This window comes from Pseudomonas sp. D2002 (genome assembly GCF_013385735.1).
GTDB lineage: Bacteria > Pseudomonadota > Gammaproteobacteria > Pseudomonadales > Pseudomonadaceae > Aquipseudomonas.
In genome coordinates this window covers 287,171-342,394 of record NZ_JACAPL010000004.1, presented here as the reverse complement: position 1 = coordinate 342,394, position 55,224 = coordinate 287,171, and the positions used below count along the sequence as shown (strand labels likewise).

At 60.6% G+C, this 55,224-nt stretch carries 57 protein-coding genes and 1 pseudogene (1 of these 58 running past the window's edge); 22 read left to right on the top strand and 36 right to left on the bottom strand.

Translation table 11 applies throughout. The features are described 5' to 3' along the window. Nucleotides 1-184 precede the first annotated feature (184 nt). The 3 genes from HX783_RS10405 to HX783_RS10395 form a co-directional block, all read right to left on the bottom strand. Nucleotides 185-652: an inhibitor of vertebrate lysozyme family protein gene (locus HX783_RS10405; RefSeq protein WP_159953525.1), complete on the bottom strand. Its 468-nt coding sequence runs from the start codon at nt 650-652 to the stop codon at nt 185-187. Between the two features lie 2 nt (nt 653-654). Beyond that, the gene (locus HX783_RS10400) at nt 655-819 is read right to left on the bottom strand and encodes a DUF1328 domain-containing protein (RefSeq protein ID WP_003170804.1); all 165 of its coding nucleotides are present in this window, start codon (nt 817-819) and stop codon (nt 655-657) included. A gap of 80 nt (nt 820-899) precedes the next feature. Continuing rightward, a complete protein-coding gene (locus tag HX783_RS10395; RefSeq protein ID WP_159953524.1) occupies nt 900-1,184 on the bottom strand; it encodes a hypothetical protein in 285 nt (94 codons plus the stop codon). A gap of 390 nt (nt 1,185-1,574) precedes the next feature. On the opposite strand from HX783_RS10395, the gene algB reads away from it, so the two are divergent. After that, on the top strand, nt 1,575-2,921 hold the full coding sequence (gene algB, locus HX783_RS10390) for a sigma-54-dependent response regulator transcription factor AlgB (RefSeq protein WP_094949662.1): 1,347 nt from the start codon (nt 1,575-1,577) through the stop codon (nt 2,919-2,921). A 10-nt stretch (nt 2,922-2,931) separates the two neighbouring features. Next, nucleotides 2,932-4,719: an ATP-binding protein gene (locus HX783_RS10385; protein WP_177016826.1), complete on the top strand. Its 1,788-nt coding sequence runs from the start codon at nt 2,932-2,934 to the stop codon at nt 4,717-4,719. An 84-nt stretch (nt 4,720-4,803) separates the two neighbouring features. Here the strand turns inward: HX783_RS10385 and HX783_RS10380 are convergent, their stop codons facing one another. The 6 genes from HX783_RS10380 to HX783_RS10355 form a co-directional block, all read right to left on the bottom strand. After that, complete coding sequence (locus tag HX783_RS10380; RefSeq protein WP_177016825.1) at nt 4,804-5,580, bottom strand: N-acetylmuramoyl-L-alanine amidase; 777 nt, start codon at nt 5,578-5,580, stop codon at nt 4,804-4,806. Between the two features lie 88 nt (nt 5,581-5,668). Then, a complete protein-coding gene (locus HX783_RS10375; RefSeq protein ID WP_177016824.1) occupies nt 5,669-7,738 on the bottom strand; it encodes a GGDEF domain-containing protein in 2,070 nt (689 codons plus the stop codon). Next, nucleotides 7,735-8,613 carry an endonuclease/exonuclease/phosphatase family protein gene (locus HX783_RS10370; protein WP_177016823.1) on the bottom strand — a complete coding sequence of 293 codons (879 nt, stop codon included), beginning with the start codon at nt 8,611-8,613 and terminating at the stop codon, nt 7,735-7,737. Before HX783_RS10370 ends, HX783_RS10375 begins: the two co-directional genes overlap by 4 nt. Nucleotides 8,614-8,623: 10 nt before the next feature. Further along, nucleotides 8,624-9,262, bottom strand: a complete 639-nt coding sequence (locus HX783_RS10365; protein WP_159953519.1) for a thiol:disulfide interchange protein DsbA/DsbL — start codon at nt 9,260-9,262, stop codon at nt 8,624-8,626. 169 nt (nt 9,263-9,431) lie between these two features. Then, complete coding sequence (locus HX783_RS10360) at nt 9,432-10,058, bottom strand: cytochrome c4 (RefSeq protein WP_159953518.1); 627 nt, start codon at nt 10,056-10,058, stop codon at nt 9,432-9,434. A gap of 33 nt (nt 10,059-10,091) precedes the next feature. Further along, the gene (locus HX783_RS10355; RefSeq protein ID WP_159953517.1) at nt 10,092-10,313 is read right to left on the bottom strand and encodes a cytochrome c5 family protein; all 222 of its coding nucleotides are present in this window, start codon (nt 10,311-10,313) and stop codon (nt 10,092-10,094) included. A 192-nt stretch (nt 10,314-10,505) separates the two neighbouring features. On the opposite strand from HX783_RS10355, the gene yihA reads away from it, so the two are divergent. Further along, the gene (gene yihA / locus HX783_RS10350) at nt 10,506-11,147 is read left to right on the top strand and encodes a ribosome biogenesis GTP-binding protein YihA/YsxC (protein WP_042943980.1); all 642 of its coding nucleotides are present in this window, start codon (nt 10,506-10,508) and stop codon (nt 11,145-11,147) included. A 268-nt stretch (nt 11,148-11,415) separates the two neighbouring features. Here yihA and polA read toward each other — a convergent pair whose 3' ends face one another. Then, nucleotides 11,416-14,196, bottom strand: a complete 2,781-nt coding sequence (polA, locus tag HX783_RS10345) for a DNA polymerase I (protein WP_177016822.1) — start codon at nt 14,194-14,196, stop codon at nt 11,416-11,418. 74 nt (nt 14,197-14,270) lie between these two features. Between polA and HX783_RS10340 the strand changes: the two genes are divergently transcribed. Both HX783_RS10340 and HX783_RS10335 read left to right on the top strand, forming a co-directional pair. After that, nucleotides 14,271-14,561: a DUF2782 domain-containing protein gene (locus HX783_RS10340; protein ID WP_083355922.1), complete on the top strand. Its 291-nt coding sequence runs from the start codon at nt 14,271-14,273 to the stop codon at nt 14,559-14,561. Between the two features lie 56 nt (nt 14,562-14,617). Continuing rightward, nucleotides 14,618-15,571: a homoserine kinase gene (locus tag HX783_RS10335; RefSeq protein WP_159953515.1), complete on the top strand. Its 954-nt coding sequence runs from the start codon at nt 14,618-14,620 to the stop codon at nt 15,569-15,571. Between the two features lie 125 nt (nt 15,572-15,696). Here the strand turns inward: HX783_RS10335 and HX783_RS10330 are convergent, their stop codons facing one another. Next, on the bottom strand, nt 15,697-16,626 hold the full coding sequence (locus HX783_RS10330; protein WP_177016821.1) for a metal ABC transporter solute-binding protein, Zn/Mn family: 930 nt from the start codon (nt 16,624-16,626) through the stop codon (nt 15,697-15,699). Between the two features lie 58 nt (nt 16,627-16,684). On the opposite strand from HX783_RS10330, the gene zur reads away from it, so the two are divergent. From zur to HX783_RS10310, 4 genes are read left to right on the top strand one after another with little or no spacing between them, the layout of a single operon-like run. Beyond that, complete coding sequence (gene zur, locus HX783_RS10325) at nt 16,685-17,167, top strand: zinc uptake transcriptional repressor Zur (RefSeq protein ID WP_371317669.1); 483 nt, start codon at nt 16,685-16,687, stop codon at nt 17,165-17,167. After that, nucleotides 17,167-17,952 carry a zinc ABC transporter ATP-binding protein ZnuC gene (gene znuC / locus HX783_RS10320; RefSeq protein WP_177016820.1) on the top strand — a complete coding sequence of 262 codons (786 nt, stop codon included), beginning with the start codon at nt 17,167-17,169 and terminating at the stop codon, nt 17,950-17,952. The genes zur and znuC overlap by 1 nt, the downstream gene beginning before the upstream one ends. Beyond that, nucleotides 17,945-18,733: a zinc ABC transporter permease subunit ZnuB gene (gene znuB, locus HX783_RS10315; protein ID WP_017139100.1), complete on the top strand. Its 789-nt coding sequence runs from the start codon at nt 17,945-17,947 to the stop codon at nt 18,731-18,733. Before znuC ends, znuB begins: the two co-directional genes overlap by 8 nt. Nucleotides 18,734-18,770: 37 nt before the next feature. After that, nucleotides 18,771-19,490 (top strand): PA5502 family lipoprotein, encoded by a 720-nt coding sequence (locus HX783_RS10310; protein WP_177016819.1) that lies wholly within the window; start codon nt 18,771-18,773, stop codon nt 19,488-19,490. Between the two features lie 100 nt (nt 19,491-19,590). On the opposite strand, the gene katE is transcribed toward HX783_RS10310, so the two are convergent. Further along, the gene (gene katE, locus HX783_RS10305; protein ID WP_256347141.1) at nt 19,591-21,753 is read right to left on the bottom strand and encodes a catalase HPII; all 2,163 of its coding nucleotides are present in this window, start codon (nt 21,751-21,753) and stop codon (nt 19,591-19,593) included. A 244-nt stretch (nt 21,754-21,997) separates the two neighbouring features. Here katE and HX783_RS10300 point away from each other — a divergent pair, with 244 nt between their 5' ends. From HX783_RS10300 to HX783_RS10290, 3 genes are read left to right on the top strand one after another with little or no spacing between them, the layout of a single operon-like run. Beyond that, nucleotides 21,998-23,005, top strand: coding sequence for a methionine ABC transporter ATP-binding protein (locus HX783_RS10300; RefSeq protein ID WP_159953508.1), 1,008 nt, complete (start codon nt 21,998-22,000; stop codon nt 23,003-23,005). Then, entirely contained in the window at nt 23,005-23,679 is a 675-nt protein-coding gene (locus tag HX783_RS10295) for a methionine ABC transporter permease (protein WP_159953507.1), read from the top strand. Before HX783_RS10300 ends, HX783_RS10295 begins: the two co-directional genes overlap by 1 nt. A gap of 50 nt (nt 23,680-23,729) precedes the next feature. Beyond that, the gene (locus HX783_RS10290) at nt 23,730-24,500 is read left to right on the top strand and encodes a MetQ/NlpA family ABC transporter substrate-binding protein (protein WP_177016817.1); all 771 of its coding nucleotides are present in this window, start codon (nt 23,730-23,732) and stop codon (nt 24,498-24,500) included. A 312-nt stretch (nt 24,501-24,812) separates the two neighbouring features. Here HX783_RS10290 and HX783_RS10285 read toward each other — a convergent pair. The 6 genes and pseudogenes from HX783_RS10285 to HX783_RS10260 form a co-directional block, all read right to left on the bottom strand. Beyond that, nucleotides 24,813-25,139 (bottom strand): annotated as a pseudogene (locus HX783_RS10285) (Bro-N domain-containing protein); the annotation flags it as partial. A 442-nt stretch (nt 25,140-25,581) separates the two neighbouring features. Next, nucleotides 25,582-26,217, bottom strand: a complete 636-nt coding sequence (locus HX783_RS10280; protein WP_159953503.1) for an SCO family protein — start codon at nt 26,215-26,217, stop codon at nt 25,582-25,584. Next, a complete protein-coding gene (cyoE, locus tag HX783_RS10275; protein ID WP_177016815.1) occupies nt 26,214-27,113 on the bottom strand; it encodes a heme o synthase in 900 nt (299 codons plus the stop codon). The genes HX783_RS10280 and cyoE overlap by 4 nt, the downstream gene beginning before the upstream one ends. After that, on the bottom strand, nt 27,101-28,180 hold the full coding sequence (locus HX783_RS10270) for a heme A synthase (protein WP_159953501.1): 1,080 nt from the start codon (nt 28,178-28,180) through the stop codon (nt 27,101-27,103). The genes cyoE and HX783_RS10270 overlap by 13 nt, the downstream gene beginning before the upstream one ends. A gap of 10 nt (nt 28,181-28,190) precedes the next feature. Continuing rightward, entirely contained in the window at nt 28,191-28,775 is a 585-nt protein-coding gene (locus HX783_RS10265) for a hypothetical protein (RefSeq protein WP_177016814.1), read from the bottom strand. Beyond that, on the bottom strand, nt 28,741-29,505 hold the full coding sequence (locus tag HX783_RS10260; protein ID WP_177016813.1) for an SURF1 family protein: 765 nt from the start codon (nt 29,503-29,505) through the stop codon (nt 28,741-28,743). The genes HX783_RS10265 and HX783_RS10260 overlap by 35 nt, the downstream gene beginning before the upstream one ends. Before the next feature lie 43 nt (nt 29,506-29,548). On the opposite strand from HX783_RS10260, the gene HX783_RS10255 reads away from it, so the two are divergent. Further along, entirely contained in the window at nt 29,549-29,752 is a 204-nt protein-coding gene (locus HX783_RS10255) for a twin transmembrane helix small protein (protein WP_016969525.1), read from the top strand. Between the two features lie 6 nt (nt 29,753-29,758). Here HX783_RS10255 and HX783_RS10250 read toward each other — a convergent pair whose 3' ends face one another. The 4 genes from HX783_RS10250 to coxB form a co-directional block, all read right to left on the bottom strand. Beyond that, complete coding sequence (locus tag HX783_RS10250) at nt 29,759-30,646, bottom strand: cytochrome c oxidase subunit 3 (protein ID WP_177016812.1); 888 nt, start codon at nt 30,644-30,646, stop codon at nt 29,759-29,761. Nucleotides 30,647-30,681: 35 nt separating this feature from the next. After that, nucleotides 30,682-31,233: a cytochrome c oxidase assembly protein gene (locus tag HX783_RS10245; protein WP_177016811.1), complete on the bottom strand. Its 552-nt coding sequence runs from the start codon at nt 31,231-31,233 to the stop codon at nt 30,682-30,684. Between the two features lie 150 nt (nt 31,234-31,383). Then, entirely contained in the window at nt 31,384-32,967 is a 1,584-nt protein-coding gene (gene ctaD, locus HX783_RS10240; RefSeq protein WP_017137901.1) for a cytochrome c oxidase subunit I, read from the bottom strand. Between the two features lie 58 nt (nt 32,968-33,025). After that, on the bottom strand, nt 33,026-34,153 hold the full coding sequence (gene coxB / locus HX783_RS10235) for a cytochrome c oxidase subunit II (RefSeq protein ID WP_177016810.1): 1,128 nt from the start codon (nt 34,151-34,153) through the stop codon (nt 33,026-33,028). Between the two features lie 369 nt (nt 34,154-34,522). Here coxB and HX783_RS10230 point away from each other — a divergent pair, with 369 nt between their 5' ends. Further along, the gene (locus tag HX783_RS10230; protein WP_106576017.1) at nt 34,523-35,170 is read left to right on the top strand and encodes a hypothetical protein; all 648 of its coding nucleotides are present in this window, start codon (nt 34,523-34,525) and stop codon (nt 35,168-35,170) included. Nucleotides 35,171-35,300: 130 nt separating this feature from the next. Here the strand turns inward: HX783_RS10230 and HX783_RS10225 are convergent, their stop codons facing one another. From HX783_RS10225 to HX783_RS10200, 6 genes are all read right to left on the bottom strand, one after another. Continuing rightward, nucleotides 35,301-36,848, bottom strand: a complete 1,548-nt coding sequence (locus HX783_RS10225) for a SulP family inorganic anion transporter (protein ID WP_177016809.1) — start codon at nt 36,846-36,848, stop codon at nt 35,301-35,303. Between the two features lie 86 nt (nt 36,849-36,934). After that, entirely contained in the window at nt 36,935-37,666 is a 732-nt protein-coding gene (locus tag HX783_RS10220; RefSeq protein WP_159953493.1) for a carbonic anhydrase, read from the bottom strand. Nucleotides 37,667-37,895: 229 nt separating this feature from the next. Then, nucleotides 37,896-38,954 carry a PA0069 family radical SAM protein gene (locus HX783_RS10215; protein WP_177016808.1) on the bottom strand — a complete coding sequence of 353 codons (1,059 nt, stop codon included), beginning with the start codon at nt 38,952-38,954 and terminating at the stop codon, nt 37,896-37,898. Nucleotides 38,955-39,035: 81 nt separating this feature from the next. Further along, complete coding sequence (locus HX783_RS10210; protein WP_177016807.1) at nt 39,036-40,334, bottom strand: cytochrome c; 1,299 nt, start codon at nt 40,332-40,334, stop codon at nt 39,036-39,038. 12 nt (nt 40,335-40,346) lie between these two features. Beyond that, nucleotides 40,347-42,131 carry a GMC family oxidoreductase gene (locus tag HX783_RS10205; protein ID WP_177016806.1) on the bottom strand — a complete coding sequence of 595 codons (1,785 nt, stop codon included), beginning with the start codon at nt 42,129-42,131 and terminating at the stop codon, nt 40,347-40,349. 2 nt (nt 42,132-42,133) lie between these two features. Then, nucleotides 42,134-42,886 carry a gluconate 2-dehydrogenase subunit 3 family protein gene (locus tag HX783_RS10200; RefSeq protein WP_177016805.1) on the bottom strand — a complete coding sequence of 251 codons (753 nt, stop codon included), beginning with the start codon at nt 42,884-42,886 and terminating at the stop codon, nt 42,134-42,136. A 274-nt stretch (nt 42,887-43,160) separates the two neighbouring features. On the opposite strand from HX783_RS10200, the gene HX783_RS10195 reads away from it, so the two are divergent. Beyond that, nucleotides 43,161-43,817: a dual specificity protein phosphatase family protein gene (locus HX783_RS10195; RefSeq protein ID WP_177016804.1), complete on the top strand. Its 657-nt coding sequence runs from the start codon at nt 43,161-43,163 to the stop codon at nt 43,815-43,817. A 97-nt stretch (nt 43,818-43,914) separates the two neighbouring features. Here the strand turns inward: HX783_RS10195 and HX783_RS10190 are convergent, their stop codons facing one another. Both HX783_RS10190 and prlC read right to left on the bottom strand, forming a co-directional pair. Further along, nucleotides 43,915-44,190, bottom strand: a complete 276-nt coding sequence (locus HX783_RS10190) for a YheV family putative zinc ribbon protein (RefSeq protein WP_017528719.1) — start codon at nt 44,188-44,190, stop codon at nt 43,915-43,917. Beyond that, nucleotides 44,187-46,286, bottom strand: coding sequence for an oligopeptidase A (gene prlC, locus HX783_RS10185; RefSeq protein WP_177016803.1), 2,100 nt, complete (start codon nt 46,284-46,286; stop codon nt 44,187-44,189). The genes HX783_RS10190 and prlC overlap by 4 nt, the downstream gene beginning before the upstream one ends. Nucleotides 46,287-46,340: 54 nt before the next feature. Here prlC and HX783_RS10180 point away from each other — a divergent pair, with 54 nt between their 5' ends. Next, nucleotides 46,341-46,883, top strand: coding sequence for a gamma carbonic anhydrase family protein (locus tag HX783_RS10180; RefSeq protein WP_177016802.1), 543 nt, complete (start codon nt 46,341-46,343; stop codon nt 46,881-46,883). After that, the gene (locus tag HX783_RS10175) at nt 46,880-47,539 is read left to right on the top strand and encodes an HAD family hydrolase (RefSeq protein ID WP_177016801.1); all 660 of its coding nucleotides are present in this window, start codon (nt 46,880-46,882) and stop codon (nt 47,537-47,539) included. Before HX783_RS10180 ends, HX783_RS10175 begins: the two co-directional genes overlap by 4 nt. Before the next feature lie 95 nt (nt 47,540-47,634). Here HX783_RS10175 and HX783_RS10170 read toward each other — a convergent pair whose 3' ends face one another. Next, nucleotides 47,635-48,678 carry an aminopeptidase gene (locus HX783_RS10170; protein ID WP_177016800.1) on the bottom strand — a complete coding sequence of 348 codons (1,044 nt, stop codon included), beginning with the start codon at nt 48,676-48,678 and terminating at the stop codon, nt 47,635-47,637. Between the two features lie 141 nt (nt 48,679-48,819). Between HX783_RS10170 and HX783_RS10165 the strand changes: the two genes are divergently transcribed. Next, nucleotides 48,820-49,242: a hypothetical protein gene (locus tag HX783_RS10165; RefSeq protein ID WP_177016799.1), complete on the top strand. Its 423-nt coding sequence runs from the start codon at nt 48,820-48,822 to the stop codon at nt 49,240-49,242. Here the strand turns inward: HX783_RS10165 and HX783_RS10160 are convergent, their stop codons facing one another. Beyond that, nucleotides 49,243-49,482, bottom strand: coding sequence for a DUF1161 domain-containing protein (locus tag HX783_RS10160; protein ID WP_064450020.1), 240 nt, complete (start codon nt 49,480-49,482; stop codon nt 49,243-49,245). 239 nt (nt 49,483-49,721) lie between these two features. Continuing rightward, nucleotides 49,722-50,153 (bottom strand): OsmC family protein, encoded by a 432-nt coding sequence (locus HX783_RS10155; RefSeq protein WP_027608131.1) that lies wholly within the window; start codon nt 50,151-50,153, stop codon nt 49,722-49,724. Nucleotides 50,154-50,370: 217 nt separating this feature from the next. Here HX783_RS10155 and HX783_RS10150 point away from each other — a divergent pair, with 217 nt between their 5' ends. Next, nucleotides 50,371-51,372, top strand: coding sequence for an LLM class flavin-dependent oxidoreductase (locus HX783_RS10150; protein WP_110623920.1), 1,002 nt, complete (start codon nt 50,371-50,373; stop codon nt 51,370-51,372). A gap of 62 nt (nt 51,373-51,434) precedes the next feature. Here the strand turns inward: HX783_RS10150 and HX783_RS10145 are convergent, their stop codons facing one another. Beyond that, nucleotides 51,435-51,662 carry a DUF1161 domain-containing protein gene (locus tag HX783_RS10145; protein ID WP_177016798.1) on the bottom strand — a complete coding sequence of 76 codons (228 nt, stop codon included), beginning with the start codon at nt 51,660-51,662 and terminating at the stop codon, nt 51,435-51,437. A 116-nt stretch (nt 51,663-51,778) separates the two neighbouring features. Continuing rightward, nucleotides 51,779-51,994 carry a dodecin gene (locus HX783_RS10140; RefSeq protein ID WP_016969657.1) on the bottom strand — a complete coding sequence of 72 codons (216 nt, stop codon included), beginning with the start codon at nt 51,992-51,994 and terminating at the stop codon, nt 51,779-51,781. A 155-nt stretch (nt 51,995-52,149) separates the two neighbouring features. Here HX783_RS10140 and HX783_RS10135 point away from each other — a divergent pair, with 155 nt between their 5' ends. After that, nucleotides 52,150-52,476 carry a YqjD family protein gene (locus HX783_RS10135; protein ID WP_003170746.1) on the top strand — a complete coding sequence of 109 codons (327 nt, stop codon included), beginning with the start codon at nt 52,150-52,152 and terminating at the stop codon, nt 52,474-52,476. 8 nt (nt 52,477-52,484) lie between these two features. On the opposite strand, the gene HX783_RS10130 is transcribed toward HX783_RS10135, so the two are convergent. Then, nucleotides 52,485-53,381, bottom strand: coding sequence for a LysR family transcriptional regulator (locus HX783_RS10130; RefSeq protein ID WP_177016797.1), 897 nt, complete (start codon nt 53,379-53,381; stop codon nt 52,485-52,487). 108 nt (nt 53,382-53,489) lie between these two features. Here HX783_RS10130 and trpB point away from each other — a divergent pair, with 108 nt between their 5' ends. Both trpB and trpA read left to right on the top strand, forming a co-directional pair. Next, nucleotides 53,490-54,716, top strand: coding sequence for a tryptophan synthase subunit beta (trpB, locus tag HX783_RS10125; protein ID WP_159953474.1), 1,227 nt, complete (start codon nt 53,490-53,492; stop codon nt 54,714-54,716). Then, on the top strand, nt 54,716-55,224 hold the 5' portion of the coding sequence (trpA, locus tag HX783_RS10120; protein WP_177016796.1) for a tryptophan synthase subunit alpha. The gene runs 301 nt beyond the window's last position; only the first 509 of its 810 coding nucleotides appear in the window; it begins with the start codon at nt 54,716-54,718; the stop codon falls past the right edge of the window. The genes trpB and trpA overlap by 1 nt, the downstream gene beginning before the upstream one ends.

Below are 55,224 nucleotides of genomic sequence, written 5' to 3'. Positions count from 1 at the left end.
TTTCACCTGACCCGGCCCTTGCGCAGGCACTCCCTGTACCCGTAGGTCACGCCGATCCTGATTGATCAGAGCAACCCGGCCCCCTGGTCATGCACCGCCCTTGGCGAGCGGTGCAGACAGAAAGAAGCGAGGGCTTCTTTCTATGGACGCCGGCTCCGTTGACGACAGAAGCGTCAGACGGAACCTAGTACCAATTCGGATCTTTCTTAAGCTGCTCCATCAGCAGCTTTTTCATGCCTTCGTCCGGCTTACCGATAAAGCGGTAATCGGCGTGCCGCGTCGGGGATTTGTCTGCCGGCAAACCGGCGGGGACTTCCACCAACATGGCGTAGGCATCTTCCTTGTCGTAGCTGAAGGCAACGATCAGACGCTTGTTCAGGCACGTATCAGCCGTTTCGCACAGCGGACCGACCAAATACTTGTCGCCATCTTCTTCTACGGCATTCATTTGTTCGGCCGTACCGGACAGGTTCATCACCCATTCCGGCAGGCGCTCTTCTTTCTTCACCACGCTTTGCCAGGTTTCGCGGTACTGCTTGTCCGCACTGAGCAATTCGTTGGCCCGTGATTGACCGTCGTTGGCGGCCATCACCAGGCCGCTACCGCCCAAGAGCAGGGCGGCAGCAATGGCTTTGAGAGACAGACTGGTCATATTCAGCCTCGGCCGCGACGACCAAAGAAGAACGAAGCGATGAACATCACCAGGAAGACCACAAACAGAATTTTTGCGATACCCGTGGCGGTGCCCGCGATACCACCGAAGCCCAGGACTGCAGCCACAATGGCGATGATCAGAAATGTGATTGCCCAACTCAACATGGTGATTCTCCTTACGCTTTTATAGGGGGTAACAGCGGTAGTGCCGTGCAGCCGCTCAACACAAGCGACCTTTTTGTTGCCTAGAACACCCAGCGTTCTTGAGCAGGCAATTGGTCCAGGGTCGAATCCTGGTCAGCCACTCTCAGTTGCGGGGCGGTTACATCGGCAGTCGCACTGCCAACGGAACGGAAATGGGATTGGGTCATCACTGGACGTTCGAATTGCGGGGCTTGCTGCTGACTCTGCTGCCAATGCTGCATCTGCTGGCCGGCAATCAACGTGACCATCAAGGCCAGGCTGGCGAACAGACCTTGCTGCAAGCGCAGTGGCGATACACGCAATTGGCTGAGGCTTTGGCGAGTCATGCTGCATTTCTCCCGCATTCTGATTATTCGGTCATGACGCTGTTGAGAGGGTTATTGCAGAGTGCATGCCAGGTTTTTTACAAAATAAAACTTAATAAAATCAACATGTTATGAATGATGCTCAAGCATAGAGCCCAGCATCCTGCACGATGCCCCTATCCAGGCCGTGCGAAATGCACGATGGTCAATGGTCGGATCAAGGGATCGAAACCGAATAACGCGTTGCCGAAAAGGCAAGAAGGCATGAAAACGCCATCAATCGGCGCGTTTGTAGGGAGATGTGCAGATACCTGCGCGAAGATGCCTTTTATCAATCAGAATAAACCATGCAACTTGCCCGATTATTCCGGGACTAATCACCATCATTCATAGTTAAGGAGCGTGGGACAGATGGAATCAGCCAAGGAACTTCAAGGCCGCATTCTTTTAGTGGATGACGAATCCGCGATCCTTCGCACCTTCCGTTACTGCCTGGAAGATGAAGGCTACACCGTAGCCACCGCCAACAGCGCCGCCCAGGCGGATGCCCTGATGCAACGCCAGGTATTCGACCTGTGCTTCCTGGACCTGCGTCTGGGTGAAGACAATGGCTTGGACGTGCTGGCTCAGATGCGTATCCAGGCGCCCTGGATGCGTGTGGTGATTGTCACCGCGCATTCCGCCGTGGACACCGCCGTGGACGCGATCCAGGCCGGCGCCGCCGACTACCTGGTCAAGCCTTGCAGCCCTGATCAACTGCGTTTGGCCACCGCCAAGCAGTTGGAAGTACGTCAACTCTCGGCGCGTCTGGAAGCGCTGGAAGGCGAAGTACGCCAACCCAAAGACGGCCTCGACTCCCACAGCCCGGCCATGATGGTGGTGCTGGAAACCGCGCGCCAAGTTGCGGGCACCGACGCCAACATCTTGATTCTTGGCGAGTCGGGTACGGGTAAAGGCGAACTGGCTCGTGCCATTCACGGCTGGAGCAAGCGCTCGAAGAAATCCTGCGTGACCATCAATTGCCCGTCGCTGACGGCGGAGCTGATGGAAAGTGAATTGTTCGGCCACAGTCGCGGCGCCTTTACCGGTGCCAGCGAAAGCACGTTGGGCCGCGTCAACCAGGCGGACGGTGGCACGCTGTTTCTCGACGAGATCGGCGATTTTCCCCTCACGCTGCAACCAAAATTGCTGCGTTTCATCCAGGACAAGGAATATGAGCGCGTGGGCGACCCAGTCACCCGCCGTGCCGATGTGCGCATCCTGGCCGCGACCAACCTGAACCTGGAAGACATGGTGCGCGATGGCCGTTTCCGCGAGGATTTGCTCTATCGCCTCAACGTAATCACGTTGCACCTGCCGCCATTGCGTGAACGCAGTGAGGACATCCTGACACTGGCCGACCGCTTCCTCGCGCGCTTCGTGAAGGAATATGCCCGGCCGGCTCGCGGGTTCAGCGACGACGCGCGTGAGGCGCTGCTCAACTACCGCTGGCCAGGGAATATCCGTGAGCTGCGAAACGTTGTTGAGAGAGCCAGCATCATTTGCCCGCAGGAAAAGGTTGAAATCAGCCACCTCGGGATGGCCGAGCAGCCGACCAACAATGCGCCGCGTATCGGCGCGGCGTTGAGCCTGGATGAGTTGGAAAAAGCCCATATCGGCGCGGTGCTCGCCACCAGCGACACCCTGGACCAGGCGGCCCGCACTCTCGGCATTGACGCGTCGACCCTGTACCGCAAACGTAAACAGTACAACCTGTGAGCTGTACCCTATGAAGCTAGCGATGAAACTGCGCACTCGTCTGTTCCTGAGTATCTCAGCGCTGATCACCGTCGCCCTGCTGGGACTGGTCCTGGGACTGGTCAGTGTTATGCAAATGGCCAAGAGCCAGGAGTCGCTGATCCGCAGCAACTTCATCACCCTGGACCTGGGTCTCAAGCTGCGCCAGACCTTGGGGGACCAGTTGATCCTGATGCTCGAGGAACAACCGGACCCCGTGGCGCTGCAGACCTCAAAACAGCAGTACTTCGCGCTGCTGGATCAAGGTATCGCCCACGAACAACAAGACGGCAAAACCAGTGGGTTCAGCCAGGCACGCCTGGATTATCTAAGTTTCCTCCAGGCGTTTGACGAGGCCCAGCAAAGCTCCCTGGCGAACAATAAAAACCAGAAACTCACCGAAACCTTCAACGCATTGCGCAGCGGCTTGATCGCAGAGCACAAGCGCGCCCTGGAAAACATCAACGCCAGCGAACACAAGTCCCGCAACCGGGCGCTACTGATTGCCGGTCTTCTGGGGCTGGTTGGGCTGGCGGTTTTGATCATCGGCTTCGTCACCGCTCACGGCATTGCCCGCCGTTTCGGTGGGCCGATCGAAGCCTTGGCCAAAGCCGCCGACAAGATCGGGCAGGGCGATTTCGAGGTGACGCTGCCGATCTCGTCGGCAGCGGAAATGAACCAGCTGACCCGACGCTTCGGCATCATGGCCGAGGCCTTGCGCCAACATCAGGCAACCAATGTCGATGAGTTGCTGGCCGGCCAGCAGCGCTTGCAAGCGGTGCTCGACAGCATCGACGATGGTTTGTTGATGATCGACCGCCAAGGGCGCCTGGAACACCTTAACCCTGTGGCGCAGCGTCAGCTCGGCTGGGACGAGGCTCGTTTGGGCCAGGGCCTGGGCGAGGCATTGGGCCGCCCCGAAATGGATGAACAGCTGCAACTGGTACTGCGCGGCGGCAACCTGGAACGGGCACCGGAAGACCTGGAAGTGGAAGTCGAGGGCGAACTGCGCCTGCTGACTTATAGCCTGACACCGGTCAGCCATACACAGGGGCACATTCTCGGCGCCGTGATGGTGCTGCATGACGTCACTGAGCAGCGCGCCTTTGAGCGAGTACGCAGTGAATTCGTATTGCGCGCCTCTCACGAACTGCGCACGCCGGTGACCGGCATGCACATGGCCTTCGGACTGTTTCGCGAGCGAGCGAAGTTTCCCGCCGACTCCCGCGAAGCGGACCTGCTGGACACCGTCAATGAAGAAATGCAGCGCTTGATGCAGCTGATCAACGACTTGCTCAACTTTTCGCGCTACCAGAATGGGCTTCAGAAACTCACGTTGGGGCCGTGCGACGTCACCGATTTGCTGGAACACGCACGCGCACGCTTCGCAGAGCCGGCAAATGCGCAAAATATCGAATTACTGGTGGAAGCCCAGGCTGACTTGCCCAGATTGTACGCCGACCAAGCGCAGCTGGAGCGCGTGCTCGACAACCTGTTAGGCAACGCGTTACGCCATACCGCTGATGGCGGGCAGATTCGCCTGCAGGCGCGCCGCCATGGCGAGCGGGTGATTATCAGCGTCGAGGATAACGGCGAAGGCATCGCCTATGGCCAGCAGGGTCGGATCTTCGAACCCTTCGTGCAGGTGGGCCGCAAGAAAGGCGGCGCCGGCCTCGGGCTGGCGCTGTGCAAAGAGATTGTGCAGCTGCACGGCGGCCGCATGGGCGTGTATTCGCGGCCGGGGCAGGGGACGCAGTTCTACATGGCGCTGCCGCTGTAATCTGGCAACTTGGGTTGCCTGCCAAGTACAAACAAGTGTGGGAGCTGGCTTGCCAGCTCCCACAATTTGAATCGGGTTACACGCTTAGCTACGGTTCAACGCGCGCAGGATGGCGGCACTTTCAGCATCCGGCGTGCCATCAAACAGCGACGGCCGGAAGTGCATCTGGAACGCCGCGATCACATGCCGCGTGGCGACATCCAGCTCACCGGTCTGGGGTGTCTGGTAGCCCAGGCGCGCCAATTCTTCCTGGAACCAGGTAATGCTCGGCAGGTCCGCCGCGTACTGCATCTGGAACCGCGCCACGGCCTCAGCATCTGGCCAGATCCCCAGGCCCTCGGCGGCCAGGCGCTTCCACGGGAACAACGGGCCCGGGTCGAGCTTGCGCAACGGCGCGATATCGCTATGGCCAATGATGTTCTTGGGGTCAATGCCATTGCGCTTGCTGATGTCCTTGAGCAACACCACCAGCGACTGCACCTGCGCCTCGGAATACGGATACCAGACGCGGCCTGTGGGTGTGTCGCGATAACCCGGGTTGACGATCTCGATGCCAATGGAGCTGGAGTTGAGCCAGGTGCGGCCCATCCACTCGCTTTCGCCGGCGTGCCAGGCGCGCTGGCTCTCATCCACCAGCTTGTAGATGGTGCCGGAGGCGTCGTCGCCGATCAGGTAATGGCTGCTGACCTGGCCGTGCGTCAGCAGCGCCAGGGAGCGTTCAAGGTTGGTTGAGGTGTAATGGACAACGACGAACTGCACGCGGTTGTCGTGGTTGACCGAAGGATGGTTGGTGTCCAGCCGTGGGCCGCTGGCGCAGCCGGCAAGCAGGAGAAAGACGAAGGCGAAGTAAATGGATTTCATGGAGGAAGACATTACGCTAAAGACGATAATGCAACAGTGTAACGTACCGATTGTTGCTGGGCGGTCAAATTACAAAATGGAACATCTTTTAGGCCGCCTGCACCTGGTTACGCCCCGCCGCCTTGGCCCGATAAAGCGCTTCGTCGGCACGCTTGAGCGCCAAGTCGCTGCGCTCACCCGGCTGCAGCTGCGCCACGCCCATCGACACCGTGATCGTCACCGGCTCGCCCTTGAAGTGGAACGGGCACGCCTCGATCGCCGCACGCAGCACTTCACCCACGTCCAAGGCATCCGCCAAGGCTGAGTCGGGCATCAGCAACACAAACTCTTCACCGCCAAACCGCGCAATAAAGTCGCTGGGGCGCAGGCGCTTACGCAGCACATTGGCGATGATCTTCAGCACCTTGTCGCCTGCCAAGTGGCCGTAGCCGTCGTTGATACGCTTGAAGTGATCCAGGTCCAGCATGGCCAGCGACAGACTGTTACCACGCTGGTGCCAGGCATTCACTTCATGGTCCAGGCGTTCACTCCAGGCCGCACGATTGGGCAGACCGGTGAGCGGATCGATCAACGCCTTCTGGCGTTGTACCTCCAAGTGCTCGCGATAGCCTTGGGCTTCCTGCTCCATGTTCGCCACACGCTCAGCCAGGCCTTTAAGGCGCGCGGCCACTTCCTGCTCGCGCTGGTCACGTTGCTGCTGGTGCTGATCCATAGTGCCGAGCAAGCCTTCAAGGTGGCTTTCGAGCACATGCTTGAGGCTGTCCAGGTCGGCCGCGTCCTGCACACTGCTTTGCAGGCCATCGACTTGTTCACGAATCTGCGTGTCCAGCTCCCGCGCCGCCGAGCGGCTGTCGGCGTGGCCGTCACTGGCCACTTGCAGATGACCCTGGAACGCTTCGAGGCGCTCATTGAGCTGCTTGAGATACGCCTCGAACTCATGCTGGCCGCTGTCGGTGATCGCCAGCATGAGCACGGCCAGGTCATCGAGGATCGGCAGCAGTTCGTACCAGTTCAAGCCGTGGGCCAGTCGCTCGCGCATGGCTTCGGCCTGGGGCCGGTGGCGCTCGGGCAGCGACAAGTCCTCCAGCAGGCCGAGCAAGGTGTCTTCGATATGCTTGGCGACCGAGCTATAGGACGGCTCGGGCGAGTCGGGCAGGGCGTAGGTGCCGTCCGCTTGCAGTGCATCCGGATCGGGCTCGGGGCTTTCCAGCACGGGCGGAAGGGACAAACTGCCAATGGTCGTTTCATCCGGCGTATCGACCTGAGCCTGCGGTGCCTCAATAAACGCGGCGAGGGCGCTTTCGGGTGCGGCTTCGTCGACCAGCGGCTCCTGCACTTCGGGCGCAGGCACCTCGATAGACAAGGCGGTTGCCTCGACCGGCGCGGGCGCCTCGAACACAAATGTTTCGCCGGCCAACTCTGCCACTTTGACGGGTTCAGCCGGCTCAGCAGGCGCGGGCGCCGGTGCTTGCGCCAGCGGCGCGAAAGCTCGCAAGGCTTGGGTAAGCTCTTCCGATTGCACCGGCTCCTTCGGCTCAGGGGCGAGTTTGGGGGCTGCGGGCTTTGGCGCAGCGGGCTCAGGGGCAGCCAGTGGCGCGGCGTCGACCACCGGCGCGTCATTCGAAACCTCTTTGGTACCAAACAGGCGTTGCAGCAGGCCCGGCCCAGCGCGCGGGGTTTCACCCTCCGGCTCCAGGTTATTCAGTGCCTGCCCCTGCAGACTGCTCAATTCACTGAGCAACAGCGGGATCTCCCGCGCCTGCCCGACTCGGCCATCCAGCTGCTTGGCGAAGGTTTTCAGCGGGCGGGCCACCTCGCGCGGCAGCGGTAGCTTTTGCAACTGGGCGACCAGGGCGGTGAGCGCGGTGCTGATCTGGTCAACCCGGGTTTCGCGGCGTTGCTCAGAATCCAGTACGGCTTTTTCCAGGCGCGGCAGCAAGGCGGCGAGGGCGGCGTCCATGTCGTCGGTGCGCACGACGTCGCGCATCTCCTTCATGCATTGGTCCACCGCACGGTCGGTCCCTTCAGCCGCCAGGGTGCTGCGCACCAGCCCACGACGCAGCAGGTCGAGGCGGGCAGCCCAGCGGCGTTCGAGCTTGTCTTGCTGCTCGATGCTTTTAAGGTATTTCTCTTTCCAACGCTGGGCGTCGTCGCTCATGCAAGGGGTCCGCTGGGGCCTGGGCTCAATGCGGGGTATGCATCAGCCGTGAGCGAACCCGGCAGACGAATCTCTACCGCGACCGGCAGGTGATCGGAGATGGGCTGCGCCAGCACCTGCACACTTTCGAGCGTGAGGGTCGGGCTGAGCAGGATATGGTCAAGACAGCGTTGCGGGCGCCAGCTGGGAAACGTGGCTTCGACTTGCGGGGCCAGTAACCCGAGGTCCCGCAACGGGGAATTCTGCAGCAGGTCATTGGCATGGGTGTTCATGTCACCCATCAACACCTGATGTTTATAGTTGCCGATCAATTCACGAATGTAGGCAAGCTGCAGGTTGCGCGTACGCCCCCCGAGCGCCAGGTGCATCATCACCACCACCAAGGCTTCCGGGCCTTCGCCGAAACGCACGAGGATCGCCCCGCGCCCCTTCGGACCGGGCAACGGATGATCTTCGATGACGGTCGGCTTCAAGCGGCTGAGCACACCATTGCTGTGCTGCGCCAGGCGCCCGAGGTTGCGGTTGAGTTGTTGATACCAATACGGGAACGCTCCAAGCTGAGCCAGGTGTTCCACTTGGTTGATGTAGCCGGAGCGTATGCTGCCGCCGTCGGCTTCCTGCAGGGCGACCAGGTCGAAGTCATTCAGCAGGTTGCCGATCTTTTGCAGGTTACCGGCCCGCCCGTTGTGCGGCAGCAAATGTTGCCAGCCACGGGTGAGGTAGTGCCGGTACTTCTCGGTACTGATACCCACCTGAATATTGAAGCTGAGCAGGCGCAGGCGGCTGTCTGCCGGCAGGCCTGTGGATTCCAGGTGGTGCTCGTTGACCTGCGGATCATGCAGGCCAACCACACGTTCAGTACCCCAGCGGCGCATGGTGGGCCCCTTACTTGGCTGCGCGCTCTTTGGCGATCAGTTGGTCGGCAACATTGAGGGTTTGCTCAGGACCACCGGTAGTGCCCAGGTCGAAACGGTATTTGCCGTTGACGATCATGGTCGGTACGCCCTGCACGCCGTATTTCTGCGCGAGTTCCCTGGCCTGTTTGATCTGGCCCTGGATAGCGAAGGAGTTGAAGGTGGCCAGGAACTTGTCCTTATCGACGCCTTGGGTGGCGACAAAGTCAGCCATGTCTTCAGGCTTGGTCAGGCGCTTGCCTTCTTTTTGAATCGCGTTAAACACTGCGTTGTGGACCTTGTGCTCCACACCCATGGCTTCCAGGGTCAGGAACAGCTGGCCGTGGGCATCCCATGGGCCGCCGAACATGGCCGGGATGCGTTTGAAATTCACGTCGGACGGGAGTTTTTCGACCCAAGGATTGATGGTCGGCTCAAAGGCGTAGCAATGCGGGCAGCCATACCAGAACAGCTCCACTACTTCGATCTTGCCTGGCTCCGAAACCGGGACCGGGTTGGCCAATTCAACATAGGTTTTACCGGCTTCAAGCGGCACATTATCGGCAGCTTGTGCGGTCATGCCGAAGAGGCTGGCAGTGACGAGAGCGGCGCTGAGGATCAGATTACGCATGCTTTACTCCTGGACAAATAAAGTCGCCTCACGCGACCTTTAGGTGTGACAGGTCTACGCGGGCATGAGTTCGTTAGTGTAACGGCACCGGCCACAAAAAAGGGCGGCCTAAGCCACCCTTTTTATGCTTGCATCGATGGATTAATCGAGCGTTAACGTACTGCCTGGATCAATGCAGGCCCTGGATATAGCTGGACAGCGCTTCAATGTCTTTATCCGAGAGTTTGGCCGCAATGTCGGTCATCATTTTGTTACCGGCATCGCCATCGATATAACGAACCTTCTCGCGGAAATCCTTCAATTGCTTGGCCGTGTACTGAGCGTGCTGCCCACTCAAGTGAGGGAAGCCTGCTGCTGCGACACCACCACCGTCCGGAATATGGCAAGCCTTGCATGCCGGCATGCCGCCGATAGGCTGCTCATCAGCGAGCTTGCCGCCCCGGAACAATGCCTGGCCTTTCTCGACCAGTTTCGGATCAGCAGCTCCCACACTGCCCTTCTGGCTGGCAAAATATGCCGCGATGTCCGCCAGGTCTTGATCGCTGAGGTTGGTCAGCAAGCCGGTCATTTCCAGCACCGTGCGCTTACCGTCCTTGATGTCGTGCATCTGCTTGGTCAGGTAACGTTCACCTTGGCCTGCGAGTTTGGGGAAGTTCGGCGCCGGGCTATTGCCATCCGGTCCATGGCAAGCACCACACACGGCGGCTTTCGCCTGACCCGCTGTAGCGTCGCCTGCAGCATGGGCAACACCGGTGATGCCCAAGGTCAACAGCAGACTCACGATCAGTTTGTTCATCAGCTAATCCAACTACGGCTAAGGGTTTAAGAGTTATCTACCGGGTTTACTCACCATCAACTCAATGATGGCCTGGTAATCCTCAGTACTGCAGTCCATGCACAAACCACGCGGCGGCATTGCCTTGAAACCCTGGGTCACGTGTTGCACCAGCGTGTCCACGCAAACTCGGTTGTACAGCGCCTCCGGATCCTGTGTAGCCTGAGCGCCGTAAAGCGGAACCAGGACACCGAAAGCGAGCAACCAACGGGTCATACATCGACCTTTTCAGGGTTTGAGAGCGTTTTGCGTTCTAATGCGCAATGAAGGTCTTTCGCTCCCGTGAACTTCATCCTTCGCTGGGACAAAGCACACACAAAATCTGCGGCATTATATACTGGCGCTACTGAAACGGAAACGACACCGCTTGCCGCACCCTTTTTCGGCACCGCCCACATCGGAAATCTCATGCAACTCAAGAATCCCATCCTCGGTCTGTGCCAACAGTCCACGTTCATGCTCAGCGCCGCCAAAGTTGACCAATGCCCCGATGACGAAGGCTTTGAAGTTGCCTTTGCCGGCCGTTCCAACGCCGGTAAATCCAGCGCGCTGAACACCCTGACCCACGCCAGCCTGGCGCGCACCTCGAAAACCCCGGGCCGCACGCAACTTCTCAATTTCTTCAAGCTAGACGATGATCGGCGTCTGGTCGACCTGCCGGGCTACGGTTACGCAAAAGTACCTATCCCGTTGAAGCTGCACTGGCAGCGTCACCTCGAGGCTTACCTGGGTGGTCGGGAGAGTTTGAAAGGTTTGATTCTGATGATGGACATCCGTCATCCAATGACCGACTTCGACCTGCTGATGCTCGATTGGGCCGTCGCCAGCGGCATGCCGATGCACATCCTGCTGACCAAGGCCGACAAGCTGACCTACGGCGCCGCCAAGAACACCTTGCTCAAAGTGCAGTCCGAAATCCGTAAGGGTTGGGGTGATGCAATCACCATCCAACTGTTCTCGGCCCCCAAGCGCATGGGTCTGGAAGACGCCTACACTGTATTGGCCGGCTGGATGGAATTGGCGGACAAGGGCGCGGAAATCGCCGAGTAACTTTTCTGCAGGCAAAAAAAACCCCGGACTTCGTATGGGGAGGGGAAGTTCGGGGTCCAAGTTCCGGACCGCTAGGGCGGGGTCCAGATATCTGCCAACACTTAACACAACATAGGAGCATTGAAGGGCTTCACCACCCATTCAGTAACTCTGAGTAGCAGTTCACAGGTTAAGTTCCGGCACGCTCAAAAAACTATTGGAAATAACTCGCAGCGCTTTCTGATCTAAAGCGCTCTGCCATCACCTCAGCAATGGCAGAGCCGCGAAATCAGTGCGCCTCGTCCCAGTTGTCGCCTACGCCCACATCTACCACCAACGGTACATCCAGCTTGGCCGCCGCGCTCATATGCTCGCGAATCTTCTCGCTGACCTCTGCCACCAAGTCCTCACGCACCTCAAGCACCAGTTCATCGTGCACTTGCAGGATAACCTTGGCATCCAGACCCGACTCGGTCAGCCAGTTGTCCACCAGCACCATGGCCTTCTTGATGATGTCCGCCGCCGTACCCTGCATCGGCGCGTTGATCGCCGTGCGTTCTGCGGCCGCGCGCTCCTGTGGCTTGTTGGAGTTGATATCGGGTAAATACAGCCGGCGCCCGAAGAAGGTTTCCACATAGCCTTGGTCGGCAGCTTGAGCACGTGTGCGCTCCATGTACTCGCGAACGCCTGGGTAGCGCGCGAAGTACACATCGATGTAGGCCTTGGCGGTCTTGGTATCGACGCCAATATCCTTGCCGAGCTTCTGCGCGCCCATCCCGTAGATCAGGCCAAAGTTAATCGCCTTGGCGCTGCGACGCTGATTGGACGTCACCTCAGCCAGTTCAACCTTGAACACCTCGGCCGCCGTCGCGGTATGCACATCCAGGTCGTTGCGAAACGCATTCATCAAGCCCTCGTCCTTGGACAAGTGCGCCATGATCCGCAGCTCAATCTGCGAATAGTCCGCCGCCAGCAGCTTGTAACCCTTGGGCGCAACAAATGCCTGGCGAATGCGCCGCCCTTCAGCGGTGCGCACCGGGATGTTCTGCAGGTTCGGATCGCTCGAAGACAAGCGCCCGGTCGCGGCCACCGCCTGATGATAAGACGTGTGAATACGGCCGGTACGCGGGTTGATCTGCTCGGGCAGGCGGTCGGTATACGTACTTTTCAGCTTGCTCATGCTGCGGTACTGCATCAGCACCTTGGGCAGCAGGAAGTCATCTTCGGCCAACTTGGCCAACACTTCTTCAGCTGTAGACGCTTGGCCCTTGCCGGTCTTCTTCAACACTGGCAAACCGAGCTTTTCGTAGAGAATCGCCCCCAGTTGCTTGGGCGAACCCAGGTTGAACTCTTCACCGGCGATCTCGAACGCCTGGCGCTCCAGCTCAACCATCTTGTTACCGAGTTCGATGCTCTGGATGCCCAGCAGCGCCTTATCCACCAGCGCGCCCTGGCGTTCGATACGCGCAAGCACCGGCACCAGCGGTATTTCGATATCGGTCAGCACACTGGCCAGGCTCGGTATGGCTGCCAGTTGTGCGTGCAAGGCCTGATGCAGGCGCAGCGTCACGTCGGCATCTTCGGCGGCATACGGGCCGGCCTGTTCAAGTGCAATCTGGTCGAAGGTCAGCTGCTTGGCGCCTTTGCCGGCGATGTCCTGGAAGCTGACGGTGTCGTAGTCCAGGTACTTCTTGGCCAGGCTGTCCATGTCGTGGCGGGTCGCGGTGGAATTCAACACGTAGGATTCAAGCATCGTGTCGAACGCGATACCGCGCACCGTGATGCCGTGCGCAGGGTCACCACCGATGGCGCAATTGGCCAGGATGTTCATGTCGAATTTGGCGTGCTGGCCGACCTTGAGCTTGTTCGGGTCTTCCAGCAGCGGCTTCAACGCCAGCAGAACCGTGTCACGATCCAACTGCTGCGGCGCGCCGACGTAGGAATGGGTCAGCGGGATGTAGGCCGCTTCGTGAGGCTGTACGGCAAAAGACACTCCAACCAACTGCGCTTGTTGTGCGTCGATCCCGGTGGTTTCGGTATCGAATGCGAACAACTTGGCCTCGTTGAGCTTCTTCAACCAGCTGTCGAATGTCGCCTGGTCAAGAATCGTGGTGTAGGACGTCTCCACAGGCGCGGCCTCAACCACCTCAACGGCCGCTTCAGCAGCCGGGGCCTTGAGCTCAACACGCTTGGCATCGCGCTGAATCTCATCAATCCAGCTCTTGAACTCAAGCAGCGTATACAGCTCCAGCAGCTTCTCGCGGTCCGGCTCGACCAGGTGCAGGTCTTCCAGGCCCACGTCCAGCGGCACATCGATCTTGATCGTCGCCAACTGATAGGACAGGAACGCCATTTCCTTGTGCTCTTCCAGCTTGGCCGGCAGGTTCTTGGCCCCGCGGATCGGCAGGGTCGGCACGATATCCAACTGCTCATAAAGCTCTTTGAGGCCGCCGTTAACGCCCACCAGCAGGCCGGAAGCGGTCTTCGGACCAATGCCCGGAACGCCTGGGATGTTGTCGGACGAATCGCCCATCAGCGCCAGGTAATCGATGATCTGCTCGGGAGCGACACCGAATTTCTCCTTCACGCCCTCGATGTCCATCGCGCTACCGGTCATGGTGTTGACCAAGGTAATGTGCCCGTCGACCAGCTGTGCCATGTCCTTGTCACCGGTGGAAATCACCACCGGGCGGTCCGCCGCCGCACTGCTGCGGGCCAGGGTGCCGATTACGTCATCGGCCTCGACGCCTTCGACGCACAGCAACGGGAAGCCCAGGGCGATCACGCTTTGGTGCAGCGGCTCGATTTGCAGGCGCATGTCATCGGGCATGCTCGGGCGGTTGGCCTTGTATTCGGCGTACATGTCATCGCGAAAGGTCCCACCCTTGGCGTCAAACACCACGGCGAACGGGCTGTTCGGATACTGCTTGCGCAGGCTTTTGAGCATGTTCAACACGCCCTTGACCGCACCGGTCGGCAGGCCTTTGGAGGTGGTCAGCGGTGGCAGCGCGTGGAAGGCGCGGTACAGATAAGAAGAACCGTCCACCAGGACGAGGGGGGCTTGGCTCATGAGCAGGATCAACCTTTTCGGCGGGTCAGGCGCTAGAATAGCCGGACCAATGACGACAAAGGGACAAGGTTATCATGCGTACAGTAAATCGCCTGTTGTTGACCGGCTTGATTGCGTTCTTGCCGCTGGCCGCCACGGCAGCTGACAGCGCGCCCTCGGGAGACCCGGAAGTCACGATCCGCACCGAAGGTGACAGAACCATCCAGGAGTACCGCCAAAACGGTTTCCTGTACGCAATCAAGGTCACCGTAAAGGGCGCGCCACCGTATTTCCTGGTGCGCGCGGACGGAACCGATGCGAACTTCATCCGTTCTGACCAGCCGGATATGCTGATCCCGTCATGGAAGATCTTCGAATGGAAATGATTTCTTAACTTAAATTGGCGCCGCCCATCGCGGCGCCCGTACTGGCAGTTTTAACCATGTCTGTGTTCACCCCGCTGGCTCGGCCCGAGCTGGAAACCTTTCTCGCCCCTTACGGGCTCGGCCGCCTGCTTGATTTCCAGGGGATTGCCGCCGGTAGCGAAAACACCAATTTTTTTATCAGCCTGGAACAGGGCGAATTCGTCCTGACCCTGGTTGAGCGCGGCCCGGTTGCAGAAATGCCGTTCTTCATCGAGCTGCTCGACGTGCTCCACGACGCCGACCTGCCCGTGCCTTACGCGCTGCGCACCACCGACGGCGAAGCCCTTCGCGAGCTGAAGGGCAAACCGGCGCTGCTGCAACCACGCCTGGCCGGCAAGCACATCAAAGACGCCAACGCGCAGCATTGCGCCCAGGTCGGCGACCTGCTCGGCCATCTGCACCTGGCCACTCAAGGCGAGAAAGTGCTGGAACGCAAGACGGATCGCGGGCTGGACTGGATGCTCACCGAAGGTGCGCAGCTGATTTCGCACCTCAACGACGCCCAGCAACACCTGCTGCAAGACGCGCTGACCGAGATCGAAGCCCACAAAGCCGAGATCCTCGCACTGCCGCGCGCCAACGTTCACGCCGACCTGTTCCGCGACAACGCGATGTTCGAAGGCACGCACCTGACCGGGCTGATCGACTTTTACAACGCCTGCTCGGGCCCGATGCTGTACGACGTGGCGATCGCTTTGAATGACTGGTGTTCGGACGCGGATGGCGTGATCGATGGGCAACGCGCTCGGGCGCTGCTGGGTGCGTACGCGGGCCTGCGACCATTTACGGCGAAGGAAGCCGAGCTGTGGCCGACTATGCTGCGGGTGGCGTGTGTGCGGTTCTGGCTGTCGCGGCTGATCGCCGCTGAATCGTTTGCCGGGCAGGATGTGCTGATTCATGACCCGGCCGAGTTCGAGCATCGGCTGGCGCAGCGTCAGCAAGTGACTGTCCACCTGCCGTTCGCACTCTAAAATGTGGGAGCGGGCTTGCTCGCGAAGGCGGTATATCAGTTAAAGATGTATTTACTGACACACCGCCTTCGCGAGCAAGCCCGCTCCCACACAAGCCAGCTCCCACATCGGTTATGCGGTGATGGTTAGAGCGACTCCAGACATCCAGCCAAGTCGCTCCCCAACTTCTCCAGCACCTGCTCATAACCCTGCGCCGTCGCCGGGGTGTAACCGCCCAACGCGTCCAGTTCCGCCAGCTTCACCGGCAACCCGGCCACCAGGGTTTCGGCCAAACGTGGGCGCAATGGCGGCTCGCTGAACACACAGGTCTTACCCACTTCCTGCAACCGCGTGCGCATCGCCGCCACATGCTGGGCGCCTGGCTGCACTTCTGCGGCGACGCTGAACACGCCGGTGTGCTTGAGTCCGTAAGCGTCTTCGAAGTAATCAAAGGCTTCGTGGAACACGAAGTAAGGCTTATCGCCCACCTTCGCCAGACGCGCTTTCAACCGGGCATCCAACGCGTCCAGGCGCTCATCGAACGCCTTCACGTTGCTTTGATACCGCGCCGCATTGGCCGGGTCGGCAGTGCTGAGGTCAGCCGCCATGCGCGCAGCGATCACGCGCGCGTTGACCGTCGAGAGCCACAAGTGCGCATCCAGGCTGCCTGGGCGGTGATCGTGGTCATGTTCGTCAGCATCATCGGCGTGCGAGTGGCTATCTTCGGCGAAACGACGCAGCTTCATCCCCGGCAGGTCTTGTACGGCCACGGTCGGCAGGCTACGCCCCTTGAGCACGCGCGGCAGGAAGCTCTCCATGTCCGGGCCGATCCAATACAGCAGGTCCACCGACTGCACGCGCCGTACGTCGGATGGTCGCAGGGCATAGTTGTGCGGCGAAGCGCCGGGCGGCAACAACACCTCCGGAATGGCCACGCCGTCCTGTACCGCCGCGGCGATCAACTGCAGCGGCTTGATGCTGGTCAGCACTTTGACCTCGGCCTGAGCCGCCCCGGCGATGAACAAACTGGTGACAAATACGACAAAAACGGGAAAAAGTCGGGACACGATGACCACTCAATGGCGTAGGAACGGGTAACATAATAACGTCTCTATCAAATGTCTGTCGCCGCTCATGCCTAAAACACCGCTTGCCAGCCGTCCCCACGACCACTCTCACTGCGTACATACCGCGCTGTCAGAGGCCGACACCCTGTGCACCCGTCAAGGCCTGCGCCTGACCGCGCTGCGTCGCCGGGTGCTGGAATTGGTGTGGCAGAGCCACAAGCCACTGGGCGCCTACGACATTCTCGGCGTGCTCAGCGAGCAGGATGGCCGCCGCGCCGCACCGCCCACGGTATACCGCGCGCTGGATTTCCTGCTGGAAAACGGCCTGGTGCACCGCATCGCCTCACTCAATGCCTTTGTCGGCTGCAACCACCCGGAACACGCGCACCAGGGCCAGTTCCTGATCTGCCGCGAGTGCCACGCCGCCATCGAGCTTGAACAAAAAAGCATCAGCGACGCCATCATCAAGAGTTCCGCCGAGGTCGGCTTCCGGGTCGAAGGGCAAACCGTCGAAGTGGTCGGGCTCTGCTCGGGTTGCCAGGGGGCTTGATGAGCAACGCGTTAATCCGCCTGGAGCAGGTCGGGGTCACGTTCGCCGGGCAAAACGTGCTGGATAACATCGCACTGAGCGTGGAACCTGGGCAGATCGTCACGCTGATCGGCCCCAACGGCGCCGGCAAGACCACCTTGGTGCGCGCCGTGCTCGGCCTGCTCAAGCCCGACACCGGCAGTGTATGGCGCAAGCCCAGGCTGCGCGTCGGCTACATGCCGCAAAAGCTGCATGTGGACCCGACCCTGCCACTGTCCGTGCTGCGTTTTTTGCGCCTGGTGCCCGGTGTAGACCGCGCCCGCGCCCAGGCCGCACTCAAGGAAGTCGGCGCCGAACAGGTGATCGACAGCCCGGTGCAGAGCATCTCCGGCGGTGAAATGCAGCGCGTGCTGCTGGCCCGCGCCTTGCTGCGCGAGCCTGAATTGCTGGTGCTCGATGAGCCCGTGCAAGGCGTCGATGTCGCCGGCCAGGCCGAGCTGTACAGCCTGATCACCCGCCTGCGCGACCGCCATGGCTGCGGCGTGCTGATGGTTTCCCACGATTTGCACCTGGTCATGAGCACCACCGACCAAGTGGTGTGCCTCAACCGCCACGTCTGCTGCTCCGGCCACCCGGAACAGGTTAGCGGCGACCCGGCGTTCGTCGAGCTGTTCGGCAAGAATGCCCAGAGCCTGGCGATCTATCACCACCATCACGACCACGCCCACGATTTGCATGGCGCTGTGGTCGACGATCCAACCACACCTCACGCCCACGTCCATGGAGATAGCTGCAAGCATGGCTGATTTTCTGCTCTACGCCCTGCTGGCAGGCTTGGCTTTGGCACTGGTGGCGGGCCCGTTGGGCTCGTTCGTGGTCTGGCGGCGCATGGCCTATTTCGGCGACACGTTGTCGCACGCCGCGCTGTTGGGCGTGGCCATGGGCTTTTTGCTCGATGTCAGCCCGACCATCGCCGTCACCGTCGGCTGCCTGCTGCTCGCGGTGCTGCTGGTAACCCTGCAACAGCGCCAGCCGCTGGCGTCCGACACATTGCTCGGCATTCTGGCGCCGAGCACCTTGTCCCTCGGGCTGGTGGTGCTGAGCTTCATGCATGAAGTGCGCATCGACCTGATGGCTTACCTGTTCGGCGACTTGCTGGCGATCAGCCCTACCGACCTGGCCTGGATCCTCGGCGGCAGCGCCGCGGTGCTGGTCTTGCTGGTGGCCCTGTGGCGTCCGCTGCTGGCAATCACCGTGCACGAAGAGCTGGCCACGGTAGAAGGCCTGCCCGTGCCAGCGCTGCGCATGACCCTGATGCTGTTGATCGCCGTGGTGATTGCTGTCGCGATGAAGATTGTCGGCGTATTGTTGATCACGTCACTGCTGATCATTCCCGCAGCCGCCGCCCAGCGCCACGCCCGGTCACCCGAGCAAATGGCGATCGGCGCCAGCCTGTTGGGCATGCTTGCAGTGTGCGGGGGCCTGGCGCTGTCGTGGTTCAAGGACACACCGGCCGGTCCGTCGATTGTAGTCACGGCGGCCGCCCTCTTTCTGCTGAGTTTTGTCCTGCCCCGTCGAGGGGTGTAGACTTGCTCGCTTTTTGCGCAAATAGAGAGTCGCAGGAATGAAGCTGTTCAACGCCCGTTATCTGCTCCTTGCCGCATTTTCCCTGCTGCTGGGCGCCTGTCAAAGCACACCGCCCGCTGCCCCTCAGGTACCGGACGCACGCGCTGCGGCCATCGCGCAGCTGGAGCAAAACCTGGCCAGCAGTGAGCTGGCCACCGCCGAAGACGAACTGGCCGCCTTGCAGGCCCAATCGCCCAACGACCCAGCCCTGGAAACTTACCAGCGCCAGTTGGCCGAAGCCTACCTGCAGCGCAGCCAGATCGTGCTGCAAAAGGGTGACGTCAACGCCGCCGCCACCGCACTGAGCCGTGCCCGCGCCCTCATGCCCAAGGCTCCCGCGCTGACCGGCGGCGTCAACAGTGCCATCAGCCATGCGCGTAAAGCCGAGTTGGACAAAGCCGAAGCCGCCTTGAAAGCCGCCGAAGCCAAGCCTGCCGCCAAGGTCATCGACCCCGCGGCCGAAAGCACCACAGTGGCACTGAACCTCACCGATATTGAAGAACTTCGCCATCAACTGGACGCGATCGCCACCGATGTGGTGAATTACCAGTGCGATGTGACCATCCAGGCGCCGCGCACGCAGGATTACCCGTGGCTGGCCACATTGCTGACCAAACGGGTGAAGCGAATTGATTCGGGGTATGACCTGAAGATTCACCGGCAGATTGTGAAACGCATCCCGGCGCAGGTTGTTTTGATTCCGCGCAAGTCGCAATAAAGCATCGCGGGCAAGCCCGCTCCCACACTTGAATGTATTCACAGTTCAAAATGTGGGAGCGGGCTTGCCCGCGATAGCGGTCTAACAGTCAACCAAAAGCTTAAGCCGGAATAGCCTTAGCCTTCGGCTCCCGATCCCAAACCCGATGCTGCGCAATCGCCGCAAAGAACGCCTTAAACGCCTTCGCATCCGACCCCACGATCAGCCCCGCATCCGCCTCAAGTTTCAGCAGATCCAACAATGGCTTGGCATCACTGGCAACCGTGATCGCCTTCAGGTGCTTGTACGCCTCCAACAGGAAGTGCAACGCCACACCGTCGCCACTCAAAGCCTGCACCGACTTGGCGCCACCCGGTACGAACACCGCATCAAACGCAATCGACGGCATGCCTTCCATCGACGCGTCCACTTTCAGGCTCTTGCCGTCGGCCGTGGTCACCGGCGCCGACGTCGGCCCCAGCAGCTTGGCGTGTGCGCCCTCAGCTTCCAGCGCCTTCTTCAACGCATCAATCGCTGCACCATCGACGCCGTTAGCCGCAAGAATCGCAACTTTGCGCGTTTTGATATCGCCCGACAGCAGGTTCACCTGGCTCAATGCCGGCGACTCTTTGAGCGAGGTCTTACGCGGCGGCACCGTACCTTTGGTCGGTGCAGGCAGGCCGAGGTTCTGCGCAACGCGCTTGGCCAGCTCCAAGTCGATATTGGCCAGAATTTCGTTGACCTGACGGGCGCGAATAAACTCACGCTCCACCTTGCCCAACTCGAAGCTGTAGGCCGCGATGATGTGCTCTTTCTCGTGGTGGCTCATGCTGTTAAAAAACAGCGTGGCCTGGGAGAAGTGATCGCCAAACGACTCACTGCGCTCACGCACTTTGTTGGCGTCGACACGCTCGTAGTAGGTCTCGAAACCACCATCCTGCGCAGCCGGTGGGGTTTCTTTCGGCCAACCGCCATCAATCGAATTCGGCTCGTAGGCAGCACGGCCCTTGTCGATCACGGTGCGATGCTGGGCGTCGCGCTGGCCGTTATGGAACGGCGTGACCGGCCGGTTGATCGGCAGCTCATGAAAGTTCGGGCCACCGAGACGGCTGATCTGGGTATCCGTGTAGGAAAACAGACGGCCTTGCAGCAACGGGTCGTTGGTGAAGTCGATCCCCGGCACGATATGGCCTGGGCAGAAGGCGACCTGTTCAACTTCGGCAAAGAAGTTGTCCGGGTTGCGGTTCAGCACCATTTTGCCCAGCGGCGTGATCGGCACCAATTCTTCAGGGATGATCTTGGTCGGGTCGAGCAGGTCGAAGTCGAACTTGTGCTCGTCTTCCTCCGCGACGATTTGCACGCCCAATTCCCACTCAGGGTAATCGCCGCTTTCAATCGCTTCCCACAAGTCGCGACGGTGGTAATCGGTATCTTTACCGGCGAGCTTTTGCGCTTCGTCCCACACCAGCGAGCAGGTGCCGACTTTCGGGTGCCAGTGGAATTTCACGAAGCTCGACTTACCTTCGGTATTGATCAAGCGGAAGGTGTGGATGCCAAAGCCCTGCATGGCGCGCAGGCTTTTGGGGATGGCACGGTCGGACATTGCCCACAGCACCATGTGCGCCGATTCCGGCTGCAGCGAGACGAAATCCCAGAACGTGTCATGGGCCGAGCCGCCCGTAGGAATCTCGTTATGCGGCTCAGGTTTTACTGCGTGCACGAAGTCGGGAAACTTGATCGCATCCTGAATGAAAAACACCGGCATATTGTTGCCCACCAAGTCGAAGTTGCCTTCGTCGGTGAAGAACTTCACGGCAAAACCACGCACGTCACGCACCGTATCGCCCGACCCACGCGGACCTTGCACGGTGGAGAAGCGCACGAACACCGGGGTTTTATGCTCGGGGTTACGCAGGAAACCGGCCTTGCTCAGCGCCGAATGGTTCTCATAGGTCTGGAAATAGCCATGGGCGCCAGTGCCACGGGCATGCACGATGCGCTCCGGGATACGCTCATGGTCAAAGTGCGTGATTTTTTCACGCATGATGAAGTCTTCCAGCAGCGATGGGCCACGGGCGCCGACTTTCAGGGTGTTCTGGTTGTCGGAAATCTTCACGCCCTGATTGGTGCGCAGCGCCTGGCCGGTAGCGTCTGAACGAAACTCCTCCAGCGCCTGCAGCTTGGCGTTGGTGTTGCCACGGTCCAGGGTGTCGGTGCCCGCGAGTTCACTCTTCGGCGGGGTAGCTGGCTTTTTGGTACTCATCAGACAAAACTCCTTATTCAAAGTGGCCAGAGCGGTCCCCGGCTCGTTTGAGCAAAACCCCAGGCACGGCACCTGGGAAATTGAGTTGCTTAAGTAGTGACTGACACGGTTTTGCACCGTTCCTTTTTTATGACCTTTGATCGCGTTATTGCCAAATCGCTGGTTGAATGAGAAATAAATGCTAAATACCGCTATACGGACAGGCTAAAATGCGCGCCCGGCTAACCGCTGATCCCTTTTCCATGCGCCCCACAAGGTTCGCTACGTGATCGAGTTTCATAACGTCCATAAAACCTACCGCGTCGCCGGTAAGGAAATCCCCGCCCTGCACCCCACCAGCCTGCGTGTCGAAAACGGCCAGGTGTTCGGCCTGATTGGCCACTCCGGTGCGGGAAAAAGTACCTTGCTGCGTCTGATCAACCGCCTGGAGCAACCCAGCGGTGGCCAGATCAACGTTGACGGCGAAGAAGTCACCGCGCTGGACGCCAACGGCCTGCGCCGTTTCCGCCAGCAAGTCGGGATGATCTTCCAGCACTTCAACCTGCTGGCCTCCAAGACCGTTGCCGACAACGTGGCGCTGCCGCTGACCCTGGCCGGCGAATTGTCGCGCAAGGCCATCGACCAGCGTGTGGCCGAACTGCTGGCCCGCGTCGGCCTGTCGGACCACGCCAAGAAGTACCCGGCGCAGTTGTCCGGCGGCCAGAAGCAGCGCGTCGGCATCGCCCGCGCCCTGGCGACCAAGCCAAAAATCCTGCTGTGCGACGAAGCCACCAGCGCCCTCGACCCGCAAACCACCGCCTCGGTGCTGCAACTGCTGGCCGAGATCAACCGTGAGCTGAAGCTGACCATCGTGCTGATCACCCATGAAATGGACGTGATCCGCCGCGTATGCGACCAGGTCGCGGTGATGGACGCCGGCGTGATCGTCGAGCAAGGCTCGGTGGCCGATGTGTTCCTGCACCCCAAGCACCCGACCACCAAGCGCTTCGTACAGGAAGCCGAGCAGGTCGACGAAGGCGAGCAGCGTGATGACTTCGCTCACGTGCCCGGCCGTATCGTGCGCCTGACGTTCCAGGGCGAAGCGACCTACGCGCCGCTGCTGGGCACCGTCGCCCGCGAAACGGGTGTGGACTACAGCATCCTCGCCGGTCGTATCGACCGCATTAAAGATATTCCTTACGGCCAACTGACCCTCGCCGTCACCGGTGGGGACATGGAAGCCGCTTTCGCCCGCTTTACCGCGGCAGACGTCCACATGGAGGTTCTGCGCTAATGGAAGTCCTGTTGAGTTTCTTCGCCAATATTGACTGGTCCGAGATCTGGCTGGCCACCGGCGACACCATGACCATGCTGTTCGGTTCGCTGTTCTTTACCGTGCTGCTCGGTTTGCCATTGGGCGTGCTGCTGTTCCTGTGCAGCCCGCGCCAATTGTTCGAACAAAAAGGCCTGTACGCGCTGCTGTCGCTGATCGTGAACATCCTGCGCTCGCTGCCATTCATCATCCTGCTGATCGTGATGATCCCGTTCACGGTGCTGATCACCGGCACTTCGCTGGGCGTGGCCGGTGCGATTCCGCCATTGGTGGTGGGCGCGACGCCGTTCTTCGCGCGCCTGGTGGAAACCGCTCTGCGTGAAGTGGACCGCGGCATCATCGAAGCCACTCAGTCGATGGGCGCCAGTACGCGTCAGATCATCGTCAACGCCTTGCTGCCAGAAGCACGCCCCGGCATTTTCGCGGCGATTACGGTGACGGCGATTACACTGGTTTCCTACACGGCCATGGCCGGTGTCGTCGGCGCCGGAGGCTTGGGTGACCTGGCGATTCGTTTCGGTTACCAGCGCTTCCAGACCGACGTAATGGTCGTCACCGTGGTGATGCTGCTGGTCCTGGTGCAAATTCTGCAAACCGTCGGCGATAAGCTGGTGGTGCACTTTTCTCGAAAATAACGGCCATTGCCGGCCCCCGCCGGCACATGCCCGAACAAGGAGCTTGTTGGATGAAAAAACTACTGGTTGCTTTCGCCGCCGTTGCTGCGTTTTCCGCCCACGCCGAAACCATCACGGTCGCTGCCTCGCCGGTGCCGCACGCGGAAATCCTCGAATTCGTGAAGCCTGCACTCGCCAAAGAAGGCGTCGATTTGCAGGTCAAAGTCTTCACCGACTACGTACAGCCAAACGTACAGGTGGCTGAAAAGCGCCTGGACGCCAACTTCTTCCAGCACCAGCCGTACCTGGATGAGTTCAACAAGGCCAAAGGCACTCACCTGGTGAGCGTCGGCGCCGTGCACCTGGAACCTCTGGGCGCCTACTCCAGCAAGTACAAAAAGCTGGAAGAACTGCCGGATGGCGCCAACGTGGTGATCCCGAACGACGCCACCAACGGCGGCCGCGCGCTGTTGCTGCTGGCCAAGCACAACCTGATTACCCTGAAGGACCCGACCAACATCCTGTCGACCATCAAGGACATCACCGGCAACCCGAAAAACCTGAAGTTCCGCGAACTGGAAGCCGCGACCCTGCCGCGCGTGCTGACCCAGGTCGACCTGGCGCTGATCAACACCAACTACGCGCTGGAAGCCAAACTGGACCCATCCAAGGACGCCCTGGTGATCGAAGGCAACGACTCGCCTTACGTGAACATCCTGGTGACCCGCGAAGACAACAAAGACTCGGACGCCGTGAAGAAGCTGGTTGCAGCCCTGCATACCCCTGAAGTGAAAGCGTTCATCCTTGAGAAGTACAAAGGCGCGATTCTGCCGGCGTTCTGATCTGAATCGATCTCCAAAACACTGAAGATCAAAAAATGTGGGAGCGGGCTTGCTCGCGAAAGCGGTGGATCAGTCACTTATCAGTCGACTAACACTCCGCCTTCGCGGGCAAGCCCGCTCCCACATTTGCTTTGCATTGCCTGAAGGATGATCGTTCCCACGCTCCGCGTGGGAATGCAGCCCGGGACGCTCTGCGTCCCACTTCTGAGGTCGCGACGCAGAGCGTCACAGGAGGCATTCCCACGCAGAGCGTGGGAACGATCATGTGCGCTGTAGCAAACCCGGCAACTGTGCCACCGGCTTTTGCTCTCAGCGCAGGGCTGGCACCACCTCATGGGTCAACCATTGGCGCAAACACCGATTCTCCGGGTAGTAGTGGTAGATAAGCAGCGCGTAGACGCCAGACTCACTGACCATCAACGTCGGCGCACAGTGGCCATGAGTGATCAGCGGCAAGGTGTGTTGTTGGTCGGGATCGAGCTTGCGCAGTAGCGCAGGGTTTAGGTGCAGGCCCATCAGGTGGCCGATGTCGGAGGCGCTGAACCAGGGTTGGCTGTCGATCAGCACGGCGTGCAGCTGGTGATGGTGGCGGGTGAAGACTTTGGGTGTGATCGGTGGATCAGGGGTAAGTGATTGCATGGTCTAGCTCCTAACGTATCAAGGGACCGCCAAGCACTACTTCCACATAATGGGTGGCGGCTGTACGCAGGTGTGGAAGACCGGGACGTTAGGCACCCGGCGCGCTCGAAAGCGCCCCGCGCACAGCCACCATAAAACACAGACAAGAAAAAGCGCCTGACTCTTGGTGGCGCTTTGTGCGCCTAACGATATAAGGGCTTCCACACCCTGTCACTGAATTTGCAGCGACAGGGCAAAGCCTATCCACCCCTAGAGCCCCCAACAAGTTCACGCACAGCGCGACAACTTGCAGGAAATGTCCGACGACGGATCACTGATCGTCCCCACGCTCCGCGTGGGAATGCAGCCCGGGACGCTCTGCGTCCCACTTCTGAGGTCGCGACGCGGAGCGTCACAAGAGGCATTCCCACGCAGAGCGTGGGAACGATCAGCGCTTACGGGTCTATTTGCGCTGCAACAACCCTGGCAACTGCGCCACCAGCTTTTGATTATTCAACGGCGCACGAATAAACCCACGCTGCGTCCCGTCCGGGCCGATCAGCGCGAGGTTGCCGCTGTGATCGACGGTGTAGTTCGGCTTGCTGGTATCCGCCGGAATAAACGGAATGCTCACCGCATTCGAGACCTTCTGCACATCGTCCACATTCGCGCCGGTCAGGCCTTCGAATTGCGGGTCGAAGTAGCCCAGGTATTGCTTGAGCTGAGCGGGCGTGTCGCGGTTCGGGTCGACGCTGACCAGAATCACCTGCAACTTATCCACCGCCTCTTTGGGCAGTTCGCTCTTGATCTGGCGCAGCTGGGCGAGGGTGGTGGGGCAGATGTCCGGGCAGAAGGTGTAGCCGAAGAACAGCAGGCTCCACTTGCCTTTCAACTCGTTGACCACCACTGGCTGGCCTTCCTGGTTAGTCATGGTCACCGGCGGCAGCTGGCGGCTTTGCGGCAGCAGGATGATGCCCGCGTCGATCAGCGCGGTCGGGTCGCCCTGGCCTTTGCCACTGAGCACTTTGTTAACGGTCAGGCCCATGATCAACGCGACGATGGCCACCAGGATAAAGACGGTTTTTTGAGTTCGAGTCATAGGTTCAACAGTAAGTAGTGGTCTACGAGCAGGGCGATAAACAGCAGCAACAAGTACCAGATAGAGTACTTGAACGTGTTGATCGCCGCGTGCGGCTGGCTGCCACGGTACAGCACCCAGGCCCATTGCAGAAAGCGTGCGCCCAATACCAGCGCACAGGCCAGGTACAGCAGGCCGCTCATGTGGATCACATACGGCATCAGGCTCACCGCCAGCAGCGCGAAGGTATAGAGCAGGATATGCACCTTGGTGTAGTGCTCGCCATGGGTGACCGGCAGCATCGGGATGTCGGCCTTGGCGTATTCCTCCTTGCGATGAATGGCCAGGGCCCAGAAGTGTGGCGGGGTCCATGCGAAGATGATCAGCACCAGCAGCAACGGCTCGGCGCTGACATGCCCGGTGACCGCGACCCAACCCAGCAGCGGCGGCGCGGCACCGGCGAGGCCGCCGATGACAATATTTTGCGGCGTGGCGCGCTTGAGAAAGCCGGTGTAGATCACCGCATAACCGAGCAGCGAGGCCAATGTCAGCCAGGCTGCCAACGGGTTAGTGAACGCCAGCAGCAACGCCAAGCCCGCAACAGCCAGAAACACAGCAAAGGCCAACGCCGCCACTGGTGATACGCGCCCTTCTGCCATGGGCCGTTTATGCGTACGCGCCATCACCGCATCAATGCGCCGGTCCACCACATGGTTGACCGCCGCTGCGCCACCCGCGCACAGCGCAATGCCCAGGTTGCCGAAAATCAGCACCGCCCACGGCACCCCGGCGCGAGTCGCGAGGAACATGCCCACCAAGGATGTGATGAGCATCAGCACCACCACTTTCGGCTTGGTCAGCTCCAGGTAGTCGCGCCAGATCGCTTGATCGTGACGCGCGCCGATCAAGGTCGCCATGGCATCTCTCCTTTAAGGGTGATGAGGCCCGAAACGTGTTTGCGTGGAATAAAGCGCCAGCCGAACGGCAACTGATTGCGCACCCGGACCAGGCTGGTACGCGCGTGGTAATTGACCAGCACCAGCGTCAGCAATAACGCCGCGCCGCCTGCGTTATGGCCGACCGCCACCGGCAGCGGCAGGCCGAAAGCGACATTGCTCACGCCCAGGCTGATTTGCGCCGCCAGGGCGATCAGCAACAGGCCGGCCAGCCGGGTCATGCCCACTGCGCGCAATTGCCAGGCCAGACCAAGCAGCACCAGCGTGACCAATACTGCGCCGATGCGGTGGGTGAGATGTATGGCGGTGCGCGCCTCACTGTCGAGCTGGCCGCCGAGGTAATTGGGGCCGATATGCTGGGTGAGGTGAAAGCCGTTGGCGAAGTCGGCCGCCGGCCACCACTCGCCATGGCAAGTAGGCAAGTCGACACAGGCCACCGCCGCATAGTTGGAACTGACCCAACCGCCCAACGCGATCTGGCCGATCACCAGCACCAACCCGGCCGTCGCCCAATACTGCAGGCGCCTGGGCACAATCAACGCCGGCAGCACGCCGGACAGGCGCAAGGTCAGCAGAAACAGCAGGCTCAAGGTGGCAAAACCACCGAGCAGATGGCCCGTGACCACTTGCGGCCACAGCTTCAAGGTCACCGTCCACATACCGAAAGCTGCCTGGGCAAACACCACCGCCAACACAAACAGCGGCAGTTTCACCGGCTGGCCCGGATCCCGCCGATGGCTCCACGAACGCGCCGCCAGCAACACAATCAGCAAACCCAGGGTGCCGGCAAAGTAGCGATGGGTCATCTCGGCCCAACCCTTGTCAGCCTCCACCGGCGTGTCGGGAAAATGCAGCTCGGCGTGGGCCAACTGGGCTTCGCTTTGCGGCACGCTGATAAAGCCGTAGCAGCCCGGCCAGTCCGGGCAACCCAGCCCCGCGTGGGTCAGGCGCGTATAGGCGCCCAGCAGCACAACGATCAGCGCCAGCAAGGTGGCAAACAACGCGAGGCGAAATCCAGGTTTGGCCATGACGATGCCCTTATCCGATGTTCGACAGTTTCAGCAGCAGGCGCAGGTCGTTGAGCAAGTCTTTGCCCTTGACCTTGGCGTCGTAGCGCAGCACCAGGTTGCCGTGCGGGTCGACGATCCACAGTTGCGCATCACCGGGCGCGGCGGCGTCTTTGGTAAAGGTCGACAGGTCCAGCGGGTAGCGTTGCAGCTGCGGGTATTCGGCTTTGAGCTTGGCCTCGTATTCCGTACTCACCGGCTGCGCGCTGGCCAGGGCATGACTGGCGCGGGACGCATCGCGGCCCAGGCTGATTTGCAGTTGGCGCGCCAGGTACACCAACTGCTGGCACTCGGCGGCGCAGGCGGTGGGCGCGGTGACCAGCAACTGCCAGCGGTCTTCCTCGGTCTGCACGCCGATGTCGGCGCGGGTCTGGCCATTGCCGATCAGTTCGCCGTGGTAGCTGCGGCTGTCCGGCACCCAGAACTGCAGCTTGTACATGAACGTGGCCAACGCCATCGGGCCGATCACCATCATCAGGATCAGGATCAGCTGCCAGCGGCCTTTGCGCCGGTCGGGCGCCTCAGACGTGCTGGGTGGATTCATGGCCGTTCCCATGGGACTTCTCCTTGTTGTTGTGCCATCCGAGGTAGAGGTAAAGCGCCAGCAGCGCCAACGCCATGGCGAACCACTGCACGGCGTAGCCCAAGTGTTTTTCCGGGCCCATGGCGACCACCGGCCACGTGGTGTCGTACGTGCCGGGGCCGGGCTCGGCGCGCAATTCATAGGCAAAACCGCTGCGGCCCAATTCGGTCCAGAGGGCGGCGGGGTGCAGGGCGGTGAGCAAGCGCGGCCAATGCGTGGTGGCCGGGTCGGCGTGCAGCTGGAAGGTTTCGCCGGGGGCGACGTACACCCAGGCGTCGAGGTTCAACGGTTGATCGGGTGTGGTGAAGACCGGCGGCGTGCGACGGTCCGGCCACGGCAGCCAGCCGCGATTGAGCAACAGCCACTGGCCGCTGGCCTGGTCATGGAAAGGTTGCAGCAACTCGACACCGGCCTTGCCATCACGCATGCGGTTGTCGAGCAACACGCTGTGTTCGGCGTCGAATTGGCCGCGCAGGCGCACGCGGCGAAAGGCCGGGTCGGCCATGTCATTGAGTTGCACGCTGTCGATGGGCTCGGCCACCCGCCGCTCGGCGTAGCTGTCCACCAGCAGCTGTTTTTCATGGCCGCGCGACAGTTGCCAGAACCCCAGGCCGACCATCAACGGCAGCAGCACCAGCACCACCAACGTGGGTGCGAGCCCTGGGCGAAAGTCTTTTATGGCGCTGGCTATACTTGTTTTCATTGCCCGCCTTTTCATTGCCCGCTCATCCGAATGGAACCTGACCATGCTCAAAGCTGCTATTGCCCTGATGCTGATCGCGACTGTCGTGAGCCTGTTCAGTGGCTTGTTCTTTCTGGTCAAGGACGAGGGCAACTCCAACCGCCTCGTCACTGCCTTGACCGTGCGCGTGGTGCTCGCCGCGATCACCGTGGGCTTGATCGCCTGGGGCTTTTTCAGCGGCCAGCTGGTGTCTCATGCGCCGTGGTAACGCACCTCACAGCACGTAAACGAAGAAAAACAGGCCGATCCACACCACATCCACAAAGTGCCAATACCAACTGGCGGCTTCGAAGCCAAACTGGTGCTCGGCATTGAAATGCCCGCGCAGGATGCGCATCAGCATCACAAACAGAATGATCGTGCCGATGGTCACGTGCGCGCCGTGGAAACCGGTGAGCATGAAGAACGTCGCGCCGTACACGCCCGAACCGAGGGTCAGGCCCAGCTCTTTGTAGGCGTGCATGTACTCCTCGGCCTGGAAGGCCAGGAACGCCCACCCCAGCAGCACCGTCAGCGCCAGCCAGATTTTCAGCGCGCCGCGATGGCCTTTGCGCAAGGAGTGGTGGGCGATGGTGATGGTCACGCTGGAGCTGACCAGCAAGATCGTGTTGATCAGCGGCAAGCCCCACGGGCTGATGGTGCCTTCCGGCGGCGGGTACATTTTTGGGTCGGGGTTGTTGAGCAGCGGCCAGGTGAACTGAAAATTCGGCCACAGCATGTGCGCGATGCCCTTGTGCCCTTCACCGCCCAACCATGGGCCGGACATGTGCCGCACATAAAACAGCGCGCCGAAGAATGCGACGAAGAACATCACCTCGGAAAAGATGAACCAGGTCATGCCCCAGCGAAACGAGCGGTCCATCTGCGGGCTGTACAAACCTGCGCGACTTTCCTTGATTACGGCGCCGAACCAGCCGAACAGCATGTAGGCCAATAGCAGGCCGCCGACGAAAAAGATCCACGGGCCGTGGGATTCCGGGCGCGCCGCCTTCAGATCGTTGAACCACACGGCCAGGCCGTACACGGTGATCAACATGCCAAAGGTCGCAATTATTGGCCATTTGCTTTGCGCTGGTACGTAGTACGTATCATGAGACGACATGTATTCGCTCTCCTGATTGAGGGGGCAAACAGTAGCTAGCCGCCGGTACGGACGGCCACCGGCGGTTGGCGCGCAGTGATATCAAACAGCGTGTACGCCAGGGTCAAATGCTTCACATCCTTGGGCATGTCGCGGTCGACGATAAAACGCACCGGCATTTCGATGCGCTGACCTGGCTGCAGCACTTGCTGGGTGAAGCAAAAACATTCGGTCTTGTGGAAATACATCGCCGCCTCGGCCGGAGAAATACTCGGCACCGCCTGGGCGGTCATGGCCTTGTCGGTGGGGTTGTAGGCCACAAACAGCATCTCGGTGACCGCGCCGGGGTTGACCACCACTTCGTCAGCCTTGGAGTGAAATTCCCAGACCATGTCGATGGCATTGGTCGACAGGAACTGCACGCGCACCTGGCGCGTAGGGTCGACGATTTGCTCGCCCTCGTACTGGCCGGCAGTCTTGCCGTTGATGCCGAAGGCCTTGCACATCACGTCGTAGATCGGCACCAGGGCGAAACCGAAGGCGAACATGGCCACCACCAGGATCAGCAGGCGGGTGACGAGGCGCTTGATCGGGATGGATTCAAGCATGGCGATCACCTGAGCCGAACGCGGTCAATGTGGGAGCGGGCTTGCTCGCGAATGCGGTAGGCCAGGCACCCTCTGCGGCGACTGACACACCGCTTTCGCGAGCAAGCCCGCTCCCACAGGGGATTTGTGTAGGTATGGCGAACCGGGTCTTCACTTGACCTCCGGCGGCGTAGTGAACGTGTGGTACGGAGCGGGCGAAGGGATGCTCCATTCCAAACCTTCGGCGCCATCCCATGGCTTGGCCGGCGCTGGCGGGCCGCCACGGATGCACTTGATCACGATGAACAGGAAGAAGATCTGCGTGGCGCCAAACATGAACGCGCCAATCGACGACACCATGTTGAAGTCGGCGAACTGCAGGTTGTAGTCCGGCACCCGGCGTGGCATGCCGGCCAACCCCACAAAGTGCATCGGGAAGAACGCCATGTTCATGCCGACAAAGGACAGCCAGAAGTGCAGCTTGCCCAGGGTTTCGTCGTACATGTGGCCGGTCCATTTCGGCAGCCAGTAGTAGGCCGAGGCGAAGATGCCGAAGATCGCACCGGGCACCAGTACGTAATGGAAATGCGCCACCACGAAGTAGGTGTCGTGGTACTGGAAGTCCGCCGGGGCAATCGCCAGCATCAGTCCGGAGAAGCCACCGATGGTGAACAGGATCACGAAGGCCACGGCGAACAGCATCGGCGTCTCGAAGGTCAGCGAGCCTTGCCACATGGTGCTGACCCAGTTGAACACCTTCACGCCCGTCGGCACCGCAATCAGCAGCGTGGCGTACATGAAGAACAGCTCGCCCACCAACGGAATGCCGACCACAAACATGTGGTGCGCCCACACGATGAATGACAGGAACGCGATACTCGCCGTGGCGTAGACCATCGAGGTGTAGCCGAACAACGGCTTGCGCGAGAAGGTCGGGATGATCGAGCTGACGGCGCCGAAGGCCGGCAGGATCATGATGTACACCTCAGGGTGGCCGAAGAACCAGAACACGTGCTGGAACAGCACCGGGTCACCGCCACCGGCCGCACTGAAGAAGCTGGTGCCGAAGTGGATGTCCATCAGCATCATGGTCACGCAGCCTGCCAGCACCGGCATCACCGCGATCAGCAGGAACGCGGTGATCAGCCAGGTCCACACGAACAGCGGCATTTTCATCAGGGTCATGCCCGGCGCGCGCAGGTTGAGGATGGTGGCGACCACATTGATCGCGCCCATGATCGAACTGATACCCATCAGGTGAATGGCAAAGATGAAAAACGTCACGCTTTCCGGCGCGTAGGTGGTGGAGAGCGGGGCGTAGAAGGTCCAGCCGAAATTCGGCCCGCCGCCGGGGGTGAACAGGGTCGAGACCAGTAGCAGGAACGCCGCCGGCAGCAGCCAGAAGCTGAAGTTGTTCATGCGCGGCAGGGCCATGTCCGGCGCGCCGATCATCAGCGGGATCATCCAGTTGGCCAGGCCGACGAAGGCAGGCATCACCGCGCCGAACACCATGATCAGGCCATGCATGGTGGTCATCTGGTTGAAGAACGCCGGCTGCACGATTTGCAGGCCGGGCTGGAACAGCTCGGCGCGGATCACCATGGCGAACGAGCCGCCGAGCAGGAACATGGTGAAGGCGAACCACAGGTACATCGTGCCGATGTCTTTGTGGTTGGTGGTCAGCACCCAGCGCATTAAGCCTTTGGCGGGGCCGTGGGCATGGTCGGCATGCCCATGGTCGATCACAGTGCTCATGGCCGTTCTCCTGCAAGCGAGTGGGCGGGACGGTTCGTGGCATACGCAGTAAGGGCTGTCATTTGCTTTCCGCCTGCTTGATGGCCAGCACGTCTTTAGGCGTGACCATGTCGCCTTTGTTGTTGCCCCAGGCATTGCGCTCGTAAGTCACTACGGCAGCGATATCCACTTCCGACAGCTGTTTGCCGAACGCCGCCATGGCGGTGCCGGGTTTGCCGAAGTACACGCGGTGCAGGTGGTCTTCCTTAGGCCCGGTGGCAATCGGTGAGCCCTTGAGCGCCGGGAACATCGGCGGCAGGCCCTGGCCCTCGGCCTGGTGACAGGCGACGCAGGTGGTGTGGTAGACCTTGTCGCCACGCGCCACCAGCTCGTCCAGCGTCCACTCTTTGGAGGTCAGCTCCTTGAGCTTGGCCGCTTCGGCCTTGCGCTCGCCGAGCCAGGTGTCGTAGTCGGCCTTGGATTTGACCTCGACCACAATCGGCATAAAACCGTGGTCCTTGCCACACAGCTCGGCGCACTGGCCACGGTAGATGCCGGGCTTCTCGACGCGGGTCCAGGCCTCGTTGACGAAGCCGGGGATGGCGTCGCGCTTGACCGCAAAGGCCGGCACCCACCACGAGTGGATTACGTCGGCGGCGGTCACCAGGAAGCGCACTTTGGCGCCCACCGGCAGCACCAGCGGCTGGTCGACTTCGAGCAAATAGTGCTCGCCCTTGGTGGCCTGGTTATGGATTTGCTCGGCGGGCGTGGCCAGGTTGCTGAAGAACTCCACGTCCTGGCCGAGGTATTTGTAGTGCCACTTCCATTGGTAGCCGGTGACCTGAATATCGATATCCGACTCGGTGCTGTCGTAGATATTGATCAGGGTTTTGGTGGCCGGAATGGCCATTGCCACCAGGATCAGCAAGGGCACCACGGTCCAGAGGATTTCCACGGTCGTGCTCTCGTGAAACTTGGCGGCCACCTGGCCCGTGGACCGGCGGTGCAGGATCATCGACCAGAACATCGCGCCAAACACGACAATGCCGATCACCACACAAATCCAGAAAATGGTCATGTGCAGGTCAAACACGGCGTGACTGACTTCAGTCGCCCCTGGCGCCATATTCGTTGTCCAGGCGGCGTGCGCCTGGCCGAATACTGACCACAACAGTAGGCCCATCCAAACGTGTGGATGTCGCGTCATTGCGGGTTCCCCTTTATGTTTCTTGTTATCCCGCCGGTTTGCACCTGCGGCGAAGGGAGCGGCTTCCATACTGCTTACAACCGCCAAGCCTTGCCTGCTTCATGCAGTTGGGCGTCATCAGCTAATTGCGTACAAAATCGAGTATAGACAGCCGCGGCAACCCCGCAATGTGTAGGGGCAAATGAGCAAAAACAGACGGGCGGGCCTAATAAATACGGGCCCGCAAACGTTTATCCGACGAACGATGGCAATTCGATATAACGCATGCGCATAACCATGAAATAATTATGACAAACGCGTCTTAGGCTCTCGTATAAACGAGCTACCTTGTCCTTTCCCTTTTCCTACGCCTGTTTCACTGGAGCATTCATGAACACCGCCGCATTGCGCGAGCAGATTTCCCGTGCCCATCAACACGAAGCCAGCACTGGCCAGCTTGCCCAGCAACTGGAAAAACAATTGCCGCACCTGCATTCGGCCATCTCCCTGGCTGACGGTGATCGCAACATTGTCATGACCCGTTTTGTTACCGCCTACATCGAGCTGGTCCCGGATTTACTCGAAGCCGCCAATGACGTGGCCCGCGAAGCCGGTATCGAAAGCCAGATCAAACCGGTGCTGAAGATTGCCGAGCATTTCTTCCTGCAGCCGCCCGCGATCCTGGCCGGCCACGAAGGCCTCGACGGCCTGCTCGACGAAGCCTACCTGGCCCATCGGTTGGTGGAAGAGGTCAACGACCTGTACATCAAGCATTTCGGTCAGCCGTTGATTCCAGCGGATACCACCGTCGCCAACCTGATCGCTCATCAACTGATCGGCGAGGCGTTTGCCAATCAACTGGATGAAGCCGTGCACTTGGCAGTGGATGAAATGCTCAACGAAGACAGCTTTGCGCTGGAATCGGTCGAGGCGTACCGCGAGACGCTCAAGAGCCCGAACACCGAAGCGGCGTGGAAGCGCTGGCCGTGCCTGTCGCGGCAGTTGGGGGTTGAGTTGGCGTTGGATCAGCCTGCTTAACTCTTCAATATGATGCAAAACCCATGTGGGAGCGGGCTTGCTCGCGAATGGGGTAGATCAGTCGACATTGCTTTGACTGATACACCGCTTTCGCGAGCAAGCCCGCTCCCACATTTTTGATTGGGTTCCGTCAGCTAGTGGACGGTGCCGAACCAATCCCCACCGTCGTGCGCACGCGGCCTTCCAGCCGGCGCTTCAACCCACGCGCTTCGATCACAAGCGTAGAGCCTTTGGCCGCATTGGCCCGACCCCATTCCTCCAGCAACTCCAGGCAGGAGTGGTCGATGTAGCTCAGGTTGCTCAGCGGCACATGCAACGTGGTCCCTGCGGGCACCGTCGACAGCACTTGGGTCAGCGCCGGTACTTTCAAAAAGGTCGCCGCACCGGTCAGGCGCAACTCCATCTCACCGTCCTGAGGCAGGTCGATCAGGCTGACTTTCAGTCTTGACGCCTTGAAGGCCAGCTTCACCAACGTCAACCCGAAGCCCACCAGCACGCCGGTCAGCAGGTCGGTGAAGATGATCGCCAGCGCCGTCGCGGCATAGGTGAACATCGGCATCCGCCCATAGCGTCCCAATGCCTTGAACGCCTTGACGTCCACCAGCTTGATCCCGGTGTACACCAGCACGCCCGCCAGGCTCGCGACCGGAATGCTTTGCAGCACGCTCGACAGCAACAACACGAACCCCAGCAGCCACACACCGTGGAACATCGCCGACAAGCGCGTGGTGGCGCCCGCCTGCACGTTGGCCGAGCTGCGCACGATCACGCCGGTCATCGGCAGGGCACCGACCAGCCCGCACAGCATGTTGCCCACGCCTTGCGCAGACAATTCCTTATCGAAGTCGGAACGCTGGCCGCTGTGCATGCGGTCAACCGCTGCGGCAGACAGCAGGGTCTCGGCGCTGGCGATAAAGGCCACGGCAAATGCGGCGATCAACAACTGTGGATCGGCCAGGTTCAGCAAGTCGCTGGGGCGTAGCCAGTCGATGGCGTCGGCCAGGTTTTCCGGGACTTCCACGCGCTTGACCTGCAACGCCAGCACCAGGCTGGTGACGGTTGCCAAGCCCACGCCCAGCAGGGCGCCGGGTACGAAGCGCAGTGTTTGCGGACGAAATTTATCCCACAGGTACATCACCAGCATCGTCGATAAGCCAAGCAAACCGGCCTGCCAGCCAAGGCCACCACCGAGGGACGGAATCGCCTCAACCAAGGCGGCCGGGAAGCCCGCCAGGTTATCCAGCCCCGAAGGCTTGGGCGCACCGTCGAGCATCACATGCACCTGCGACAGCACAATCAACACGCCGATGCCGGCCAACATGCCGTACACCACGGCCGGCGCCGTGACACGAAACCAGCAGCCCAGACGCAAACGCCCGGCCACCAGTTGCAGGAACCCCGCCAACAACAGGATCGGCCCAAGCATCATCATGCCGTGCTGGCGGACCAGCTCGAACACCAACACCGCCAACCCGGCGGCGGGCCCGCTGACTTGCAGCGGCGACCCCGCCAGCCAGCCCACCACCAGGCCACCGATAATCCCGGTGATCAGGCCCTTGGCCGGCGGCATGCCGGACGCAATCGCGATGCCCATGCACAAGGGCAGGGCGACCAGAAACACAACCACAGACGCGAGCAGCTCCCGTGGCAATACAGCTTTCAATTGAGCAGCACGCATGATGACTCTCCCGAGGCATTCGCCGGGCGCGGCAAAGCCTGGCTGCGTCCATGGCAGCCACCGCTTTACCCGGCAGGGAAGTGTTTTTAGAAGCGCGCTTTAGGCGTCGCGCAAGGGATCGGCCCGTCGCCGCTCAGCGATCGGAACGCCGCTTGATCCGCGTCGTAAGCACGGATTTCACTGGTCTCGATGTTGTAGATCCAGCCATGGATAAACAATTGACCATTGGCCATGCGCGAAGCCACGGAAGGGTGGGTGCGCAGGTGCTGCAACTGGGCGATAACGTTTTCTTCCGTCAGCACCTTCATGCTTTCGTGCTCATTGGCGCAGTCGCAGTTGTCCTCGACCATCGACTTGGCGACTTCGGCGTGGCGCAACCAGGCACGCACCGTTGGCATCTTTTCCAGGCTCTGGGGGTTGAGTACCGCGCGCATGGCGCCGCAGTCGGAATGCCCGCAAACGATGATGTGCTGCACGCCCAGGGCGAGTACCGCGTACTCGATGGCCGTGGAAACACCGCCGTTCATCTGGCCATAAGGTGGCACCACGTTGCCGACGTTACGCGTCACGAACAGGTCGCCGGGGGAGCTCTGGGTGATCAGCTCAGGCACGATGCGCGAATCGGCGCAGGTAATGAACATCGCCCGTGGGCTCTGGGCCGTGGCGAGTTTCTTGAAGAGTTCTTCCTGCTGCGGGAAGACGTCGTGATGGAAATGCAAAAAGCCGTCAACGATGTGCTTTAGCGCTGCATCGGCGGACTCGGCCTCGTGAGGGGCTGAAGCCGACGCAGCCAACGGCTGTTTATCCTTGTCACTCATAATTCATCCTCTTGATTAAGGCAGGGGAGTGGCTCAACTCAGTTCTGACGCCTGGCCTGTGCAATAGTTGTAAACACCACACACCCAGCGCGTCGACTGATCAGTCACTCGCTGAACAAGGTAACCACCGAAACTTAACTCAAACTGAATGAAACGCTCTAGCTCGCGGGTTTCAGTGATGTCAAAACGCGACCATTCCTACGCAAGCGTTGGGTTGATCCCCTTCAGTTTACAACAAAGCCATCTGTCTGCCCGGTGGGCAGAACGCCGTGCAATCCAGGTTGAAGCCTTCGCGACGATTAAGCCCCAGGCGCTTGATCGCCTTGCTGAAACGCTGTGCCAGCAGATCGGCAAACGGCCCCTCGCCGCGCATGCGCACACCGAAGCGGCTGTCGTACACCTCACCGCCGCGCACCTGGCGCACCAGGCTCATCACATGGGCCGCGCGCTGCGGGTAATGCGCCGCCAGCCACTCCTCGAACAGCGGCGCCACCTCCAATGGCAGGCGCAGCATCATGTAGGCCGCACTTTGCGCGCCGGCCGCATGGGCTTCGGCCAGCAGGCTTTCGAGCTCGCTGTCGTTGATCATCGGAATCATCGGCGAGCACAGCACGCCCACCGGGATGCCGGCGTCACGCATCACCCGTATCGCCCGCAAGCGCGCCTTGGGCGCCGCCGTGCGTGGCTCCAGGATGCGCTTGAGCTCGTCGTCCAGGCTGGTGAGGCTGATCATCACCGCCACCAGCCGCTGCCGGGCCAGCTCGGTCAGCAGGTCGAGATCGCGCAGTATCAACGACCCCTTGGTGATGATGGTCACCGGGTGCCGGTAGCGCAGCAGCACTTCGAGGGTTTGCCGCGTGATCTTGTATTCACGTTCGATGGGCTGGTACGGGTCGGTATTGGAGCCCAGGTTGATCGGCGCGCACACATAGCCCGGCTTGGACAGCTGTTGTTCCAGCACATCGGCGGCATTGGTCTTGGCGATCAGCCTGGTTTCGAAATCCAGCCCCGGCGACATGTCCCAATAGGCATGGCTGGGCCGCGCATAGCAGTAGATGCAGCCATGCTCGCAGCCACGATAGGGGTTGATCGAGCGATCGAACGGCAAGTCCGGCGAGTTGTTGCGGGTGATGATGCTCTTGGCCGTTTCGATACGCACTTCAGTGCCCTGGGTTGGCGGCACCTCCTGAAACCAGCCGTCATCCTCGGCCACACTGACAGTCGGCGCAAAACGGTTGTGCAGGTTGGTCGCCGTGCCCCGGCCACGGGGCGGCAGAGGTGCAGACATGAAAACGCCCATATACTGTTTTTATATACAGTATAGGGGCGTCGTCGTTATGACCAGTGCCGTTTAGCGGCCAGCACGGGGTCAGTGCTTTTGGGTCACTTGCCCCAGGTCATCGCCCGAGGTGGTACGCATATCACTCTTGCGCAGGTCCGCAACGTCGCTGGCTTTTACCGGTGCGCCTTTATTGCCCCAGCTGCCACGAACGAAACTGACCACATCCGCCACTTCCTGGTCCGACAATCGCCAGGCAAACGCCGGCATCGTAAAGGTCGAAGGCGCCGTGTGCGTAGCCGGCAGGGTGCCGCCGTTCAACACGATGTTGATCAATGACGTGGCATCCGCCGTCTGCAACACCGGGTTACCCGCCAGCGCCGGGAACACCCGCGTATAGCCATGGCCGTCGGTACGGTGGCAGGCCGCGCAGTTGTCGATGTACACCGACGCACCCGGCTTGCTGTCGTCACCTTTCCACAGCGCCTCGGCCACCTGTTTGTCGTACTGGTGCGGCTGGTCCTTGGGATCGACCGCCGGCAGGCTCTTGAGGTAACGGGCGATGGCGGTCAGGTCGTCCTGGGACATGTATTGCATGCTGTGGACCACAACATCGCTCATGCCGCCAAACACGGCGCTGCGATCACTGCGACCGGTCTTGAGGAATTGCACCAGTTGCTCCTCGCTCCAACTGCCGAGGCCGTCCTTGTGGTCGCCGCGCAGGCTTTTCGCAATCCAGCCTTCCAACGGCGCGCTGCCGGACAGGAACGCGTTGCCGTCAGTGGCACTGAGGGCCTTTTCCTGCATGGTCAGGGCACGCGGTGTATGGCAGGCGCCACAGTGGCCGAGGCCTTCAACCAGATAGGCGCCCCGGCTGATCACCGGGTCGGCAGCCGCTTGTGGCGGATGCTCCTCGACCGTCGGCGCAAACATCCAGCGCCAGGCCGCCAATGGCCAGCGCATGCTCAAGGGCCACGGAATATCGCTGTCCTTGTTTTCTTGGGCGACCGGCTCAACACCCTTCATGAAGTACGCATACAACGCCTGCATGTCGCTGTCGCTGACACGCGCGTAGGACGGATACGGCATCGCCGGGTAAAGCGTACTGCCGTTCTTGGCGACGCCATGGCGCACGGCCTTGTCGAAGTCCTCGAAGCTGTAGTCGCCCAGCCCAGTCTTGTCCGGGGTGATGTTGGTGGAGTAAATCACGCCGATCGGGGTTTCCATCGGCAGGCCGCCCGCAAAGGGTTTGCCGCCCTTGGCGGTGTGGCAGGCCACGCAGTCACCGGCGCGGGCCAGGTATTCGCCTTGCTTGATCAAGTCGGTTTCGGCGGCGCTCACCGAGCAGCTGCTGAACAGGGCGAAACTGGCGATAACAAGTGCTTTCATGGTCATCGCTCCTTATGCCTGAACCAGTGGGCCGGGGTTTTTCAGGTACTGCTCGCGGATCGCCCGCGCCGACCAGTAGGTCAACGCCGCCACCAGGCCGGTAGGGTTGTAGCCCAAGCCTTGTGGGAAAGCCGACGCGCCGGGGACAAACACGTTGTGTACGTCCCAGGATTGCAGGTAGCGGTTCAACGCACTGGTTTTCGGGTCGGTGCCCATGATTGCGCCACCGTTGAGGTGGGTGGTCTGGTAGGACGCGGTGTTGAAGTGCTCACCGACTTTTTTGCCAAGCACGGCGATGGCCTTGGGGTTCATCGCAGCTGCGACCTTGCCCATTTTCTCCATCATGAAGCGGTTCATCTTGATGTCGTTTTCCTGCCAGTCGAACGTCATCCGCAGCAAGGGCAGGCCGTAGGCATCGCGATACACCGGGTCCAGATCCAGGTAGTTGCCCCGGTAGGATTGATGCGCACCGTGGGAGTCCATCGACACCTGGTGGGTGTAGTAATCGGCGGTCGCGCGCTTCCAGGCACTGCCCCAGGCCGGAGTGCCTGGCGGGTTGGACGTACCGGCAATCGGCCGGCTGCCGGCCTGGTTGACCCACATTGGCGAACCGCCGACAAAGCCGTGCGGCCCGTGGTCGAAGTTATCCGCGTTGAAATCATCAATGGCCACGCCATTGCCGCCCGCACCGATGAAGTTGTTGGTGTGGGTGTCCTTGTCGAAGAAGGCCTTGATGGTGCCCATGTTCTGGTAGGCGAAGTTCCTGCCGACCACGCCCTCATTGGTAATCGGGTCGTAAGGCTTGCCGATGCCCGACAGCAGCATCAGCCGCACGTTGTTGAACTGGAAAGAACCGATGATCACCAGATCTGCCGGCTGCTCGCATTCGCGCCCCTGGGCGTCGATATAGGTCACGCCGGTGGCCTTGCTCTTGGTGCTGTCGAGGTTGACCTTGAGCACGTGGGAATTGGCCCGCAGCTCAAAGTTCGGCACCTGGCGCAGCGCCGGCAGGATGTTCACGTTCGGCGAAGCCTTGGAGTACATGTAGCACACGTAGCCGCTGCAGAAACCGCAGAAGTTGCACGGGCCCATCTGCGCGCCGTAAGGGTTGGTGTACGGCCCCGAGGTGTTGGCTGACGGCAAGTTGTAGGGTTTGTAACCGACCTCGGCAGCCGCTTTCTGAAACAGCTGTGCGGAGACGGTGTTTTTCTGCGCTTCCAACGGGAACGGGTTGGAGCGATCCGGCGCATACGGGTTGCCGCCGCGGCCTTCGCCCACCAACTGGCCTTTCACCGTCCAGGCCTGGCCGGAGGTGCCGAAGACTTTTTCCGCGTAGTCGAAAAACGGCTCCAGCTCTTCGTAGCTCACGCCGAAGTCCTGGATGGTCATGTCCTTGGGAATGAAGTTCTTGCCGTAGCGCTCTTCATAGTGGCTGCGCATGCGCAACTCGATCGGGTCGACACGAAAATGCACGCCCGACCAGTGCAGGCCTGCACCGCCCACGCCATTGCCCGGCAGGAACGCGCCCAACTGACGGTTGGGCAGGGCGACGTCATTCACGCTATGGCGAATCGTCACCGTCTCCTTGGAAATGTCCTGGAAGAGTTTTTTACGCACGCTGTAGGTCAGTTCGTCGATGACCTGGGGATAGTTGCCGTCCGGATAAGTGTCCTGCATCGGGCCGCGCTCCAGCGCTACCACGTTGAGGCCAGCTTCCGTCAGCTCCTTGGCCATGATCGCGCCGGTCCAACCGAAACCGACGATCACCGCATCCACTTTCTTCATGATGGTCGCCACGTTTACGCCCTCTCGCCGCGAATGGAAACAGCCGGGAAGGGGTATTGCTCGTTGCGTTCAACCCAGTCCATGAAATCGGCGCGGGCGCCGGGGAAGCCGATCATGGTCCAGCCGACCATGCCTTTGTTGCCACCGTGGATCGGGTCGCAGAAGAAGCCTTCCTTGGTGTTTTGCAGCAGCAGGTTGAAAAACATCTTCGCCGGCACCGCCTCGAAATGCGCGGTCATTTCGCCGCCCCCCGCCTCCATACGCCGCAGCATATCGTCCTGGGTAGCGCTGTCTTGAGCAGCAAAAGCTTTCCCATTGAACGCCTTCGACCACGCATCCGTGGCAGCAATGCCCAGGCGATAGATGTCCTTGGGCACCAGTTTGCTCTGCCAGCCCATCTCTGGCGCCGCGTCGGCGTTGAACGGGCCTTGCATGAACCACAGCGCGCCGGCGGCATACGGCGTGTTCATCTGGCGGTCGATGTATTCCGGCGCGCCGGCTTCCAGGGCGCCAGGGCCTTGGGCGTCAGCGGGAATCAAGCGCGCGACGGCGGCGTTGATAAACGCCCACTCTTCGGCGCTGAAGTAGCTCGGCTCATAGGCTTTGTCGCTGACCGGCGGTTTAGGCTCGGCGGCCTGCGCCGGCTCCGGCGTGGCCATCAACATCGAGCCACCAAAGCCGGTGCTGGCAACCGTGACCACCGGGATCAAGGTCAAGGATTTGCGTAAAAAGTCACGCCGGGGGTTGTCTTGATCTTGATCAGACATGGGTGCACCTCATCATGTGGTCACGGGTTTATCCGCCGCTTCTGGGAGCAGCGTGAAGACTTGCCAGGAAATGGGATCCAAAGGGATAGAACACACCGGCAATCAATAGTTACAAATGATAGCAGGCTAAGCATTCAGAGGAATCGATTCAGCGAGAAAAACACCGGATCAGGCCGGGTATTCACGATTCTTTGACGATAACCTCACGCCGCGTTGACCCCTCTCAGGCGAATCTGTGGCCCATCAGCCATTTCCCTAGTCGGTTACAACGCGCATGTTCGAGATTCGATTGCTGCCTGCCCTCGGCATGGTGTTCCTGGCCCTGTTCGCCACCGCCCAGGCCCAGGCCGACGGCACCTCATCGCTGCGTTCAGCGGAATGGGCGCAGCCGGTGGGCGACAAATTCAACTTGCACCAAATGACGCCCACGCTGTATCGCAGCGCGTTGCCAAACAGCGATGCGCTACCGGTTTTGCAAAATCTGAAGATCGGCACGGTAATCAATTTTTTGCCGGAATCTGATGCGTCGTGGCTGAAGACATCTGATATCAAACAGGTGCAGCTGACTTATCGCACCAACCACGTCGACGATTCCGACGTACTCGCTGCGCTAAGGGCGATCCAGGATGCCGAAACCAAAGGCCCGGTGCTGATGCACTGCAAACATGGCTCCGACCGCACCGGCCTGATGGCGGCCATGTATCGCGTGGTGATCCAGGGCTGGAGCAAGGAAGATGCGCTGAACGAGATGACCTTGGGCGGCTTCGGCAGCAGCAGTGGCTTCAAGGACAGCGTTCGCTACATGATGAAGGCCGATGTCGACAAGTTACGCACAGCCTTGGCGAATGGCGATTGCAGCACCAGCGCGTTTGCGCTGTGCTCGATGGAAGATTGGATCACTACAACGGGCAAAGACGAGAAAAAATTGTAGCGCGTCTTTCTGTGGGCTGTGGGAGCCGGGCTTGCCCGCGATGCAGGCAAGCCAGATCCCACAGAAGTCGCGCCCCCACAGCAAGTGGGGGCGGGCGTCAGTCTTTTTTCAGCTTGGGGTTGGGGAAAAACTGCACCGCCTGCACTTTCGGGTCCGCCGGCGCTTTCAACGCCGATGTATTGACCCGCGTGCCCAATTCCTTGGGCACCGACAGACCTTGGTCATTCAACGTGTCGGTATAACCGCAGGCCACACACTCACGGTGTGGCACGCTGTCCTCGGTCCACATCTTCAACTTGTCCGGCTCGCTGCACGCCGGGCAGACCGCCCCGGCGATAAATTGCTTTTTGGTGATCACAGGCCCTTCACTCATGCTGCCGCGTCCTCACTCAGGCCGCTGTGGCGCAAGAGTGCGTCAATCGACGGCGCACGTCCGCGGAAGTCGACGAACAGCACCATCGGCGCTTGGGAACCACCACGAGCCAGAATGGCTTCGCGGAACGCACGGCCGGTTTCGGCATTGAGCACGCCGTCTTCTTCAAACTTGGAGAAGGCATCCGCCGACAACACTTCCGCCCACTTGTAGCTGTAGTAACCCGCCGCGTAACCGCCGGCGAAGATGTGCGCGAAGCTGTTAGGGAAGCGGTTGTACGCAGGCGGGCGCATCACCGAGACTTCATCGCGCACGCCTTCCAGCACTTGCGCCACGCTGCGGCCATCGCCATGGGTGGCGTGCAGTTCGAAGTCGAACAGCGAGAATTCCAGCTGGCGCACCATCATCAGGCCGGACTGGAAGTTTTTCGCCGCGAGCATTTTTTCCAGCAGGTCCTGGGGCAGCGGCTCGCCGGTTTCATAGTGGCCGGAGATCAGCGCCAGACCTTCCGGCTCCCAGCACCAGTTCTCCATAAACTGGCTTGGCAATTCCACCGCATCCCAGGCCACGCCGTTGATACCGGAGACGCCGGCGTGTTCAACGCGGGTCAGCAGGTGGTGCAGGCCGTGGCCGAATTCGTGGAACAGGGTGGTGACTTCATCGTGGGTCAGCAGGGCAGGCTTGCCGCTGTCGGCCGGGGTGAAGTTGCACACCAGGTTGGCTACCGGGCTTTGCAGCACGCCGTCGACGGTGCGGCGACGGTCGCGCGCGCCGTCCATCCAGGCACCGCCACGCTTGTTGGCGCGGGCGTACAGGTCGAAGAAGAAACGGCCGACGTGTTGGCCGTTTTCCTTGATTTCAAACAGGCGAACGTCCGGATGCCAGGTGTCGAAGCCTTTTTGCTCGGCGATTTCGATGCCGTACAGGCGTTGGACGATGGCGAACAGGCCGCCCAGTACTTTGTCGATCGGGAAGTAGGCGCGCAGGGCTTCCTGGGACACGCTGTAGCGCTGCTCGCGCAGTTTTTCGCCGTAGAAACCGCTGTCCCAACTTTGCAGGTCGGCGCAGCCTTGTTCGGCAGCGTAAGCCTTGAGCTGTTGCAGGTCCTGGGCGGCAAACGGCTTGCTGCGTTTGGCCAGGTCGCGCAGGAAGCTCAGCACCTGGTCGCTGGACTCGGCCATCTTGGTGGCCAGGCTCAGCTCGGAGAACGAGGCGTAGCCCAACAGTTTGGCCAGCTCCTGACGCAAGTCGAGGATCTGTTCCATCACCGGGCCGTTATCATTCTTGCCGGCATTCGGGCCTTGGTCCGACGCACGGGTGCAGTAGGCCGCGTAGACCTCTTCACGCAGGGCGCGGTCGTGGGCGTAGGTCATCACCGCGTAGTAGCTGGGGAATTCCAGGGTGATCAGCCAGCCGTCGAGGCCTTTGGCCTGGGCGGCGGCGGCCATTTGCGCCTTGGCCGAGTCGGTCAGGCCGGCGAGGGTGGCTTCATCGGTGACGTGTTTGGTCCAGGCTTGGGTGGCGTCCAACAGTTGGTTGGAAAATTTGCTGCCCAGCTCGGAGAGCTTGCTCTGCACTTCGGCGTAACGCTTTTGCTGCTCAGGCGGCAAATCGATACCCGACAAGCGGAAGTCGCGCAGCGAGTGCTCGAGGATGGTTTTTTGCGCCACGTCGAAACCGGCGGCTTCCGGGCTGTTGGCCAGGGCTTCAAAGGCCTGGAACAGCGCGCGGTTCTGGCCCATCTCGGTGGAGTAGGCGCTCAATGCCGGCAGGCAAGCCTCATAGGCTTCACGCAACTCGGCACTGTTGCACACGGCATTCAGGTGGCTGACCGGGCTCCAGGCCGCGCCCAGGCGGTCATTCAATTCGTCCATCGCCAGCACCAGCCCGGCCCATGTCGGATTTTTACCCTGGCTTTGCAGGATGCCTTCGATGGCGACGCGGTTGTCGGCGAGGATCTGTTCAATGGCCGGCTGTACGTGCTCGGCACGGATCGCCGAGAACGGCGGCAGGTCGTAGGGCTGCAGAAGAGGGTTGTTCGCGCTCACGGTTGGCACCTTGGCTGAAGAAACATGTAAGAACAAAGATGGGGCCATCTTAATTACAATCAACACCCACCGCAGCTATCAGCACACAAGAGAGAGGCTATCGTGACCCTTCGCACCTATCAGAACCACACGCCAACCCTGGGCGCAGGGGCTTTTGTCGATATTTCGGCGGTGGTGATCGGCGATGTCGAAATCGGCGCCGACAGCTCGGTTTGGCCGCTGACCGTGATTCGCGGCGACATGCACCGCATCCGCATCGGTGCGCGCACCAGCGTGCAGGACGGCTGCGTGCTGCACATTACCCACGCCGGGCCGTTCAATCCTGACGGCTTCCCACTGCTGATCGGTGATGACGTGACCATCGCCCACAAAGTCATGCTGCACGGCTGCAGCGTCGGCAACCGCATCCTGATCGGCATGGGCAGCATCGTGATGGACGGCGCGGTGGTGGAAGACGACGTGATCATCGGCGCCGGCAGCCTGGTGCCACCGGGCAAGAAACTCGAGAGCGGCTTTTTGTACGTGGGCAGCCCGGTTAAACAAGTCCGCGCGCTGACTGACAAGGAACGCGCGTTTTTCACCTACAGCGCGGCGAACTACGTGAAGCTCAAAGACCTGCATCTGGCGGAAGGATTCGACCAATGACCCAGCGTTACCAAACCGTCCTGTTCGACCTCGATGGCACCCTGACCGACCCGCGCGAGGGCATCACCCGTTCGATTCAGTACGCCCTCGCCAAGCTCGGCATCGATGAACCGGACTTGACCAAGCTGGAACACTTTATCGGCCCGCCGCTGCTGCAAGCCTTCATGCAGTTCTACGGCTTTGACGAGGCCAAGGCCTGGGAAGCGGTGAATTTCTACCGCGAGCGTTTCAAGGTCACCGGGCTGTATGAAAACCGCGTGTTCGACGGCGTGATGCCGCTGCTGGAAGAGCTGAACGGCCAAGGCCGCCGGCTGTATGTGGCCACATCCAAGCCGTGGGTGTTCGCCCGCGAGATTGCCCGGCATTTCGATTTTGCCAAGCACTTCAAAGTGATCTACGGCAGCGAGCTGGACGGCACGCGCACCAACAAGGTTGAGTTGATTGCGCACTTGATGAGCGAAGAAGGCCTGGACCCGGCGACCACCTTGATGATTGGTGATCGCAAGCATGACCTGATCGGCGCGCGCAGCAATGGGCTGGATTCGGCGGCGGTGGGGTATGGGTTTGGCAGTTTTGAAGAGCTGAATACCGAAGCGCCGACCTGGCATTTTGAGACGCTGGATGAGATGCATCAGGCGTTTTTGCAGCGCGCTTGAGGCCGCTTTCGCGAGCAAGCCCGCTCCCACACTTGACCGAGTTTCAACATGAGAATGCGGTCGAATGTGGGAGCGGGCTTGCTCGCGAAGAGGCCCTAGTGCTCACCACCCTCCAACTGCCTCAACGCCGCCTTACGCTGCTCCACCGGCAACCCACCCAGCTTCTCCACCGCCGCATAGAACTTCACCCAATCCCCACCTTCCTGCGCAAACAAGGCCGCAAACGCCGGCACCCATTGGTCATACAGCCCAAATGGCAACAGCCGCGCGTTGTTCAGCGGCTGGTTGATCCAAAGGTCATAACGCTTGTCGCCGCCCCATTGGCTATCGCGCATCTGCCGATACTCACTGCGCAAACGCTCGAACTGCGCCGCCTTGGCCTGACGCATCACATCGGCTGCCAACGGCTGTGCGTAGAGCGTTTCCAGGCGTTTGCGGGTATCAAGCACCAGCCGGATAAATTGGTCACGCTGCTGCAACGTCGCATTGCTCAAAGGCGCCAAGCCCCGCGCCGCACGCCACTGGCGCGTGCCTTCCTGCTCGACGAAGTTGGCATATGACTCGTTGAACTCGGTGTCATCCTTTACATAAAACCGCTGGTGCGCCAGCTCATGAAAAATCAGCGTGGCCAGGCGCTCGTCGCCCCAGTTCATCATCGAACTCATGATCGGGTCGTTGAACCAGCCCAAGGTAGAGTAGGCCTCGACGCCGCCAATCGACACGTCCATGCCTTGTTGCCGCAACAACGCCGCCGCGCCGCGTGCCGCGCCTTGGTTGTAATAACCGCGATAGGCAACGCATCCGGCAATCGGGAAGCAATGGGTTTGGGGGGAGAGGGAAAATTCCGTCGTGGCAAAGACGTTCCAGACCACATAAGGCCGGCCAATGTCTGCGTACAACCGGTAACTCTGGTTGTCGGGCAGGTGCAGGTGTTCACTGGCAAAGGCGCGTGCCTTCTGCGATTGCACCAGGTGATCACGCAATACCTGTGGGCGAGAAGGGTCCGCGATGACCTCGGCAACCGGCTCGCGAGCCCGCAGCAATTGCCACTGGCCGCTGGCCAACTGGCTGTAATAACTGACACTGGAACAGCCGCTGAGCAGCGCAACCATTAACCCTGGAAGAAAACGCCTCAACATGCTCCGACTGCTCCTGGGTGATTGGCTCGCCAGACTATCCTGCCCACGCGGAATTTTTCCATGCCCAAGCGTGTTTATACTCATGAGGAGTCTGCTGCCATCGGCGCCAGGCTCAATTCCTACTTATGTTGAGTGCCTGCCATGCGCCAGCTTTTGCTTCCCATCACCGCCCTGTTTCTCAGCGCCTGCGCTTCGACGCCGATTCCGCCCGTCGACCCGCATCAGGCCTGGGTCGATTTCATCACCCCCACGCCGGGCGCCAAGTTGGTCATGGCTCAGCGCCTGGATGGCAAGAACCTCAACGACGGGCGTTTTTTCCAGGTGCCACCGGGCAGCCACGAATTGATGGTGCGCTTTGATTTCGAGGTGAACACGGGGGCAGGCTTTGGCGGGCTGGACCAGACGCACGACCGAACCTGCTTCATGACCTTGCAGTACGACAACTTCCAGGCAGGCCAGCACTATGTGCTGGAAGGGCGCTCGCTGGCCTTCACGCCCAACATTCGGCTGTACAACTCAGCGCGTCAGTTGCTGGCCCAGGAACGCAGCGTGAACTGTATCTGATCAGTCGTTGTTCTTCTGGTAGACGATGGCTTTGGTGCCGTTCTCACAGCTGCCGACGACCATGGCGCTGTCGTGCTTGTCGGCTTCTTCCTTGCTGACAACCTCAAGGGTGTAGGACGGCACGGCGTTAGCCTGGATCTTGACCTCGATTTCTTTCCTGAGCTCTTCACAATCTTTTGGCGCGGCCACGGCCGAAGTGGCCAAAACACCGCAGATGATCGCCAAGGCAAAACGTTTCATGTGTGTAGCTCCCTGAATGCATGCGCACGGGTGTGCGCCTAAGCTGCATAGGCTATTCGACCACAGTTTCGAAACGCGAGTTCTGATTTAAAGCAGAACTGAATGTGGGAGCTGGCTTGCCTGCGATGGCCTCACCTCGGTGCAACTGAAAAACCGAGGTGTCCCTATCGCGGGCAAGCCCGACTCCCACACAAACCCGCTCCCACATTGATTGGATCTACGGTGTTACGCAGACCGCATTAGCTGACGAGCGTGGCATCCAGGCTGATTTTTGCATTCAGCACCTTGGAGACTGGGCAGCCTTCCTTGGCCTTTTTGCTCAGCTCATCGAACTGCGCCTGGCTTGCGCCCGGGATCTTGGCTTTCAGCACCAAGTGCACAGCGGTAATCGCAAAACCACCGTCTACCTGGTCCAGGGTCACTTCAGCCTGGGTATCAATGCTGTCAGCCTTGAGGCCAGCATCACCCAGAATCATGGAAAACGCCATGGAGAAACAGCCGGCGTGCGCCGCGCCAATCAGTTCTTCAGGGTTTGTGCCCTTGCCGCCTTCGAAACGGGCCTTGAAGCCGTAAGGCGCTTCGCGCAGCACGCCGGTTTCGGTGGAAATGGAACCCAGGCCTGTCTTCAGATCACCTTCCCAATGCGCGGATGCTTTTTTAACGATACTCATAGCGGTCTCCTCGAACGGTGGTTTTGCTTCAGTAAGGGTTCTGAGGATAGAAGCTCTGGCAAAGTTCATCTTGTCGGAGAAACCTAGCAATTCAGTAGGAAATTTACCCGACCGCTATTGAATCTCGGGTATATGCCCTCATTGCATAGACCATGCACATGAAGCGGCAGGTTTTGGTTCGTCTATAAGCCTGCGCACCTAATGGAGAAGCAGGCTTATGAAATCGCTGTCCGACGTGAAGTTTTCGACCCTCGACCTCGTGCCCGTGCGCGCCAACGGGAGCATCGCGCAGTCGTTGCGCAACTCCCTGGACTTGGCCCAACACGTGGAAAAGTTCGGCTACAACCGTTTTTGGGTGGCTGAGCACCACAACATGGACGGCATCGCCAGTTCGGCTACCTCGGTATTGCTGGGTTATTTGGCCGGTGGCACCTCGACGATTCGCGTCGGCTCCGGCGGCGTCATGCTGCCCAACCACGCGCCGTTGGTGATTGCCGAACAGTTCGGCACCCTGGAAAGCCTGTATCCCGGCCGTATCGACCTGGGTTTGGGCCGCGCCCCCGGTTCCGACCAGATGACCGCGCGCGCCCTGCGCCGTGAGCGCTCAGGCAGCGCGGACGACTTCCCGGATGATGTCGCCGAACTGGTGGCCTACCTGGGCCCACGCACGCCCGACCAACGGATCATCGCCGTTCCGGGCACCGGCACCAATGTGCCGGTGTGGCTGCTCGGTTCCAGCCTGTTCAGCGCACAGCTGGCCGGTGAGCGCGGGTTGCCCTACGCCTTCGCCTCACATTTCGCACCGCGTTTGATGCATGAGGCGATTCGCGTGTATCGCAATCACTTCAAGCCTTCCGCCGTGTTGGACAAGCCCTACGTGATGCTCGGCATTCCGCTGGTAGCCGCCGATACCGACGAGCAAGCCGATTACCTGGCCACTTCGGTGTACCAGCGCATCCTCGCGCTGATGCGCGGGCAGAGCCTGGTGCAGCGCCCGCCGGTCAAAACCATGGACGGCCTGTGGCTGCCCCATGAAAAAGACGCCGTCGGCAGCTTCCTCGGCCTGGCCATGGTCGGCAGCCCGGCGAAGATCCGCGCCAAATTGGAGGTGCTGATCGAACAGACCGGCGCCGATGAGCTGATCTTCACCAGCGACCTGTACGAACATGCCGACCGGATTCATTCCTACGAGCTTCTGGCGCAGGTGATGAAGGGCTGATAACCCAAAGGCAAAAAAAAACCGACGCACTCGCGTCGGTTTTTTATGTCTGCAACACGGGATTAACCGCGCTTGTAGGCGATTTCCTTGGTGCCGCCTTCGCAGCTGCCGACGACTTTGTGGTCGCTGGGTGCTGCGCCTTTATCTACCACTTCCAGCGAATAACCCGAAGCGCCCTTGGCGTCGATTTTCGCTGCAATTTCACTTTTCAGCTCTTCACAAGGCTTGCCCGCCGCCAGGGCTGTGCCCGCAATGCTCAACAAACCTACCGCTAACAGGAACTTCTTCATCCGATACTTTCCTTGCGCTGATCGAAAAGAGCGTGCCGACGCTTATCGCATCGGCACCCATTGTTTGTAGCGCAGGTTATGGCAATCGGCCAGTCAGCAAAGTTCAACTCACCGGATCAACTACTGGCAATTCGGAACCCCACCTTCAGCGTGACCTGGAAGTGCGCGGCCTTGCCGTCCTTGATGTGACCACGGGTTTCGGTCACTTCAAACCACTCCAAGTGCTTGATGCTCTTGTGCGCCTCGGCGATTGCGTTGTTGATGGCGTCTTCGATGCTGGTGGTCGAAGAACCGACCAGTTCGACTTTCTTGTACGTGTGATGATCAGACATAGCGTTTTCTCCTGAGGTCTATAGTCAGCGTAGCAGTCAATGTTCGTACTGCTTCTGGCGACTGTTCCTACCTGAAAGTTCAGATTTACTGCACTTTCTGAAAACGCCGTAGTCGGTATCTACACATGCCACTCAATCACTTCAGGAGAGTCCACATGGCCAACACTTCTTTACGCAAAGCGTCGCTGGAAAGCATGGAAGCCGAGATTTCGAGCCTGCTCAAGTCCCTTGAGAGCCTCAAGGATGATGCGTCCGATGAGTCGCGCAAAACGCTGAAGGCCCTGAAAAGCAATGCCGAGAATGCACTCAAGCATTCCCGTCACCTGATCAGCGATGCCTACGAAGAAAGCAAAGTCAAAATCCGCGAAACCGGTGTTGCAACCCGTGACTACGCACAAGAGCACCCATGGACTACCGCCGGCGTTGCCGTTGGCGCGCTGGGTCTGCTGGCGGCTTACCTGCTGTGCAAACGCGGCGACTGATTGACCGGCTACAACGGCTGGCGCAGCAACTCAGCCTTGAGCCACTGCGCCAACTGACCCGCGCGCCCATCTGCGGCGCGCTTGGGTAGCCACAACGCCAGGTGCGCCGGGGTTTCGCTAAAACCCCACGGCGCCACCAGGCGACCCGCTCGCAGGTCCTCTGCCACCAGCGGTTCTGGCGCAATTGCCACCCCCAAACCTGCCACCGCAGCCTCCAGCAAATAATACAAATGCTCAAACCCCTGGCCGTGTTTCAACGCGTCGGGCGCGATGCCGTGTTGCTGCGCCCAACTGGGCCAGGCTTGCGGCCGGGAAGTGGTGTGCAACAGGGCTTCGTCGCACAGGGCTTGCGGCGGTGCCTGACGTAGGCGCTCGTAACCGGCGAAGCGCGGGCTCATCACCGGGCCGATGCGTTCGCTGGCCAACTCGTACACCTGCATATCCGCGGGCCACGGCGGTTCGGCGAACACCAGCAGGGCATCGAGGCCGGGGCGTCGCGGGTCGAGGTCACCGTCACCCGCCGACAGGTGCAGGCGCAAATCCGGCAAGTCGGCGTTCAGGCGACCCAGGCGCGGGATCAACCAGCGCGCCAGCAAACTGCCCGAACACCCGAGCACAAAAGGTGCGTCGGCGCTGGCCTGGGTCAGTTCGGCGCAAACGTCCCTTAAACGCTCAAAGGCTTCAGCACTGGCATCGCGCAGCCGAACCCCGGCATCTGTGAGTTTAAGGCCGCGACCGTCCTTGGCGAACAAGCTGACACCTAAATGCTCCTCCAGCACCTTCAACTGTCGGCTGACGGCGCCGTGGGTCACATGGAGTTGCTCAGCCGCCTGGCTGACGCTGTTAAGCCGGGCAGTGGCTTCAAACGCGCGCAAGGCGTTGAGGGGCGGAAGGTCTCGGTTCATCTGTGAGTTTTCCTGACAGGTTACCGCGATCTTATCGGTTTTCAGCGTAGCGCGTCAGGGGTAGAGTGGCCGTCATTGCCTCTCCTCACCTTTTTAACGGAGCGCCCCATGACCCAGTCCCAGACCGATCTTCGCAACGGCCCTGACGCCAACGGCCTGTTTGGCGCGTTCGGCGGCCGTTACGTCGCCGAAACCCTGATGCCGTTGATCCTCGACCTGGCCCGCGAATACGAAGCGGCCAAGATTGATCCGGCGTTCAACGAGGAACTGGCCTACTTCCAGCGCGACTACGTCGGACGCCCAAGCCCGCTGTATTTTGCTGAGCGCCTGACCGAGTTCTGCGGCGGCGCCAAGATCTACCTCAAGCGCGAAGAGCTGAACCACACCGGCGCGCACAAGATCAACAACTGCATCGGCCAGATCCTGCTGGCACGGCGCATGGGCAAAAAACGCATCATCGCCGAAACCGGCGCCGGCATGCACGGCGTGGCCACCGCCACCGTGGCCGCGCGCTTTGGCCTCGATTGCGTGATCTACATGGGCACCACCGACATCGAGCGCCAGCAAGCCAACGTGTTCCGCATGAAGCTGCTCGGCGCCGAAGTGATCCCAGTGGTCGCCGGCACCGGCACCCTCAAGGACGCGATGAACGAAGCCCTGCGTGACTGGGTGACCAACGTCGACAGCACCTTCTACCTGATCGGCACCGTGGCCGGCCCACACCCGTACCCGGCGATGGTGCGCGACTTCCAGGCCGTGATCGGCAAGGAAACCCGCGACCAGATGCAAGCCCAGGAAGGCCGCTTGCCGGACAGCCTGGTGGCCTGCATCGGCGGTGGCTCCAACGCCATGGGCCTGTTCCACCCGTTCCTGGATGACGCCAGCGTCGAGATTATTGGCGTTGAAGCGGCCGGCTACGGCATCGAAACCGGCAAGCATGCCGCCAGCCTCAACGGCGGCGTACCGGGCGTGCTACACGGCAACCGCACCTTCCTGCTGCAGGACGACGACGGCCAGATTATCGACGCCCACTCGATTTCCGCCGGCCTCGACTACCCCGGCATCGGCCCTGAACACGCGTGGTTGCATGATATCGGCCGTGCTCAATACACCTCGGTGACTGACGACGAGGCCCTGATCGCATTCCACAAATGCTGCCGTCTGGAAGGGATTATTCCGGCACTGGAAACCGCCCACGCCTTGGCCGAAGTGTTCAAACGCGCACCGAATCTGCCGAAGGATCACCTGATGGTGGTCAACCTCTCCGGCCGTGGCGACAAAGACATGCAGACCGTGATGCACCATATGGAACAGTCGAAGCAGGAGAAACACTGATGAGCCGCCTGCAAACCCGTTTTGCGCAACTGAAAGAACAAAACCGCGCCGCCCTGGTGACCTTCGTCACCGCTGGCGACCCGGGTTATGACACCTCGCTGGCGATCCTCAAGGGCTTGCCTGCCGCCGGTGCCGACGTGATCGAGCTGGGCATGCCCTTCACCGACCCGATGGCCGACGGCCCGGCGATTCAACTGGCCAACATCCGTGCGCTGGAAGCCAAGCAGAACCTGGCGAAAACCCTGCAGATGGTCCGCGAGTTCCGCAAAGACAACCACGACACGCCGCTGGTGTTGATGGGCTACTTCAACCCGATCCACAAATACGGCGTGCCGCAGTTTATTGCTGACGCGAAAGAAGCCGGCGTTGACGGCCTGATCGTGGTCGACATGCCGCCCGAGCATAACGGCGAACTGTGCGACCCGGCCCAGGCTGCAGGCATCGACTTTATCCGCCTGACCACCCCGACCACCGATGACGTGCGCCTGCCGACCGTGCTGAACGGCAG

Excerpts from the sequence above, each read along its gene's own strand:
- znuB (WP_017139100.1), top strand. The coding sequence starts at position 17,945 with ATGGCTGATTTTCTGCTCTACGCCCTGCTGGCAGGCTTGGCTTTGGCA.
- prlC (WP_177016803.1), bottom strand. The coding sequence starts at position 46,286 with ATGGCCCCATCTTTGTTCTTACATGTTTCTTCAGCCAAGGTGCCAACC.
- HX783_RS10370 (WP_177016823.1), bottom strand. The coding sequence starts at position 8,613 with ATGCGCCGCTGGGGTACTGAACGTGTGGTTGGCCTGCATGATCCGCAG.
- HX783_RS10250 (WP_177016812.1), bottom strand. The coding sequence starts at position 30,646 with ATGTCGTCTCATGATACGTACTACGTACCAGCGCAAAGCAAATGGCCA.
- HX783_RS10360 (WP_159953518.1), bottom strand. The coding sequence starts at position 10,058 with ATGAACAAACTGATCGTGAGTCTGCTGTTGACCTTGGGCATCACCGGT.
- HX783_RS10145 (WP_177016798.1), bottom strand. The coding sequence starts at position 51,662 with ATGAAGAAGTTCCTGTTAGCGGTAGGTTTGTTGAGCATTGCGGGCACA.
- ctaD (WP_017137901.1), bottom strand. The coding sequence starts at position 32,967 with ATGAGCACTGTGATCGACCATGGGCATGCCGACCATGCCCACGGCCCC.
- HX783_RS10215 (WP_177016808.1), bottom strand. The coding sequence starts at position 38,954 with ATGTCTGCACCTCTGCCGCCCCGTGGCCGGGGCACGGCGACCAACCTG.
- HX783_RS10160 (WP_064450020.1), bottom strand. The coding sequence starts at position 49,482 with ATGAAACGTTTTGCCTTGGCGATCATCTGCGGTGTTTTGGCCACTTCG.
- HX783_RS10190 (WP_017528719.1), bottom strand. The coding sequence starts at position 44,190 with ATGAGTGAAGGGCCTGTGATCACCAAAAAGCAATTTATCGCCGGGGCG.
- znuC (WP_177016820.1), top strand. The coding sequence starts at position 17,167 with ATGAGCAACGCGTTAATCCGCCTGGAGCAGGTCGGGGTCACGTTCGCC.
- HX783_RS10270 (WP_159953501.1), bottom strand. The coding sequence starts at position 28,180 with ATGGCCAAACCTGGATTTCGCCTCGCGTTGTTTGCCACCTTGCTGGCG.
- HX783_RS10165 (WP_177016799.1), top strand. The coding sequence starts at position 48,820 with ATGCGCCAGCTTTTGCTTCCCATCACCGCCCTGTTTCTCAGCGCCTGC.
- HX783_RS10140 (WP_016969657.1), bottom strand. The coding sequence starts at position 51,994 with ATGTCTGATCATCACACGTACAAGAAAGTCGAACTGGTCGGTTCTTCG.
- HX783_RS10290 (WP_177016817.1), top strand. The coding sequence starts at position 23,730 with ATGAAAAAACTACTGGTTGCTTTCGCCGCCGTTGCTGCGTTTTCCGCC.
- HX783_RS10155 (WP_027608131.1), bottom strand. The coding sequence starts at position 50,153 with ATGAGTATCGTTAAAAAAGCATCCGCGCATTGGGAAGGTGATCTGAAG.
- HX783_RS10385 (WP_177016826.1), top strand. The coding sequence starts at position 2,932 with ATGAAGCTAGCGATGAAACTGCGCACTCGTCTGTTCCTGAGTATCTCA.
- HX783_RS10400 (WP_003170804.1), bottom strand. The coding sequence starts at position 819 with ATGTTGAGTTGGGCAATCACATTTCTGATCATCGCCATTGTGGCTGCA.
- trpB (WP_159953474.1), top strand. The coding sequence starts at position 53,490 with ATGACCCAGTCCCAGACCGATCTTCGCAACGGCCCTGACGCCAACGGC.
- HX783_RS10395 (WP_159953524.1), bottom strand. The coding sequence starts at position 1,184 with ATGACTCGCCAAAGCCTCAGCCAATTGCGTGTATCGCCACTGCGCTTG.
- HX783_RS10230 (WP_106576017.1), top strand. The coding sequence starts at position 34,523 with ATGAACACCGCCGCATTGCGCGAGCAGATTTCCCGTGCCCATCAACAC.
- HX783_RS10175 (WP_177016801.1), top strand. The coding sequence starts at position 46,880 with ATGACCCAGCGTTACCAAACCGTCCTGTTCGACCTCGATGGCACCCTG.
- HX783_RS10280 (WP_159953503.1), bottom strand. The coding sequence starts at position 26,217 with ATGACTCGAACTCAAAAAACCGTCTTTATCCTGGTGGCCATCGTCGCG.
- HX783_RS10405 (WP_159953525.1), bottom strand. The coding sequence starts at position 652 with ATGACCAGTCTGTCTCTCAAAGCCATTGCTGCCGCCCTGCTCTTGGGC.
- HX783_RS10375 (WP_177016824.1), bottom strand. The coding sequence starts at position 7,738 with ATGAGCGACGACGCCCAGCGTTGGAAAGAGAAATACCTTAAAAGCATC.
- HX783_RS10135 (WP_003170746.1), top strand. The coding sequence starts at position 52,150 with ATGGCCAACACTTCTTTACGCAAAGCGTCGCTGGAAAGCATGGAAGCC.
- yihA (WP_042943980.1), top strand. The coding sequence starts at position 10,506 with ATGCAACTCAAGAATCCCATCCTCGGTCTGTGCCAACAGTCCACGTTC.
- HX783_RS10210 (WP_177016807.1), bottom strand. The coding sequence starts at position 40,334 with ATGAAAGCACTTGTTATCGCCAGTTTCGCCCTGTTCAGCAGCTGCTCG.
- zur (WP_371317669.1), top strand. The coding sequence starts at position 16,685 with ATGCCTAAAACACCGCTTGCCAGCCGTCCCCACGACCACTCTCACTGC.
- algB (WP_094949662.1), top strand. The coding sequence starts at position 1,575 with ATGGAATCAGCCAAGGAACTTCAAGGCCGCATTCTTTTAGTGGATGAC.
- cyoE (WP_177016815.1), bottom strand. The coding sequence starts at position 27,113 with ATGGCGACCTTGATCGGCGCGCGTCACGATCAAGCGATCTGGCGCGAC.
- HX783_RS10380 (WP_177016825.1), bottom strand. The coding sequence starts at position 5,580 with ATGAAATCCATTTACTTCGCCTTCGTCTTTCTCCTGCTTGCCGGCTGC.
- polA (WP_177016822.1), bottom strand. The coding sequence starts at position 14,196 with ATGAGCCAAGCCCCCCTCGTCCTGGTGGACGGTTCTTCTTATCTGTAC.
- HX783_RS10310 (WP_177016819.1), top strand. The coding sequence starts at position 18,771 with ATGAAGCTGTTCAACGCCCGTTATCTGCTCCTTGCCGCATTTTCCCTG.
- HX783_RS10200 (WP_177016805.1), bottom strand. The coding sequence starts at position 42,886 with ATGTCTGATCAAGATCAAGACAACCCCCGGCGTGACTTTTTACGCAAA.
- HX783_RS10170 (WP_177016800.1), bottom strand. The coding sequence starts at position 48,678 with ATGTTGAGGCGTTTTCTTCCAGGGTTAATGGTTGCGCTGCTCAGCGGC.
- coxB (WP_177016810.1), bottom strand. The coding sequence starts at position 34,153 with ATGACGCGACATCCACACGTTTGGATGGGCCTACTGTTGTGGTCAGTA.
- HX783_RS10265 (WP_177016814.1), bottom strand. The coding sequence starts at position 28,775 with ATGGGAACGGCCATGAATCCACCCAGCACGTCTGAGGCGCCCGACCGG.
- HX783_RS10355 (WP_159953517.1), bottom strand. The coding sequence starts at position 10,313 with ATGACCCGTTGGTTGCTCGCTTTCGGTGTCCTGGTTCCGCTTTACGGC.
- HX783_RS10365 (WP_159953519.1), bottom strand. The coding sequence starts at position 9,262 with ATGCGTAATCTGATCCTCAGCGCCGCTCTCGTCACTGCCAGCCTCTTC.
- HX783_RS10220 (WP_159953493.1), bottom strand. The coding sequence starts at position 37,666 with ATGAGTGACAAGGATAAACAGCCGTTGGCTGCGTCGGCTTCAGCCCCT.
- HX783_RS10225 (WP_177016809.1), bottom strand. The coding sequence starts at position 36,848 with ATGCGTGCTGCTCAATTGAAAGCTGTATTGCCACGGGAGCTGCTCGCG.
- HX783_RS10255 (WP_016969525.1), top strand. The coding sequence starts at position 29,549 with ATGCTCAAAGCTGCTATTGCCCTGATGCTGATCGCGACTGTCGTGAGC.
- HX783_RS10335 (WP_159953515.1), top strand. The coding sequence starts at position 14,618 with ATGTCTGTGTTCACCCCGCTGGCTCGGCCCGAGCTGGAAACCTTTCTC.
- HX783_RS10260 (WP_177016813.1), bottom strand. The coding sequence starts at position 29,505 with ATGAAAACAAGTATAGCCAGCGCCATAAAAGACTTTCGCCCAGGGCTC.
- HX783_RS10245 (WP_177016811.1), bottom strand. The coding sequence starts at position 31,233 with ATGCTTGAATCCATCCCGATCAAGCGCCTCGTCACCCGCCTGCTGATC.
- HX783_RS10130 (WP_177016797.1), bottom strand. The coding sequence starts at position 53,381 with ATGAACCGAGACCTTCCGCCCCTCAACGCCTTGCGCGCGTTTGAAGCC.
- HX783_RS10195 (WP_177016804.1), top strand. The coding sequence starts at position 43,161 with ATGTTCGAGATTCGATTGCTGCCTGCCCTCGGCATGGTGTTCCTGGCC.
- HX783_RS10150 (WP_110623920.1), top strand. The coding sequence starts at position 50,371 with ATGAAATCGCTGTCCGACGTGAAGTTTTCGACCCTCGACCTCGTGCCC.
- HX783_RS10340 (WP_083355922.1), top strand. The coding sequence starts at position 14,271 with ATGCGTACAGTAAATCGCCTGTTGTTGACCGGCTTGATTGCGTTCTTG.
- HX783_RS10295 (WP_159953507.1), top strand. The coding sequence starts at position 23,005 with ATGGAAGTCCTGTTGAGTTTCTTCGCCAATATTGACTGGTCCGAGATC.